A 57,671-nucleotide genomic window follows, 5' to 3' on the forward strand; every position below is an offset into this window, starting at 1 on the left:
CTCATAATCCGTTGGTCCTAGGTTCAAGTCCTAGTGGGCCCACCAATTAAAACCTTTAAAATCAATAACCTACGTTGATTACCTGTTTCAATCCAAAAGTCCTTGCGTGACTTTTGCGTGACCTAGGTCACGTAATTACAAACTTACTTGGCTTTCCCTTAGAGTATTTTGACTGGCAGGTCTACTCTTAGGGTTTCGCAATAAAGTTAATATCACACCGCTTTTTCGATTCTCACAAACATTATTAGCAGCTTGATATAAACTTTGTAGCTCAGCTGTAGAATAGTGAGTTGTAATCCTTCCTGAACGATGCCCAAGTAAGTCTTGCCTATCTTCAAAACTTACCCCTGCAGCTCTTAGTCTTCTGCCAAAGGTATGTTTTAAATCGTGCACTCTAACTTCAGATAATCCCGCCTTGACTCTAGCATTTTGCCAACCCGTCGATAACATGCGACTTAATGGTCTACCTTTAAAGCTAAAGACGTGAGTCGGGTGTTTACCTCTTTGCCCTTCTATCACAGATCGGACTGTTTCATTACAAACAATCAGTCGTTCCTCACCATTTTTAACCAATTCGCCGGGTATAATAAAAACGACAATATGCGATAATTCTGGAATTTTTATTTCCCAATCCCAGCGCAGCTCACATATTTCCCGATCTCTACATCCGGTGTTTACAGCAAACAAGGCCATGCTTTTCAGATGTTCAGGTAATTGCTGAAACAGCTTGTTTTGTTCATCCCAAGTTAATGGATAAGGTTTTCTTAAATCTGGCTCAGGTAAAAGTTTTATCTTTGGCGCTGAGTTTAACCATGTTAAACCAAACTCATCCATCCATTCACTAGCCGCTAAATTTAGTATGCGCCTAATAATCTTCAATCCATGATTAATAGTTCTCATACTTACTTCATCCTTTTTTCGACCTTCAATAAAGGATTGCAAGCTACCAATATGAATTGCTTCAATAGGCATGTCCCCAATGTACTTAACCACTTCTCGCAAACGCCCAGCATCATCACTGATACTGCGTTTGTGTTGATTTTCCATCAGAAATTTAGTAGCGGCTTCTGTGAATGTTCTTTTAGGGCGAACACCATAGACTGTTGCCAGCCTTATTTCTTCGAGACGCCTTGCGAGATACTTTTCCGCCTCTTCGAGGTTGTCAGTACCAGTGCTTTCGCAAAGTCGTCGTCCGAAGACCTTTTTGTCAATACACCAGACGCTGCCACGCTTTTGCAGCCCTGGCGTTCTTTTTCGTCCCATAGTTCCAAACTCCTGCTTTTTACTGCCGCGGGACGACCACTACACTGTATATAATCGTCTACCCAGGCGTCTAAATCAAGTCGGTCGAATGCAATGCCCTGAGTTCCCATTGGTATTTCAACCAATTTCGGCCTGACATCGTTATTAAATCGATGACGATCCATACCTACGTAGGTCGGTGCGTCTCTTAAGCGAATTAATCGGGGGATTAGATGAATATTGCTCATTATTTCTCAACTCCTGTAACTCACAAAACATAAATGCTCGTTTCGAGCATTTATTAGAGCATAACGAGCACTTTACTGCAAATATTTTTTTAGGCTATACCTATAATAATTTTATTTGTACAATGGCTATCAAAGTAATATTAAGGTGACATCAAATGAGTTTAATGGACAAACTTGAACATGCTGTAGGAAATGAGTATTTGATCAGCCACAAAAATTTATTGTTAGACACAAATCAAAACAAACAGAGGCAGGCTAATTCTAATAAAATAGTTTCAATACAAAGACTGAACCAGCCTGATAGCAATAAGATAGTGAATATAAAACAACTTAATGCATAAACTTATAGTAGTAGGATCGGGAATAAAATCCATTTCTCATCTGACTGAAGAAACTAAACGGGTTATTCAAAGTGCTGATAAGGTACTCTACCTTATCAATGAAGATAACCTAAAGCAGTGGATTCAACGGGAAGCCAAAAATTCTGAATCGTTGGATCCTATCTACTTTAGCAGTGAAAAACGTATTGAAGCTTACCAGTCAATAACAAACCATATCATTAAAGAATATAAGAAAGTTTCAATTTTATGTGTTGTTTTTTACGGCCATCCTACCGTTTTTGCTGACTCAGCACTTAACGCTGTAAGACAAATTAAAAAGGATGGTGGCGAAGCCATTGTTTTACCGGCAATATCAGCCCAAGACTGCTTGTTTAGTGATCTTGAAATTGATCCAGGTGATCAGGGGTGTTTTTCAATTGAAGCAACGGAGCTGGTATTATTTGAACGTTGCATCGATGTTCATGCCCATTTAATACTTTGGCAGGTAGCAAACTTTGGTAGAACTGATGGGAAAAAAGCTAGCAACCTATCAATTCTAAAAGATTATCTAAGTAATTATTACCCAGCAGATTATTCCATCTGTCTTTATGAGGCACCCTCCCTGCCCACTTGCTCCCCGAGAATAGAGTGGATTCAGCTCTGTCATATTGAGCAATCAGTTATTTCTTCAATAACAACAGTATATATTCCACCAATTGAAAAAAAGGCTATTAGCAACAAATACTTGAGACTGCTCAATCTAACTATTGATGATTTAATACTGAAGTGATAAATACTCTGATCGTTTTAATCTATACAATACATGCCCAATAAGCGGGCTACCAGACGGCACTTTGGGATTGTCAAAGTCATCTTCTGAATTAGTATGTAACCCAATCTTTTGCATCACTCGAATAGACGGTTTGTTTAATGCTGATGTGAACGAGACTACTTCATCCAAATTTAATGTCTTAAAAGCATAATTAAGTACTACTTTAGCAGCCTCAGTTGCATAGCCTTGGTTCCAGTGTTTTGACGATAAACGCCACCCAATTTCAATCGCTGGAGTAAAATGAGCTTCAAATGTGGCTGTAAACAAACCTACAAAACCTATCATCTCACCAGTATTTTTAATTTCAGCAGCATATAGAGAGAAATTTTTTTCTTCCTGATGAGAAATAATTTTATCTATGAACGCAATGGTTTCTTCTCGTGTGGGGACGGCTGGGAAAAACTGCATCACTTTTTGATCCTGATTAATGGCAATTAATGATTCAACATCCTCTTCTTGAAAAGTGCGCAGAAATAATCGTTCTGTTTCTAATATTCTCATATACATACCTTATTGTTTTCTTAATCTAACGCAACCTCTAAATAACTTCGCATCGCTGGCAAATTGCGTTTTGTCACTGCAATAAGAAAAAGCAAATCTGTTATCTGTACCTTCTAATTCCCCAGAACTATTAATGCTCTTATTACTAGAGGATTTATAGTGGTAAAAAGAAAATTCCGTTTGTTTGCTTACATGGTAAAGTAGACTTCCAAAAGCGGAACTATTATCTGCAGTAAACTCCGACTGATAAGCCAACAGCACATTTTTAAGCATTTCCAGTTCACTATAAGCGCTGTTGCTCTGATTGGTTTTAAATGTATTAATCTTGGCAAAGGGGCACTGTAAGGGATAGTAAACACTTTCAGACTGACCATTCAAAGCTGAAGGCACCATTACTGTCGCTGTATATTCTAAGTCATAACATTCATTATAAATTTTCTGAATCGTTTTAACTGGAAAGTATTGCTCATCAATTGCCGGCTTCACACCAATACCTGAGCCCATGCAAATATTAAAAATGTATTTTGCTGTATCCATAATGAATGGCGTAGGTCTGAAACGATTAATACTCTTGGCACTGAGGAATAAATCGTTACAGGAGGCATCGTAAGTATTTTGCGTCAACTTTTTCCTTAACGACTCCGAGAAATAAAGTTTCAGCTTAAGCCATTTATCATTATGTTTAACTTCATTGATAAACTGCTCGGAAAAATAAAGAATCTGGCTATACCAGTTATCGATGGTATTTTTATCCTTCAATATCTCTTTGAATACCAGGTAATGTTCATATGGAGACTTGGGAGCCGGAACAGCAACATTAAAATATTTCTGAATTCGGGCATGTTTTCTTTTACAACCGATATTCGGCAATAAAAATGATGAAAGTGCACCAGAAGAGACAGATAGTACGTTGTTATCTACAGTCTGATCCTCATCAAAAATAACTTGCATATTAAAAATTGCGCCAGGTCCCTGAACACAGTCTGGAAAGATACGCTCATCTTCCCCAAAATAATGCCACTCACAAAATTTATCCAGTATTAAGCCCAAGGGTAGACTATTTTTGCCATAGCCAAGATGATTAAATAACTCATTATCGGTGTGCCTACTGTCAATCTTTTCCATTTGGCCACTACTGGTTGGCAGATAAGCATGATTTTTAATGCCGAAATGTTCACCGAATTTATAACGAGTTACAAAAAAAGGGATGTTCTTATCAGGTTTAATTTCTTCAATAACACTATATATCGACTCATTGACTTGCTTTACTTGATGCTTGACTTCATCCCATGAAACTCTAGTAATTTGGTTCATTCCTAAACACCTATACAGCAATTAAATATCAATTATCATCCCTTGAAAATCAGGATAATTGCAGGAAGGGATTAAGTTTATCCATTTTTAATGGTAGAGTCACCTTTCAAAATAGTTTTAGGGAAAAAATATGTTGTTATCAGAAAAAATGCCAAAAGGAATCATGCCCCTGTATTTAATACAAGCTTTTTCAACCTTTTCCTATGCGGTTCTATATTCCTCATTATCTCTGTTTCTCACTAAACAATTAGGATTATCCAATACCCTTTCAAACAGCATTGTCGGATTATTTCTAGCATTTAATTATGTTCTGCATTTACTTGGCGGAGTGGTTGGAGGACGATTTCTAAGTAACCGAGCATTGTTTTTAATTACCACGGCCGTACAAACGATTGGTATTTTACTTTTGGCACTTTCAGTTAAGTCGCTGCTTTACTTTGGACTGAGTTTGTTTCTCGTTGGATGTGGCTTAAATACTACCGCATACAATAGTATACTGACGCAACGCTTTGCACCGGATGATAACCGCAGAGATAAAGCCTTTTTCTTTAGCTATTCCGCCATGAACGTAGGCTTTTGCGCTGGCTACATCATCAGTGGTTTTTTTGATTACTCCAACCAATATCAAACTCTGCTCTATGCCAGCATAATTCCCAACGTAATCACGCTTCTCCTTATGTGGGGTTACTGGTCAAACCTGAATGATCGTGATACCCCCTTACTCAAAGTTAAAAGCAAAGCTTCACTGAATTACAAAAAAACTATTGGATGGGGAATTATATTATTACTTATCCCATTCGCCTTGCTTTGTTTTCATAAAGCTCAGTTCAGTAATGGGGTTGTAGTAGGCCTCAGTCTTATTATGTTTTTTGTCATTTTATACCTTGGCTACCAACAAAAATCGACTTTGGATAAGCAAAAGATTATCACTTTTCTAATCCTGACAGTAACATCAATCCTATTCTGGATGATTTACTTCACAGGCCCAATGGGTGTAACACTATTCATTAAAAACAATGTTGATAGACACCTGTTCCAATATGAAATGGCAACCCAATGGATTTTGAATATCAATGCCATCGTGATCATTATCGGTGCCCCGTTATTATCAATTGTGCTAACACGACTGCAGGCAAAAGGATACAATGTATCAGTAACCAAACAATTTATCTGGGCCTTTCTGATACTGGCAGGCTCCTTCTTCTTGTTATCCAGTGGTATCTTCGCTGCCAATGAGCATGGATATATTAGTGTTTACTGGGTGATGCTTCATTTTACTACTCAAGCAATTGCGGAGTTACTCATAGGGCCAGTAGGCTATGCCATGATCGGCAGAATTTCCCCACCGCAATTACAAGGCGTGCTTATGGGCACTTGGATGATGGTATCCGGCGTATCAGCATCGTTATCACATTATTTTTCCAATGCCATGACCAAAGGTGAGTCTACAAATCCATTGCTATCTAATGGCGATTACCAGCATGTGTTTAACCAGCTGGGTATGTGGGCACTATTGGGTGCAGTTTTCCTTTACTTGATCGCCAAAAGAATTAAACCTGTTATTGAGCAGAAAACAGATTCAGGCTTATCGGAAGCTATAACAGTCGCATAAAAGAGGGCATGAAACGATAACAATTGATATAAAATAGATCAAAATTGCATTTTACTTCTGATCTTTTCCATGTAAAAAAACTAATTTTATCGATCTCACGGCTGTGGTTTACTGTTTTTGGTTTGGATTATGCCGTAGTAATATGAAAGTGAGGTTGTTTACATGGAATGTTTTATCGAGGTTTCAGAACCTATTATTGATGTTAAGTTTCAATTAAAAAAAGATACTCAAAAGTATTTGATTGATTATATTCTCTCCTACAGCAAATTGGACTGTAAAGAACTAGCCCAAATACTTGAAGCCAGCCCACTGATGCTCAGTCAGGTATTGGCTGGAAAAGAGTTCTTAGGAGCTGCGAAGGCACATAACCTATTTCATTATTTCACCATGCTGATTGGGCATTAAAGCTTTTAATTTCTGTCACACCAGATCTGTTCTATAGTTTTGATATCTTAAAGAACAGATCCACCCATCAAATGAATCAAGATTAATACACTTTGCCTATAGTCATGCTTGTAAATTGATTAATCAAGATAAATTGGTTAGCATAAACCGGTTTTAAACCTTTTTAGCCTAATGTGATCTAGTTTTCATTGGCTATACTTGTTTTTATATTGCAAAAATAATCATAAGAGAAGAGCAATGAATGATAGGTGGTTATCGGTTGATGAAATTGGCGAGTACCTCGGGGTTAAAAGAGATACTGTTTATAAATGGATTAATGATAAAGGAATGCCAGCCCATAAAATTGGACGACTTTGGAAGTTTAAAATTTCACAAGTAGATGGCTGGGTTGAAACCGGAAGTGCTCAAGAAACTGAAAAGAATAATGATCAAGAGGGTTTAATATGAATTACAGTATGCATAACACAATAATCAATTTCATCTGGGGAATTGCTGATGATGTATTAAGAGATGTGTATGTTCGTGGTAAATATCGGGACGTAATTTTACCCATGACTGTAATTCGTCGCCTTGATGCCTTGCTTGAGCCCACCAAAGAAGCTGTTCTCACCATGAAAAAACAACTAGATGGAGCAGGCATTGCCAATCAGGATGCTGCCCTATGCCAAGCCTCAGGCGAAGCCTTTTATAATTGCTCCCCATTTACCCTTAGAGACTTAAAGAATCGTTCCAAAATGCAGCAACTTAAAGCTGATTTCGAGTCCTACTTGGATGGTTTTTCTCCTAACGTACAAGAAATATTAGATAAATTTAAATTCCGAAACCAAATTGACACCATAGTTGAAGCGGATATTCTGGGAGCATTGATTGAGAGATTTTTAAATCCTAATATTAACCTAAGCCCCAAATCAGTATGCGACACTGAAGGCAGCGAACGACTGCAAGGTCTAGACAACCATGGAATGGGAACGATTTTTGAAGAGTTAATTCGCCGATTTAACGAAGAAAATAATGAAGAAGCTGGTGAACACTTTACCCCACGGGACATTGTTAAACTGATGGCCGATGTGATTTTTCTACCAATCGCGAACGAAATTGAATCAGGTACTTATCTTGTATATGACGGAGCTTGTGGCACCGGTGGTATGCTAACCGTTGCAGAGGAAAGACTGCAAGAATTAGCTCAAAAAGCAGGTAAAGAAGTCTCTATTCATCTATATGGACAAGAAATACAACCTGAAACCTATGCTATTGCCAAAGCAGACCTATTACTGAAGGGAGAAGGTGTAGAAGCGGAAAACATCAGATACGGTTCTACACTCTCAGCCGATGCTTTTGTCTCTAATCAGTTTGATTTTATGCTTTCCAATCCACCTTATGGCAAAAGTTGGAAAACAGATTTAGAGCGCATGGGAGGAAAGAAAGATCTCAAGGACTCTCGCTTTATCATGGACTATGCCGATGATCCAGAATATAAAATGATAACACGTTCCAGTGACGGTCAGCTGATGTTCCTAGTTAATAAGCTTATGAAAATGAAGGAATCCAGCAAACTTGGCAGCCGTATAGCCCATGTTCACAATGGCTCTTCATTATTTACAGGTGATTCGGGGCAAGGTGAAAGCAATATCCGTCGTTGGATCATTGAAAATGATTGGCTCGAAACAATAATCGCCTTGCCTGAAAATATATTTTATAACACAGAGATTGCTACTTACATCTGGGTTTTAACTAATCGAAAATCTGAAAAACGAAAAGGTAAAGTCCAGCTAATTAATGCGAAAGATTGGTATAAATCATTAAGGAGAAGCCTTGGAAAAAGAAATTGCGAATTAACTGATGAACATATCAATGAAATATGTTCTCAAATTATTAATTTTAAGGAAACAGAGAATTGTAAGATACTTTCAAATCAAGCATTCGGTTATAAAGATATAACTATAGAACGACCCCTTCGCTTGTCTGTTCACTTAACAAAAGAAAATCTTTTACATTTCAAAAATAAGTGCTTAGAGGCTAATGAAACATATCTATATGATGTGTTAAAAGCAGTTTCAAAAAAATTAGGTGAGGAGCCTTGTCTTAATTATAATTATTTTATTAATGAAGTAGAGTTGGAAGCATCGAAAAGTTCATTAAAGCTGACAAGTATTAGAAAGAAATTAATAACTCATAATTTAGCAACCCCTAATGAGAGAGCCGAAGCAGTTATTAAAAAGACTTATAAAAGAGGTTCTATTGAGGCTAATCCTCTTTATGGTTTATTCGAAATAAAACAAAAAGATAAAAAGTTTATTGTTGAATATGAACCGAACCCAGATTTGCAGGATTTTGAGCAAGTTCCTCTACTTGAAGAAGGAGGAATAAACTCATTTATTAATCGAGAAGTAATTCCATTTACTCCGGATATATGGGTAGACCCCTCAAGTACTAAAGTTGGTTACGAAATATCATTTGCCAAGTATTTTTATAAACCTGAACCGGTGAGAACGCTAGAAGAAATAAAAGCAGATATATATTCTTGTGAACAAGAGAGTGAAGGCTTATTAGAAGAAATTATCGGAGAAAATGATTAATGGAATCTTATTCTCAATCTCAAACTGCTAAAGTCGCTTGGTTAGGGAAAATACCAAAACATTGGAAAGAAAAGCGCGCAAAATATTTTTTTAAAGAATTAGATGTCCGCTCTGAATCAGGTACTGAAGAAATGCTTTCAGTTTCCCACATAACTGGTGTCACCCCACGAAGTGAAAAAAAAGTCACAATGTTTTTATCTGAAACCAATATTGGGCAAAAAAAATGTCAACCAGGAGATCTTGTTATTAATACAATGTGGGCCTGGATGGCTGCGCTTGGTATTGCAAAACATGATGGTATTGTTAGCCCATCATATGGGGTGTATAGACCAATAAATAAACACGAATTTAATCCAGTTTATCTTGATCTTTTATTACGAATAGAGGGATATCGTACCGAATTTTATTGCAACTCTACTGGAATACGCTCTTCTAGATTAAGGCTTTATCCTGATAAATTTTTAAGCATTCCAATAATTTGTCCCCCGCTCGAAGAGCAAAACAAAATTGTTAATTATCTTAACTGGAAACTTTCTAAAATCAATAACTTTATTAAGGCTAAGAGAGAGCTTACATCACTTATAGAAGAGAGGAGAAACATACTTACGAATAAAGCAATATTTGACTCAAGTACAAAAGAAATGAGACTGCAGTTTATTGTCGAGCAAATTAAGAGACCTGTAAACCGAATGAATTCGAAAATATATACCCCCATTGGCTTATATAATCGAGGACGAGGAATATTTGTTAAACCGAAAACTCAAGGAAAGGAGTTAGGGGACTCTTCCTTCTTTTGGATTGAAGAAGGTGATTTAGTCTTGAGTGGACAATTTGCCTGGGAAGGTGCGGTATCCATTGCAACAGAAAATGAGCATGGTTGTATTGCTTCTCATCGATACCCAATATTACGAGGGCATAATAAGTTAGTTAAAACCTCATTTCTATGGGCCTTTTTTCAAACAAAATTGGGTTATTTGTTACTTAATACTCATTCAAAAGGAGCTGCTGGCCGTAATAGGCCTCTCAACATTAGAACTCTTCTAAAAGAAAAAATACCTGTGCCATCTATAAAACTACAAAATGAAATTGTAGAAATCACAAAACAAGAAAAATTATTAAAATCTGAAGTAAAGCAACTTGAAAATTTATTAATAGAGTATAAAGCACGTCTTATTTCGGATCTTGTAACAGGAAAAATCGATGTTCGAACAATACAACTTCCTGATTTCAATCATAATGACGCTTATATGGATATTACTACAGAAGAAAGCATAGCAGAAGAACAGTTCATAGAGGTAAGTGAAGAATGAAATTCACCAACACCAGTGAAGCAGGCCTTGAAGCGACGATTATTGACTCATTAATCAATGAATCGGGATATGAAGCAGGTAACTCTCAAGATTATGATCGATCGTATGCTATAGATTTAACCAAGCTCTCTGCTTTTTTGCAGCTAACCCAACTAAAGATTGCCGATAACCTGAGCCTTTCTAGTGACACTCCAAAAAGAACAAAATTCTTACATCGTTTACAAGGTGAAATTGCCAAACATGGCATTATTAATGTCTTGCGTAAAGGTATAAAACATGGGCCCGATACCATTACCTTTTTTTATGGCAGCGCGACGGAAAATAATGTCAGAGCAAAAGAGCTTTTCGAACAGAATATATTCAGCATTACCCGCCAACTCCGCTATAGTAATAATGGTACACAATTGGCATTGGACATGGCAATATTCATCAATGGTTTGCCAATAGCCACCTTTGAGCTAAAAAACAAACTTACAAAACAAACTGTTGAAGATGCCGTACAGCAATATAAAAATGATCGGGACACCAAAGAATTATTATTTCAGTTTGGGCGTTGTGTAGTGCATTTTGCTCTGGACGATCATGAAGTACGAATGTGCACGCACTTAAAAGGTAAAGCCTCATGGTTCCTGCCCTTTAACAAAGGTTACAATGATGGCGCAGGAAATCCACCCAATCCTGATGGCATCGCCACGGATTATCTATGGAAAGAAGTTTTAAACCGCTACCGACTGACCGATATTCTTGAAAACTATGCTCAAATTGTCGAAGAAAAAGATGAGAAAACAGGCAAAAAAAAAGCCAAGCAAATTTTTCCGCGGTACCATCAATTAACCGTTGTTCGAAAATTGCTTAGCCACACTAAAGAAAATGGTGCTGGAAAACGCTATTTGATTCAGCACTCCGCTGGCAGCGGAAAATCCAACTCTATTGCTTGGCTGGCACATCAATTGGTCGGTCTGGAACGAGATAAAAAAGCCGTTTTTGATTCGATTATAGTGGTTACAGATCGACGAATTCTGGATAAACAAATTCGCGATACAATTAAATCATTCGCTCAAGTGGGTAGTATTGTAGGTCATGCCGAGCGTTCTGGTGATTTACGTCGCTTTATCAGCGAAGGCAAACAAATTATCATTACCACTGTACAGAAATTCCCATTTATCCTAGCAGAAATTGGCGATGAGCATCGACAAAATAAGTTCGCCATCATAATTGATGAAGCACACTCAAGCCAAGGTGGCCGAACGGCTTCAAAGATGAACATGGCCTTATCTGCAATTGTATCTGAATCAGTTGAAGAAGAAAGTATCGAAGATAAAATCAACGAGCTAATGGAAAGTCGCAAAATGCTTACCAATTCGAGTTATTTTGCGTTCACAGCCACGCCGAAGAATAAAACATTGGAAATTTTTGGAGAACCAGATCCTCAGTCTGATGGCACTGTCAAACACCTTCCTTTTCACAACTACACCATGAAACAAGCCATTCAAGAGGGTTTTATATTAGATGTGCTAAAGAATTATACACCGGTAGCCAGTTTTTATCGTCTAATCAAAGCAGTTGAAGACGAACCATTATTTGATAGCAAAAAAGCTCAGAAAAAATTGCGCAAATATGTAGAGTCTAACACCCATGCAATCCGTGAAAAGACAGAGATCATGGTTGACCATTTCCACGCACAAGTAATGGGACATCGTAAAATAGGTGGGGCAGCTCGCGCAATGGTAATCACCAGCGGTATTGAAAGAGCCATCGAGTATTTTCACGCAATTAACCATTATCTTAAGTACATGAATTTTCCCTATAAGGCCCTTGTAGCATTTTCCGGTGAGCATGAATACGGCGGTCAAAAGGTTACCGAAGCTTCGCTAAATGGCTTCCCCAGTAATTTAATCGCCGATAAAATTGCAGAAGACCCTTATCGCTTGTTAGTTGTTGCTGATAAATTCCAAACCGGATACGATGAACCTTTAATGCATACCATGTATGTTGACAAACCTTTGGCTGGAATCAAGGCTGTTCAAACGCTGTCTCGACTTAATCGAGCGCACCCTAAAAAATATGATACTTTTGTCCTCGATTTTTACAATGATGTCGATGTCATTGAACAAGCATTTTCAAAATATTACCGGACAACTATTTTAAGTGAAGAAACTGATCCAAATAAATTGCATGATCTTCAATCCGATCTTGATGGCTATCAGATATATTCATCAGAACAGATCGATCATCTTGCTGAGCTTTACCTTAGTGGTGCTGATAGGGAAAGATTAGATCCTATTTTGGATCATTGCGTGGCTGTTTACTCCAATGATCTCGATGAAGATGGACAGGTTGATTTCAAAGGGAAGGCAAAAGCATTCATAAGAACTTATGGTTTTTTATCCTCTATACTTCCCTATAATAATGCTGAATGGGAAAAGCTATCCCTCTTTTTAAATTTCCTTACACCGAAATTACCTACCCCTAAAGAAGATGATCATGCATTAGGGATACTAGAAACAATTGACATGGACAGCTATCGGGCGGAAGTACAAGCAAGTATCAGTATCAGATTGGCGGATGAAGATGCTGAACTCGATGCAGTACCTACCTCTGCCGGCGGAAGAAAATCGGAACCGGAGATGGATCAGCTCAGCAACATCATCAGAACCTTTAATGACATGTTTGGCAATGTTGAATGGAAAGACAAAGATAAAATCCGCAAAATGATTTCCGAAGAAATCCCAGGGAAAGTTGCTGCTGATACTGCCTATCAAAACGCCATGAAAAACTCAGACAAGCATAATGCCCGCGTCGAACATGATCGCGCACTTGGACGGGTTATGGTTGAGCTGATTGCTGATCATACCGAGCTTTTCAAACAGTTCAGTGATAATCCATCATTTAAGAAGTGGCTTGGGGATACTATTTTTGGGGCGACTTATCAATCTGATAACCAAAATCGGTCAGAATAAAAAAGCGTAATTGAACAAATAGAGATTTGGGATAACTTCTTGATCTAAAAGTAGTCGTTGTTGGAAAAATAATTCAAATCGGAAGTGCCGTATATGAAAAACCTAAAAGTTGAATTAAAAAATTGCTATGGTATTAAATTATTAGAGAAGAATTTTGATTTCAGCCACAATAAAAAGCAAAATAAAAATAGAGCATATGCCATTTATGCCCCCAATGGATTAATGAAGTCATCTTTTGCGAAAACATTTGATGTAATCTCCAATGGTGATTCTCCCAAAGAGGAACGTTACAATAGACTCTCAAGTTACACAATCGAAGCAGATGGACAGAAGATTAAAAAGGAAGAGATTTACGTCTTGAAATCAGAACTCGATATTAATTCTGATAGCCCTGCGATAACTGATATACTTGTTAACCCAAAAAGTAAAGCACAATATGACGAATTGCTCCTTGATGTAGATAATCAAAAAAATAAACTGATTAATTCACTTCAAGGCGTATCCAAAGTTAAAAATGCCGAAATTGAAAAAACCATTTTGAATGATTGGAGAGAGACCGATTTTTTAAAATGCATCAGAAAAATCATGGAATCCGCATCAGTTGATGATTTAAGTCTTTTCAAATACTCAATAATATTTGATCCAAAAGTTTTAGACGTTTTAAAGAGTACTGTTTTTCTAGCCAAGGCTAAAGATTTCCATGATCGATATCAAGAGCTGTTTATTAGCCCTGGAACGATTTATGAAAAAGGAGTTTTTAATCCAACGAGTGCAGATAAGTCCTTTTCAACACTGGATGAGCAGGGTTTTTTCAAAGGAGGTCATCGCGTTCATTTAAAAGGAGATGACACATCTATTGATAAAGATGGGCTTAACAAAAAATTAGAAGAAATAAATGCGCGCATTAATGGCGATAGTGAACTTAAAAAAATACAGGCCATTCTTGCTAAAAACGCCCAGACTCAAGCATTTACGCAATTAATAGAAAATCTTCCAACTACCCAAGTAGAATTTCTTTTAGATAAATTGAAACCAGAAAATCAAAGTCAATTCCGTCGAGATTTATGGGCGCATTATGTACATAATTCTCCACAAACACAAAGCTACCGTGATTTAGCTGAAAGTTGTGATGCAGAAATTATCTCTATTGAAAAATCTGCAGCAGAGACAGTTCCTCAATGGGAAAAAGCGATTAATCTTTTTAACGAACGGTTTATCGAGATGCCATTTACTCTTTCCGTGCCAAACCACGCTCAAGCGGTACTAGGCAAAGAAAAAGCAAGATTGAGCTTTATATTTAAAGACGGTGACGATGAAGTAGAATGGTCTAGATCTGAAATTAAAACACTTAGTCAAGGTGAGAAACGAGCGCTCTACCTTCTCAATTTTATATTTGAGGTAGAAGCTCGTAAATTAGCAAAACAGAAGACTATTTTTATTCTTGATGACATCGCGGACTCCTTTGATTATAAAAACAAGCATGCGATTCTTCAATACCTAGAAGATTTATGTGAAATAGATCATTTTTACCAGATAATCCTTACACACAACTTTGATTTTTATCGTTCATTAGCTATTAACTTTGTCTCATACGACAGGTGCTTAATGGCAAATCGTAATCAGAGTTCTATAGAGCTATCTAATGCGGACGGAATAAAGAACTATTTCGTTAATAAATGGAAACATAGAATTTCAGAAGATGACTGCATACTGTGTGCAACGATTCCTTTTGTTAGAAATCTTATTGAGTATATTAAGGGAGATGAGGATTCTGACTATCAGACATTAACTAGCCTGCTTCACTGGAAAAAAGAGACAGGATCAATAACCGTTGGTAACTATCTTAGAGTATGCAATGATCTATTTGGAACAAGTCACAATATAAGTAATAGTGCTTTAGTAAAAGATTTGCTTTTTTCCTTGGCTGTTAAAATTTGCAACAAAGAAAGCCATGATGGCTTAAATCTAGAGGATAAGGTTCTACTCTCCATTGCCATTCGTCTCCAAGCTGAAAGATACATTACAGTAAAACTACGTAAAATAAAAAGTGATGAGCTTTATTGGTGTAAGTCTAAAAATCAATTTGGAGCTCTCATTAAAGAATATTTAAGCTATGAAGAAAATGATCCGGCCATTCGAATTTTAGAAAAAGTGAGTATCACTGTAAGTTCAAATATCCATCTTAACTCATTCATGTATGAGCCTATTTTGGATTTAACAATTGAACATTTAATTAAGCTATATAAAGAAGTTTCGGCGCTACAATAGTAGGAGTTTGGGTTTATGAAATTTATTCACACTGCCGACTGGCAAATCGGGAAACAATTCGCCAACATCAAGGGTGATATTGCCGCTTTCCTTCGCGAGGCAAGATTCGATGTCATCAAGACTATTGCCACCCTTGCAAATCAGCATAAAGCAGACGCAATTTTGGTTGCCGGTGATGTGTTTGATGCAAATGAAGTCAGTGATACAACCATCAGAAAAACACTTAATGCTATGCAAGAATACAAAGGTCCATGGGTATTATTGCCAGGTAACCATGATCCAGCATTGGCACAAAGTGTTTGGACTCGAATGAAAAACTTACCTGAAAAGACAGATAATATTATTTTGGCTTTAGATCCTGAACCAATATCACTTGCTAATGATGAACTTCTAATATTGCCTGCACCATTAAAATTACGTCATGAATATAAAGATTTAACAGAATGGTATGATACATTCCAAGCCCCTTCATCAGCTTTTAAAGTGGGACTAGCGCATGGTTCGATAGAGGGGTTTCTGCCTGAATCAGCTGAAATTCATAATATGATTTCTTATCAACGAACTGAAAAAGCAGAATTAGATTATCTCGCTTTAGGTGACTGGCATGGTCAATTGAAGGTATCAACTAAAGCATGGTATGCCGGAACTCCTGAACAAGATCGATTTCATGATAATGAGCCAGGTAAAGCTTTATTAGTGACATTAAATAAAAATGACGAAAGACTAAAGGTTGAATCCTTAGATACCGGTAAATACCAATGGCATAAAATTCAATTTAATATATTTACGACAAATGATATTGAAGCACTAAATAATGATTTTTCAAAGTTTCAATCTGCTAAAAACCAGGTAATCTCACTGAGCTTGGATGGTAATTTATCTTTGGAGAATCGCCAGAAACTAGAACAGTTGCTGGACTGCTGGAAAGCGAAGTTCGCAATGCTGGAAATAGACGATACAAATCTAAAGCTAAGTCCTTCTGAACAGGATTTACAAGATTTTCAATCCGCAGGATTCTTAAGTAATACCTTGGAGAAACTTTTAGCGATCAAAGAGAATGAATCAAATGAACAACATCCCTTTGCTGATAGAGCCATCCAAATGCTTTGGCAAGAGCTGCAATCAAATAAAGGGGTTGGTTAAATTATGTTGCTAAAATCGATTGCAATTGAAAATTTTCAACAGTATGAAAAGCCTTTTGAACTAACAGGACTTTCTTCCGGTATAAATGTTATTTATGGCGATAATGAGGCTGGAAAATCCACCCTTTTACGTGCATTGAGAGCCATATTATTCGATAGATTTAACGGCATGGGTGCCGATGACTTTGCCGGTTACAAAGGGGGTAGCCCTGAAGTTAAGATTGAGTTTGAACTAGTTGGTAACAGTTATACTCTTGAAAAGATATTTTCTAAGAAAAAAGATGGACGAGCCTTATTGACCAATGAAAAAGGTGTTCAATGGTCTGGATCTGAGGCTGAAATACACCTCGCTGAATTATTGAAATTCGAAAGCGTAGAACGAGGGCTTGCCAAGTCAGAGCAACAAGGGATTTATGGGGTATTATGGGTTGAGCAAGGTAGCGCCTGGCACCAAGTCTGCATATCAAATAACACCAAGGCCAGTCAAACCATACAAAATGTACTCAGTCATGAATTAACTGATATGTTGAGTCAGGGGAAAGGTGAAAGCCTCTTAAATAAATTCTGTGACGAACTCAATGAATTTCAAACAGAAAAAGGTGGAAAACCCAGAGGCCAATATAAAGAAAAACTAGAAGCCCAAGCCGATGCTGAACAGAGACTGAAAAACCTGATAAGTGAATTAAATAACTACCAGCAAAAAGTTGATCAACTATCAGATTATCAACAAGAACTGACTTCTTTAATTGAAAATAGGACCGAGGAAAATGACACGGAACAACTTGAAAAAGCGCGAAAACAATTAAAATATGTGCAAGAGGTTAATCAACAATATGAACAATGCAAGCAAGATCTAAAACTCGCTGAACTTAAGCATCAAAACGCTGAAACGGCCTGGGTTGAACGAAATAAACTAATTGATAATCTTCATAAAGATACTGAAAATCATGAAACCCTACTTTCACAAATCGAAGACTTAGAAACAGAAACTAGTCAACTCAAAGAGAACTTAGAAACTGCCAAAATAGCTTTAACTATAGCTAGAAAAAATCATGAGCAAAGTCATATAGCCATAAAAAAAGCAATGGATTATCAAAAATTAGTGGGAGTTCAAAGCCACATAAAACGAATTTATGAACAGCTTCAAAAAGTGGAATTGCTCAATACTGACATCACAAAGAAACAGAAACTCTTATCACAGATAGTACTTGATGCTACCGCCTTAAAAAATCTCAAAATGATATGCGAACAAGTTAATTCCTTACAAATGCAATTTTCAACCACAGCAACTAGAATTGAATATTCAATTCATGAGGACGCTGTAAAAATAAACAATGAGCCTATTGCAGGTACTGGCGAATTATTTATTACTGACAAATCAACATTAAATTTTGGTAACAGTCAAATTAGCATTATACCTGGTGGCGAAGAACTAACTACCCTACAGACAAAATTAGAAGTAGCTAAAGAACAACTTACTGCAGCATTCGAACAATATAATATTACTTCAGTATCTGAAGCAGAGAAACTCGTAGATAATAAAAGCTCTCTTTCGAATGAAATCATGTCATTAAAAAAGCAAGTAGAAATAATTGCCCCAGACAGCATTGAATCGTTGAGGCAAGAACTAACTGAGAACCAAATAGAGGAAACCAGGTTAAGAAACCTACTGGGCGAAACAGAGACAGTTTCAATGGAAAAAGCAGAAGATCAAGAAAGATTATCTTCAAACGAACTAACTAAGTGCAGTGATAATGAACGTCATGCACATGACCAGTTTGTCAAAAAAGAAGCTAGTCTTAAACACGCAAAATCTTCCATATCATCAATAAAAGAAAGTTTAACAGCAATGAATAATCAGCTGGATACAGCTCGAAAAGACCATACAGATGAAGAACTAAAAAACAGAGAACAGGCTATCGCTGAAGAAAAGCAACAACTAAAGAACAAACTGGAATCTTTTGAAAATACCTTAAAGGACCTCGATCATGAAGGTGCTGTCTCTGACGTCGAGCGACGCCAGGGCGTTTTAGATTCTACTAAAAGCAGAATTGCTGAATTAAAGCAGCAAGTTAGAGATTTATCTATTGAGCTTCAAACCAGTGGGCATCGTGGGCTTGCTGAAGAAAAAGAACAAGCCGAACAGGAGTTAAAGGATATTGGCAAAGACGTCGAGCGACTATATATGCACGTTGGTTCCTTGAATTTGTTGTGCCAACTGATAAAAGAGAACATTCAATCCGCCAAAGAAATGCTGGTTAAACCTTTAACAGAGGCAATGACACCCTATTTAAAAATTTTATTCCCTAATTCAGAGCCAGTGATCGATGAAGAGTTTTCACTTCAACATATATTGCGGGATGGTGTTAGAGAACCATTTGAAAACTTAAGTATAGGTACTCGCGAGCAGCTTGCCATTTTGCTACGCTTAGCCTATGCAGACTTACTGGCCGAAAAAGGGGCATCTGTTCCAGTAATTCTCGATGACGCATTAGTTAATTCTGATGATCTCAGACGCGAGAAAATGAAACAAATTCTGCACCGTGCATCTAAAAAACATCAAATTATACTCTTAACATGTCATGGCAATGACTATCGGGATTGCGGTGGAACATTACTAAGTATTTAGCTTTTTAATCCTCTAACCAGACTAAAACCGCATCCAATAATCTGGGCTTGCATCTCACTGGAACCAACACGAATGTCAGCCCAATCCTCATTAAGTGCGATTAACTCAAACTGCTGAGTCTCTTTAGAGGCCGATAATTGCTTATACTTGCGAACAATGACTTCCTGATCTCCCTCAATCAAAGCTACTACAAAATCGCTAGGTTTGGGGCTTGTATCAGGATCTACGATGATGACATCATTAATCCGAAACTCGGGCATCATGCTTTCATCTTTAATCTGCAGTGCAAAAGCATTTTTTCCAATGCTATCACTGACAGCTGTACTAACAGGAATAAACTCAACTTTGGTATCAACATCCTCTTTAATTTTCTGGATGAAAGCAGCTGGATCAATTGCTTGTTTGTAATCCAAGACAGGAATCAATGCCCCCATACCAAGGGATTTTGTCATCTTTCCTTCACGGTTATCGGTTAAGCACATCAAATAAGAGGCTGAAACTTCTAGCGCATCAGCCAGCAATTTAATTTCTGTTGGACCAGGGGTACGGTCACCTCTTTCATAATTATTAATACGTGAAATTTTCAAGTCACTGGTCAACTCCGCCAATGCTTTTCTCGTCAATCCTTTCGCCTTTCGTTCACTCATGATTCTTTGGCCGATTTTCTCTTTGATGTTCATGCCCATTCCACGGTATTTGGTTAATAAATTAATTCATTTACCCATTGACTATTGCTCGTAATGTGTTATTTTGAGATTTAATAACTGCTCGTTTTGAGCAGTTAAGCTCATTAAGAGCTAATGCAACGTCTTAAGTTCTCAAAATGGTATCACAAGTTTCATTGGACGCTAAGACTTTTAGTTAAGGAATAACGGATTATTTATGTATTTTACAGTGAATGACAATGAATTGGATGCACTCTGTGGGCTTTCATATATTCAGCAAATTACCTACTTAAGAGGGATTCGACCTTACATGGATCGCAATACATTCATAGTAGGGATTAAGCGACGAATTAGTTACCAATCACTGACTGAAGTGCTTTATATTGAACCCCATCAAGGCATTACAGAATCAGGGAGTCCTAGCCGTCAGCAAATTCGCCGAGCCATTAAAGGGCTTGAACGATCAGGACTTATTGCCATTCAGTCTTTCGATAAACATCTTATTTTAAAATGTCTTTTAGCGGATATCAGTTATTCCGTCCAAAATAAACCCGACACAAACCCGACACAGCAAACCGACACAAAGCCGCACGTAAAACTCCTTGTAAATACAGGGTTTTCTGAGGGAGCAGAGGTAAAAGCCAACACAGATGAAATCCTAAAAGCCGACACACCTCTAATAAAAGAAAATAATTATATTTATTTATTACAACGCTTCGAGCATTTCTGGCGTATGTACCCCGAGAAAAAGTCACGTGAACGTGCCTATGAAATTTTCGAACAAATCAATCCAGATGAGCCTCTGCTGCAAACTATGTTGCAAGCTCTTGCTCAACAAATAAAAGCCCGTACAGAAAAAGAAGCGCATGGGGAATGGGTTCCAGCATGGAAATTTCCAGCCAACTGGTTGTCTCAAAAATGCTGGGAAGATGAAGTCAAAATTGAATTAACGCAGGAGAAAAGGAATGAGAAGTACGGCCCAAATACTAAGAACAGAGCCATTGATCCATTCTGGAATCCAGAAACAGGAAACACAGCAAGCACCGGTGAAGATGAATGCAAGCCAAGCAACGTCATCAACTTGCAATGCTACAGACAGCAGTAAAAAGCGTATTGAAAACCTGTTTACTCGCTTTGCTGTCTTTTACGGGCATTTGTGGCGCAGCCAGTTTAAGAGCGATGGTTTTTTGGATTTTGCCAAGAAGGAGTGGCTGGAGGGCTTAAGTCGATTCAGTGATGAGATTTTGAATCAGGTCATTATGGATTGTCGCGATCATTGCGAAATGCCTCCTACCCTGCCGCAAATGATTAGTTTTTGTCGTGATATGAAAAAGCGAAATGCTTTTGATGTCGCACCCGAAAAATATCAACCAGCCAGTAAAGAAGTGGTTGAAGAGAATATCAGGCAGTGCAAAGCCTATTTATTTAAATAACAGAAGGAGAAGCGATATGTTGGTTTTAACAAGAAAAGTTGGGGAATCTGTCGTTATCAGTGAGGACGTTTACTGCACTGTAGTGGGTTATCGTGATGGTGAAGTTCGTCTTGCTTTTGATGCCCCTCAATCAATTCCAGTTCACCGTGATGAAATTCAAAGACGCATTTATCGGGAACGCCAAAAAGATCAATGGTTCAATGACTCTCCTCCCAATAAGGAAAGCATCGTTGACCGTTTAATTAGCAAATTCAAGCACGGGTTAAAGTCTGCTTAGAATCATCAGTAATTGAGGATTATATCGTATGAAGGCACAAGAAGAACAAGGGATAACGGTTAAAGACCGTGCCCGTGAAAAGCTAAGACGTGACTTGGGCGGCATGATTGAACAAGCGCTAAGTGATCCTAAAACCGTTGAAATAATGCTCAACGCTGATGGCAGACTTTGGCAAGAACGCTTAGGTGAAACCATGCGTTGTATTGGTACTATTACCGAAGCTAGAGCGGAGTCCATTATCAAAACAATTGCTGGATTTCATGGCAAAGAAATAACGCGTTTTAATCCGATATTAGAAGGTGAGCTACCACTAGACGGTTCTCGTTTTGCAGGACAGCTACCACCCGTGGTAACAAAGCCAACCTTTGCTATTCGTAAAAAAGCCATATCGGTTTTTACCCTTGATGACTATGTGCAATCCGAGATCATGACAGAAGCACAATGTGAGGTGATTAAAAATGCCGTGGTTGCACATAAAAATATTCTGGTCATTGGGGGAACGGGTTCCGGTAAAACCACTTTAGTAAACGCAATTATTAATGAAATGGTTAGGCATTCACCTGCGGAGCGCGTTTTTATTATTGAAGACACGGGGGAAATTCAATGTTCTGCTGAAAACTGTGTTCAATACCACACCACACTTGATGTCAACACGACTCAACTTCTCAAAACCACACTTAGGATGCGTCCTGACAGAATCTTGGTTGGTGAGGTAAGAGGCAGTGAGGCACTTGATTTACTCGATGCCTGGAATACAGGCCATGAGGGAGGAGCTGCCACATTACATGCAAATAACTGCCTTGCAGGACTTCATCGATTGAAATCACTAATTAGTCGAAATCCAGCAGCACCAGCCGAAATTGAACCGTTAATTGGTGATGCGGTTCATTGTCTAGTGCATATCGCAAGAACCCCCTCGGGGCGTCGTGTCGAAGAAATTTTATCAATTAAAGGTTATGAAAACGGTCATTACACCATCGAAAAACTCATTTAAGGAGAATACCAATGAAGCAAGCAGCCAATATTAATTATAGGAATATTTGGATAATGGGAGCGATGGTTTTATTGCTCTTGTTAATGACGCACTCAGCCTCAGCCGCCAATGCAGGTGGAGGACTGCCATTCGACTCATGGCTAACAAAAATACAAAAATCCATTACCGGCCCATTCGCCTTTTCTGCAGCAATCATTGGATTGGTTGCAGCTGGCGCTACATTGATTTTTGGTGGTGACATGAACGGTTTTATGCGAACCCTGGTCTTTTTCGTGTTGGTACTGTCCTTTTTAGTTGCAGCACAAAATACCATGACAGCAATTACAGGCAAAGGAGCTGAAATTGCTAAACCTTCAGTCGCAATGACGGTTACGGAGTTGCAGCCATGAGTCTTCGTACCATTCCTATACGTAAATGCGGCAACCGCCCAAGCCTTTTTATGGGCGGCGACCGCGAATTGGTTATGTTTTCAGGATTGTTATCAGCCATTTTAGTATTCGCAGCTCAAGATTGGCTTGCTGCCATTTTTGGCTTTGCCCTTTGGTTTGTATCTTTAAAAGGGCTTAGGCTTATGGCTAAAGCCGACCCTTGTATGAGAGCAGTTTATTTAAGACAAAGAGGCTATCAAGCCTATTATCCTGCACGCTCAACACCCTTTCGTAATAACAAAGGGAGGTATTTATGATTGAATTCATTACCTTTTTAATCAGTATCACCGGGCTTTTGCTGTTAGCTATGCTGTTTGGTGCCATTCGAATGAAGAGCCGAGAATACCATGTCAAAAAGCATCGAAACCATACCGCAGGACTGGTTGATTTACTAAACTATGCTGCAGTGATCGATGATGGCGTAGTGATCGGTAAAAATGGTTCTTTTATGGCAGCCTGGCTTTATCAAGGTGAAGACATCGCCAACACTACGGATGAAGCTCGTGAAATGATGGCCTTTCGTATCAATCAGGCTATGTCCTCCATGGGCAATGGCTGGATGATTCATGTCGATGCCATAAGAAGAGCTGCTCCTAGTTACAGTGAGCGCAGTGACTCATACTTTCTCGATCCCGTCTCAATAGCTGTTGATGAAGAAAGGCGACAGCTATTTGAACAAACAGGAACTTTATATGAAGGTTACTTTGTTATCACGCTAACCTGGTATCCACCTGTATTGGCGCAAAAGCGTTTTGTTGAATTGATGTTTGATGATTCAGGGGAAAAATTAAGCCAAAAAGCCAAAACTCATCAATTGATTGAAACTTTCAAGCAATCGTGTAGAAACTTTGAGTCACGCATGAGTTCAGCTCTCCATCTCGAAAGATTAGGTTCAGAAGTACTCATCAATGAAGACCATAAAATTACTCAGGACAACTTTTTAAGACACATTCAATATTGTGTTACAGGGCTTAATCATCCGGTGAATCTACCCAAAAATCCAATTTATCTGGATGCACTGATTGGAGGTCAGGAGTTAACGCCAGGCATTACACCAAAAATTGGCCGAAAGTTCATTCAATGTGTCGCCATTGAAGGATTTCCCATGGAATCTTATTCCGGTATTTTAACGTTGTTAACACAATTACCCGTTGAATATCGCTGGAACTCTCGCTTTATATTTATGGATATGCATGAGGCTGTAGCCCATTTCACTAAATTCCGTAAAAAATGGAAACAAAAGGTTAGAGGTTTTTTTGACCAAATATTTAATACTAGCTCAGGTATTATCGATGAAGATGCACTTAGCATGGTTAATGACGCGCAAGCTGCAATTGCTGAAACCAATTCAGGGATGGTCGGTCAAGGCTATTATACATCGGTAGTTATATTAATGGATGAGGATAGAAGCAAGGTCGAAAAAGCCGCTTTATTTATTGAAAAAAATATCAATGCCTTAGGCTTTAGCGCACGAACAGAAACCATTAATACCATGGATGCATTTATGGGTAGCCTACCTGGTCATGGTGTTGAAAACATCAGAAGACCTCTGATTAATACTATGAATTTGGCTGACTTGTTGCCAACATCCAGCATTTGGACTGGTGAAAATAAAGCACCTTCCCCATTGTTTCCACCGCAATCACCGCCTTTAATGCATTGCGTCACCAGCGGTAATGCACCATTTCGTTTGAACCTTCATGTCAGAGACTTAGGTCATGGCATTATGTTTGGACCCACACGTTCCGGTAAATCAACCCATCTTGGTTTACTGGCATTGTCCTGGCGTCGTTATAAAGATGCCCGTATTTATTCTTTTGATAAAGGCATGTCCATGTATCCGACCTGCAAGGCAACAGGTGGGGAGCATTTCACGATTGCTGATAAAGATTGCCACCTTGCTTTTGCTCCTTTGCAGTTTTTAGAGACTAAAGCAGATAGAGCTTGGGCTATGGAGTGGATTGATACGATTCTGGCATTAAATGGTTTGAATACCACACCAGCTCAGCGCAATGAAATCGGTCATGCCATTATAAGCATGCATCAAAGTGGCTCTAAAACCTTATCTGAATTTGTCATGACTATTCAGGATGAGCCCATAAGAGAAACATTAAAGCAGTACACCATTGATGGTTTGATGGGGCATTTATTGGATGCGGAAAGTGATGGTTTAGGTTTGTCTTCTTTCATGACCTTTGAAATCGAGCATTTAATGGGCTTGGGTGAAAAATTTGCACTCCCTGTATTGCTTTATCTCTTCAGACGTATTGAAACCTCATTAGATGGCCGCCCCACCTTAATTTTGCTTGATGAAGCATGGTTGATGCTGGCGCATCCTGTATTTAAAAACAAGATTGCTGAATGGCTTGATTCCATGGCTAAGAAAAACTGCGTGGTGTTTATGGCAACTCAACATTTATCCCATGCAGCCAACTCTGGCATTTTAGACATTATTGTTGAATCAACCGCCACCAAAATCTTTTTACCAAATCTGTATGCAAGAGATCCTGAAACCCGAACCATTTACGAACGGATGGGTTTAAATCCGCGGCAGATTGACATCATTGCATCTGCTCAACCCAAACGTGATTACTACTACGTTAGTGAAAAAGGCCAACGCCTTTATCAATTGGCGTTAGGCCCTTATGCCTTGGCGTTTGTAGGTGCAACAGATCCCGATTCTATCGCACGTATGAAGCAATTGGAGTTGAAGTATGAAGATGCCTGGGTCTCTCAATGGCTTTCAGAAAAAGGTATTCCCATGGAACAGTACGGAGAAGCAGCATGAAAAAAAGTATAACAAATAATCCCTATCTTAATGCCAGACGCGCTTGGAATGTTCATACCGCAGGGCTTATGAAATCACTACAGATTTGGCAATTGGTGGGTTTAGGCAGTCTCTTAATTGCTTTGGCTGCTGTAGGCGGATTAATCGCTATAGGCAGTGAGTCCAAGTTTATACCTTTGGTGTTTCAACAAGATGCCAATGGTAATACGTTATCGGTTACTCGTGCTGATAGGGTTGGTGAGGCAACTATCGATGATTATCGCGCTGCAGCTGCCCATTTTATTGAAAACATTCGTATGGTAAGCCTTGATGTGGAACTGCAAAAGAAAGCAGTTTTTCAAGTGTACTCCTATTTAAATGCCAATGATGCTGCTCTAAACAAGGTTCAAGAATTCTACAACGACAAACAGCAATCCAATCCCTTTGAAAGAGCTGCTCATGAAATTGTGAGCATTGATATTCGTTCAGTGCTTCAAGAGTCGGATGAGACCTGGCAAGTCGACTGGATTGAAACAGTGAGAAATCGTGATGGCTCGCTAAAAGAAAAGCCTCGCATGATGAAAGCGATGATTACGATGTATCAGGAGAATGAAGTCAATGATGTCACCAGTGAGTCCATTTTAAAAAATCCCCATCTGATTTATGTGCGTGATTTTAACTGGTCTTATGAATTAAAGCATGGAGAACAGCAATGAAAAGAATAATACAGCTATTTTGTTTATTGACACCTCTCACAGGGTTTGCATTGGATAATAATGAATTGGCCGAACGCTATTTTTCAGATACTTCACCCAAGCTATCGAGTCAGGAAAAACAAGCTTTAGATATTGCAGAGCGTACACAAAAAGGAGAAAAAACAAGTAAGCCCTTTGCTTCGGCAGATGGTTCGGTCAGTTTTATTTATGGATCAGGGCAAACCAGGGTAGTTTGTGCGCCATTACAGGTTTGTGATATTGCCCTGCAGCCAGGTGAGCAGTTTAACGACATGAATGTTGGTGATCCTCGCTTTGTTGTTGAGCCGTCCATCACAGGAGCCGGGACTTTGCAACAAATCCATCTTCTCATAAAACCCAAAGATGTAGGGCTTGATTCTTCCTTGGTTGTGACCACTGACAGAAGGACGTATCACTTTAGATTAAAGTCTGACAGAACCGAATTTATGCCCTACGTTTCTTTTATTTATCCCGATGAAGCAAAAGCCAAATGGCAGTTACTTCAACACATTCAAGCTGAAAGACGAAAAGTAGACACCTTGCCAGAAACTAATGAATATCTGGGCGATCTTAACTTTAATTATCAAATTCAAGGTAATGCCCGATTTAAGCCCATTAGAGTTTATAACAATGGCATCAAAACAATTATTGAGATGCCAAGAACCATGGCTCAAAGTGAAGCGCCTGCGCTGTTGGTTTTAAGAAGTCGAGGGCTGTTTCGAAAATCAGAATCCGTCATGGTCAATTATCGTCTTCAGGGTTGTCGTTACATCGTTGACGGTGTTTTTGATAAAGCCATATTAGTTATCGGCAGCGGTTCATCTCAAGAAAAAATTACGATTAAAAGGTGCTGAAAATGAAAGAATTAAGTGTTTTATTGCTCGCAGTCTTGTTATCAAGCTGTGCGAGCATGCGTTATGGCAATTTTACTCAACTGTCACAGGGCAGAGATGCTTATTTGGCAGCAGATGCAGCTACTCAATTAACCCGAGTCTATCCACCTGCTCAAAATACATTTTGTATTGGGCAAAGGGTAACAGATGGCTTTGGCAATACTCTGGTTCAAGGCTTGAGAAAAAAAGGTTATGGCGTAAATGAAAATCAATGCCCCAAACAAAAGGCCAATTTTTTCTATGTGCTTGATGAGCTTGAACCTCAAAACCTATATCGAGTTAGCCTTTATGTAGGAATACAAACATTGAGCCGCCTGTATGCAAAAAACCATGAAAAAATCCTCCCTGTCAGCGCATGGACTCATAAGGAGTAAGAACTATGAATCAAAATAATGATTATTTGTCACCAGACAATTCACCGCAAAAACTTCAAACCACAGGTGTAAAACGGGTAAATAATGTGCCACTCATGATTGCAATTGGTATTTTAACTCTTTTTGTGGTGCTCATCGCATTAGTTGCCAATAAACGAGCTAATGCGCAAAACCAGCCGCCAGAAATAGCAAATGTTAAAAACCCTAAGAAAAATACTATGAGCCTTGCCAATGACGTGGTAGGAAGCCATAAAACAGCGGTAATCACACCACAAAATGATACGATAGCAAGCAATGAAACAGCTCCTTTGTCCATTCCAGAGCAATTACCTCGTCTAGAAGATACTCTGACACATGAGGTATCCGAGGGCGAAATCGAACGTATTCGTCAGGAAAAAACTCAAGAATTTGAAGAGGCTGTCAAAGCCAAAACCTCGGTGATGGTCGATAACCCAAGATTGAATAACCGAGATAGTGTTAAAACTTACATGAATAGTAATGAGGTGACAACGAACTTCGATTCTTCGTCAACCTTCAAAGAGCAGCTCGCATTGTTACAGGGAAGACAAGCCAAACCCATGCCGCAAACTTTAGGTGGCGAAGAAAATGAAATGCGCTGGCATTTAAATTCAACGTTGCAAAACCCAAACAGTCGATACGAGCTAAGAGCTGGAAGCGTAATTCCAGGGGTAATGATTAGTGGTATTTCCTCTGAATTGCCAGGTCAAATCATCGCTCAAGTATCACAAAACGTTTATGACACTGCAACGGGTAAATATATCTTAATACCACAAGGCACCAAGATATTGGGGCTTTATTCCAGTGATGTCAGTTTTGGCCAAAACTCTGTATTAGTGGCTTGGCAGCGACTGTTGTTTCCAGATGGCAAAGCCCTGGATATCGGCTCTATGCCCGGCGCTGATAGTGCTGGATATGCAGGATTTCGCGATCAGGTAGATCATCATTATGCGCAAATTTATGGTTCAGCACTTTTAATGTCAGGCATTATTGCTGGCATTACTTATAGCCAAAATACCAATCAATCTAACCAATTCGGTTACGCCCAGCCCACAGCTGGCAGTGTCATGAGTCAGGCTTTAGGGCAACAGTTGGGCGAGGTTACTTCGCAACTGGTTTCAAAAAACCTAAATGTGTCTCCCACCATCAATGTCCGCCCAGGTTATCGTTTCAATATCATCGTAGTGAAAGATTTAACGTTTAAACAGCCTTATAGGCAATTTGCATATAAATGAAGGAGAACATAATGAAATTTAAATCCATGATTATTTATTTCTCTTTTTTGCCAGTATTCGCAAGTGGCGCACCTGTCTTTGACGTTGCGAACTGGATTCAAAATGGAAAAATGATTGCAACTCAGCTTAGCGAGTATAAGACGCAAGTCGATCAATACAAAAATCAGATGAATCAATACCAAAACATGTTGGAAAACACCAAATCACTCACTTCCTTTGAATGGGATAATGCCAACTCGGTTATTAATAATTTGCTTGAATCGACTGATACCATTGATTATTACAAGCAGGAAGCTGGCAGCCTCCAAGGGTATCTTGACCGATTCCAAAGTCAGGAATACTACCAAAAGACCCCTTGTTTTAATGGCAATGGCCAATGTTCTACTGAAGAACTTAGAAAAATCAAACAAAGCAGATTAGCAGCTTCTGTTGCTGAAAAACGTTCCAATGATGCCATGCTTAAAGGGATTGATAAGCAACAACAGAGTTTAAAAAATGATTCTGCAAAGCTACGTACTTTGCAATCTCAAGCGCAAAGTGCTACAGGCCAAAAACAGGCTCTTCAAGCCGCTTCTCAATTAGCTAGTAATCAATCTCATCAATTGCTTCAAATCAGAGGCGTGTTATTAGCGCAACAGAATGCTCAGGCAGTCAAAGATGCAGCGAATGCCAACAAAGAAGCGATACAGACTGCAGGGGATGAGCAGTTTAGATCAGGGGCATACCATAAAAGCTCAGGAAAAAAATGGTAATCCATCACAAAAAGGAGAGGAAATGAAAATTTTAAGTTTATCTATGATGCTATTTGTGTGTGCACTGTCCGGCTGTGAAAATGCAGAAACAAAAAAAGCCCACCACCTTGCATCTTTAACTTGCGACAGCTCAAGAGAAGGTCGAACAAAAGAGGAGCTGCAGGCAATCGGTGATACGTGTTTTCGAGGGGGTAGTTACTCCAAAAGCTCTGGTAAGAAGTGGTAATGCTATGAATAAAAAAATAACTCCCTATTTTATTATCCTCTGTTTACTTGGGTTTTCTGCCTGCTGCCATGCTCAGGGGCATGGCATGGATAGCCGTGATTTGCTCGACAATATTTTACAGAGATTTGCCAGCACATCCGCGCTATGGAGCCAAACCATGTTGAGTTATGCCAGATATCTTTTCTGGTCTTTGGCCTTAATCAGTATGGTGTGGACTTACGGTTTGATGGCATTGCGTAAAGCAGACATTCAAGAGTTCTTAGCTGAAACGGTACGGTTTTTTGTGGTTGTCGGTTTTTTCTATTGGATTTTGGACAATGGTCCTGCAATTGCAAAGGCAATCATAGACTCCATGCGGCAACTTGCAGCAAAGGCTTCTGGGATTAATGAGCATGTCTCTCCTTCTGATATTGTGGATGTTGGGTTTGATATTGTCTCAAAAGCCATCGACAGCTCGTCTATCTGGTCTCCTGCTGCAACTACAGTAGGATTGCTCGTGGCAGGGGTTATTCTGATTATATTGGCTTTAGTCAGTATCAACATGCTCATTATCTTAATCACCGCATGGATTTTAACTTATGGTGGCATTGTTTTATTAGGGTTTGGCGGTGGCCGTTGGACACAGGATATTGCTATTAACTACTACAAAACCGTGTTGGGTATCGCATTGCAAGCTTTTGCCATGATTTTAATTATTGGTATCGGTAAATCTTTTGTAGATCAGTATTATGCCGCGATGTCTGAAAACATCATGTTAAAAGAAATGTTTGTCATGCTGGTAGTTGCAGTACTGTTATTGGTTCTTATTGATAAAATTCCGCCTGCTTTAGCAGGCATTGTGTCAGGAGGTGGTTCTGGTGGTGGCGGTGGGCTCGGTCTTGGTGGAGCTATGGGAGCGGCAGGAATTGCAGGAGCTGCCATGGCAGGTGCAGCAGGTACCGCATTTGCTCAAAGCGGTGGTGGCTTATCCGCACTTAATGCTGCATTTAAAGCAGCCAGTCAATCCACTAACTCTGGCGATACAAGCGCACTGTCTGGAATGGATAAAGGCTCAAAAACCAGTGGTTTAGCTGAGGCGATGGGAACTGCTGCCAAATTTGCAGGCTCTTTTGGATCACATTTGGCCTCAGGCACTATGGATGTTGCTCGTGAGAAAGCGAATTCGGTTAAAGAATCAATTGCTGAGAAAATCGCGGACACAACAGGTGGAAAAATTGCCGAAGCAATCCAAAGCAAAGCGAATTCATCCACTTCTGAATCACAAGAATCCAACGCGCAAAATATTTTATCCATGGGCGCCCCGGCAGGTAGTTTTAGTTCAGGATTTGAAGAATCAGATGAGGTTAGTCAATTTGTGAACCAAAAGGCATCTGGAGAGAGTCAATGAGCCAAAACAAACCTAATAAAGCCATAGGTCCCCAAGTAAGAGAAAAAAATCACGGCAAGATAAATAAAACGTTAGTCTTGTTAGTCAGTTGTTCTTTCTTAATCAGCATGCAAATTGGAACTCAGTTTTTCGCGCATCAATTTCACTATGCTGATGTCTTGGGAGGTTCATTCGCCCATATTTATATGCCGTGGCAGATTTTTCTGTGGGCTATTAAATACCAACCCTATTATCCAGATTCTTTTAATGCAGCCTTTGGTCTCATCGTCATGATGGGTTCTCTCTTTTTAATGATGATCGTGTTGGCTTCCAAGTATTTTAAAAAGAGCAATGTGAGTGATTATCTCCATGGTTCAGCCAGATGGGCTAATTGGGAGGACTTAGGCAATGCAAGCCTAATTGGACATGATGAAGGAGTTTATGTTGGGGCGTTCGAGGATGACAAAGGAGAAATTCATTATTTGCGCCATAATGGGCCTGAGCATGTTTTAACTTATGCGCCAACCCGCTCTGGAAAAGGAGTTGGCCTTGTGATTCCAACCCTTTTATCGTGGAAACATTCCTGCGTGATTACCGATTTAAAAGGCGAACTTTGGGCAATGACCTCTGGATGGAGGCAGAGACATGCCGCCAACAAAGTCATTCGATTTGAACCTGCAACTTTAAAAGGAAGCGCACGCTGGAACCCTCTGGATGAAATCAGAGTAGGTACTGAATCAGAGGTAGGTGACGTACAAAATTTGGCAACACTTGTAGTTGATCCCGATGGTAAAGGATTGGAAACGCACTGGCAGAAAACCTCTCAAGCCCTTTTGGTTGGTTTTATTCTGCATGCGATTTATAAACTGAAAAACAAGGGAGAACCCGCCACATTTCCCAACATTGACCGTATGCTGGTTGATCCCAATATTAATATTGCCGACCTGCTCATTGAAATGACCCAATACCCACATATTGAGGACAAAACCCATCCTGTTATTTCAGCCTCTGCACGTGACATGATAGATCGACCCGAAGAAGAAGCAGGTTCTGTATTATCTACTTTAAAATCTTATTTGGCGTTATACCGAGATCCAGTGGTAGCACATAACGTCTCTGACTCTGATTTTTGTATTCGAGATTTGATGAACCATGAAAATCCGGTGAGTCTCTATATTGTTACTCAACCTAATGACAAGGCGAGGCTTCAACCTCTGGTTAGAGTCATGATTAATATGATAGTGAGACTATTGGCTGACAAAATGGAATTTGAGCGTGTATCCGATGACAAAGGATTATCTTATGTGAGTGCTAAAAAAACTTATAAACATCGACTGCTTTGCATGATTGATGAATTCCCAAGCCTTGGAAAACTCGATATTCTACAAGAGTCATTAGCCTTTGTTGCAGGTTATGGTTTAAAATTTTACTTAATTTGTCAGGACATTAATCAGCTTAAAAGCCGTGAACGTGGTTATGGTCCTGATGAAACCATTACTTCTAATTGCCATATCCAAAATGCTTATCCACCCAACCGAGTTGAAACGGCAGAACATCTTTCCAAGCTAACAGGTCAAACAACTATTGTTAAAGAACACATCACCACCAGCGGTAAACGCTTTTCTACGTTCTTAAATCAAATATCAAAAACCATTCAGGAAATATCGAGACCTCTTTTAACCGTTGATGAGTGTCTTCGTATGCCAGGACCTAAAAAAGATTCTAATGGCTTGATTATTGAAGCTGGGGATATGGTTGTTTATGCAGCGGGCTTCCCTGCTATCTATGGTAAACAACCGCTTTATTTTAAAGATCCAGTCTTCATGGCTAGAGCATCTGTAGAGGCTCCTACTCACTCAGATATTTTACGTATTCGTTTAAGTGAGGATGAGGTGATCAGGTTATGAAAAAATTGTCCATAATAATCGCTATTTTTCTGATAAGTACTATTGCTGCAGGCATATTGTTCAATTCTATGGGCTTTAGGATAAACCTTACTGAATCCATTCCTGTAGGATTATATCGTATCACCGGCACAGAGCCGCTAAAAAATGCTTATGTGATTTTTTGCCCCGATGATAGGCAGTCTTTCAAATTAGCCAAGAACAGAGGCTATATAGACCATGGTCTTTACTGTAATGGATATGGTTATTTAATGAAAAAAGTGGTGGCTGTATCTGGCGATATCCTCTCTGTGACAAATGAAGGGGTTTTTGTGAATCAAATGCTAATTCCCTATTCAAAACCAAAATTACAGGATGGTATGAACCGCGCTTTACCTCAATGGCAGGTGATGAATTATCAACTTCAAGAAGATGAAATCATGACGATGACCAGTCAAAGCGAATGGTCATTCGATGGTCGATATTATGGTCTTGTTCACACAAGACAAATCAAGGGAATGATCACACCCATATGGGTAATTATTAAACGGGAGAAAACCACATGAGTCATGAAACCGAGTTAATGGATGTGATTTCAGAAAAATTCGAGGATTTAGTAATCCCGGGCTTTCTTGTCGAAGTCAGTCCGATAGAAGCTGACATCATGGGAGCATTTTTTGAAGATGCACTCAATGAAGAAGACGCCATGGAGGCCATTTATGACTAAAATGCCTTACCATCAAGTCGTTGCCAATCAAATTATTGAAAGCCTGAAAGCAGGAACCGCGCCCTGGCTAAAACCATGGGAACCAGGCACAGGTAATGGTCAAGTTCCTTATAATCCAGTCACAGGTAAGCGTTATCGAGGGATCAATGCATTGTATTTGATGCTGAATCAAAGTGATGACAACCGTTGGTTAACTTATAAACAAGCGCTAAGTATGGATGCGCAGGTTCGCAAGGGAGAAAAAGGCACCACGATTCAATATTGGAAATTTCATGAAGAACAAATCAAACAAGATAATACTGGTAAACCTGTACTTGATGAGCATGGTAATCCACTAAAAGTGCACGTGAATCTTGAACGACCCAAGGTGTTTTATGCAACGGTATTTCATGCCTCGCAAATTGATAATATGCCAGAACTCATTGCAAAAGAGCCAGACTGGTCCTTAATTGAAAGAGCAGAAAAAATGCTACATAACTCTGGTGCTGCCATTATTCATTCTGAAGCGGACAGAGCATTTTACAAGTTATCAACTGACAGTATCCATCTTCCACCAAAAGAGCAATTTAAATCCGCGGCAAACTATTATGCTACCGCCCTGCATGAGCTAGGGCATTGGAGCGGTCATCCTTCAAGACTGGATAGAGATTTAGGCCATCCCTTTGGTTCAGATGCCTATGCCAAAGAAGAGCTTAGAGCTGAAATTGCAAGCATGCTTTTAGGTGCTGAGCTTGATATAGGGCATGACTCTTCTCAACACACTGCATATATCAAATCATGGATTCGTGTTTTGGAAGATGAACCATTAGAAATATTCAGAGCATCCGCAGATGCAGAGAAAATAGTTAATCACCTCTGTGCTTTAGAGCAAACCCAAGACATTCAACTGACAGAACTTATTGAAATCAAGGATGATAAACTAAAAGAGGAAGTCTTTATGGCGTCTGAAAACACCACTTCTGAAAGGGTCTGGTTAAGCATCCCCTTCAAACAAAAAGAGATTGCAAAATCCACAATAGGAAAACTCTCTGATGGAACACCAGGTATTGCCTGGGATAAAGTTCAAAAATGTTGGTATGCAAACCCTGGTGTTCCTGTTGAGAAAATCAAGGCCTGGCTTCCTGAAAATCAAATACTGACTCAGGATAAAGCGCTTATACCTGCGGATGAATTTAAAGCGGCATTGATAAGCATTGATGCTATTGTTTCAGGCGAGCATCCGATTATGGATGGCAAACCTCATCGCATCCCCACCGAGGGTGATAAAAATAGTGAAAAAGCAGGATTTTATGTAGCCCATTTAGATGGTGTTCCAGCAGGATATATTAAAAACAATCGAACTGGAGCAGAGCTTAACTGGAAATGTAAGGGCTACATTCTAACTGATGAACAGAAGGCAACGCTCAAGGCAGAGGCGCTTGAGCATCAACAAACTCGTCAACGTGAGCTTGAAGCCAAACAAAAAAGTACTGCATTAAGACTCAAGCAAAAATTATCCATGATGACAGAGGTTGTGGAACCCACGCCTTATATGCAATCGAAAGGTATTCAAGTTCATTCGGGTGTGTATACTGATGAAGAAAAAAAACTAACCTGCATACCGGCAACCGATAGTAACGGCACCATCTGGACCGTTCAATACATTGACAAAGATGGCGCTAAGCGGTTTGCAAAGGATTCCAGGAAAGAAGGCTGCTTTCATGTATTAGGAGGTATTGAGAAGCTTGCAGATGTACCCGTTATTTTGATAACGGAGGGTTATGCCACCGCTGCAACGATAAAAGAAGCAACCGAGCTACCGGCTGTGGTTTCAGCTTTTGATGCAGGCAATCTCAAATCCGTTGCCAAAGCTCTGCATGAACAATATCCTCATACCCCAATCATTGTAGCCGCTGACGATGACAAACATCTTGAGTTAACTCAAGGTATTAATCCCGGAAAAGAAAAAGGAGGCGAAGCAGCAGATGTCGTCAAAGGCTTTGTCATTCTTCCAACTTTTGCACCAGGCGAACAGTCATCAAACCCCAGGCAATTCAGTGATTTTAATGACTTGTCAAACCGCAGCGCTTTGGGAATTGAAGGTGTAAAACGACAGATTAAACCTAATATTGATAGAGTTGCTAAGAGAAATAATCCTCTGCTTCAATCGCGAAGGAATAATGTCGTTTTTATTTCCTAGTCTGAACCAGATGAGGCCGTGGTATGAATTTTTCGAGCCACCGCTAATATTAACTATACGGTCTTATTTTAATTGATATAAACCTTAATCATCGAAATACTTTGATTCATCAAATTAAGAAAAATTGGCATATTGGCAAAGAAGCACCTATTATGGGTTTATCTTCATACGAAGATTATGCATTATCAGAAGAGAACAAGGAGCGAGTCTTTCATAAGCCCTTCACTAAAAAAGACGTAATAAAAATTATTGAGTTCCTTAATAGTTCGAAAAGGAACCATTAAATCATTTCTTAAAACTGGACAAGGAGAAGCCTAGTGTTTAAAAAATTGTTAATTATCGGCAGTCTTGCGCTTACCATTACAATCCCTAATACACTTTGGGCAAAAGAAAATTGTGCTTGTATGATGGGCTCAATGACCAAATGCCAAAGTGCCATGGATCAAATGATGATGGACAAGTTAGGAAAAAAAGACAACCAATACGATAAACGCTTCATTGATATGATGATACCTCATCACCAGGCTGCCATTATGATGGCAGAAGATGCTTTAAAAAATGCAACACATCCTGAAATCAAAGAAATGGCTCAGAAAATCATTGACGCCCAACAAAAAGAAATTGAGCAATTAAAAACATGGCGTAATCAATGGTATGGAAGTGAACAATCCAAAGGAGAATAACATGTCCCACCAACAGTATGAGGCCTGTATTAAAGCCTGCCAAACATGTGTGGCTGAATGTGAGCATTGCGCAACGGCTTGCAGCGAAGAAGACAACCGTAAAGACTTAGCTTGTTGTATTACATTGGATCGTGATTGTGCAGCAATCTGCGCCCTTGCGGCAGAGATGATGGCCAGGGGCTCATCCTTTATTAAAGAAATTTGTGGATTATGTGCTAAAATTTGCCGGGCTTGTGGCGATGAATGCGGTAAGCATCAGCACATGGAACACTGCAAGCGATGTGCCGATGCATGTTATCAATGTGCTGAAGAATGCGAAAAAATGGCTTAATGTTCAAGCTCCTTGCAGATACTGCAATGGAGCTTACAACGAATGGTGCATCATTAATTTTGGCAATTTAATATCTTGATAATTCACTAGGGTCATCATGCCCGTTTCTTGATGATACAGCATATGGCAATGCATCATCCAATTACCAGGATTATCAGTATCGAATTGAATGTTCACTGTTGATTTCGGCAACACAATAACCGTATCGTGCAACAAACCATTCTTTATTTTTTTACCATCAATCTCAGTTACTTCAAATACATGACCATGCAAATGCATAGGATGAGCCATGGTGGTTTTATTGTTAAAGACCATTTCGACGCGTTTATTTTCATCAACTATTAAAGGTTTGATGTCTGGCCACTTTTGGTTATTAATAGTCCATACATAGCGCATCATATCGCCTTCTAGATTAACGGTTAAGATTTGGCCAGGTGTTTTATCAGGCAGTGGATTTAATGCTTTAAATTGAAACTCCTGATCATAATTTAAAGCCCCTGCTTTACTTGAACTTATTTCATTAAGTTTAGGAATAATCGCTTTAGGCGTTGCGAGTATTAAACCCGTTTGCATCTGCGTCCCCTCGCCTTGAGCAAGAATAGGATATGCTGCTTCACCCTGGGGAATAGTCACCAGGACATCAAGTCGTTGCCCCACAGCCAGTTGAAATTGCTCAGATTGTACAGGTTGAATCGATTGGCCATCGAGTGCGATTGCCTCTCCTTTCAAAATACCTGTATTAATAAAAAAATTGGACATTGCAGAACCCGCAATGAAACGTAATCGAACAGTATCTCCTGGATGAACGGGAACGATTTGAGGATTTTTTAAAGTTTTATAATTGGTGAGAAAAGCATCATAATTGACATCATTTAAATCAGGTGCCGCATTATCCATAGGCATAGAAGACATCCCACTGCCATGATGCATGTGGGTCATTTGCCCTTTTTTTAACTCACTTAGAATCACTTCTGGTTTTTTAAAACTAAAATCTCCGATAAAGAAAGTAACCTCTTTATCACTCACCTTATCGTTTGGATCAGCGATAATCAAAGGCGCTGATAAAAATTGCTGTACTTGTAAATCATGATGCGAATGCATCCAATAAGTCCCAGACTGTTTAAGTATGAAATGATAATGATACTCGCCACCTGGGGGAATAGGTGCTTGCGTCACATAAGGTACCCCATCTTGATCATTAGGAACAATAAGACCATGCCAATGTAAGACGGTCGGCTTATCCGTTTGATTTTTTACAATCGCATCAAATACTTGACCTTTGACCCCTTTATATCCCCATGTGCCATCGGGCTGTTCAATGCGAAACAACTCGGCTGGTTTCCCATCGACTTCGGTTTGGAATTTTTTAATCAACAATACTGTAGGGTCACTCGCTTTAGGAGGTACAGGCTCTTGACTTGCAAGAGCCTGTCCTAAAACCAACGTACTTAATAGTACTCCTTGAACACAATAAAACAATTTCATCTAATGTAATCCTTAATTAGACTGTGGGGTTTGATAAAGCTCGCGTAATTGAGTTAATATCTTTTCCAATTTATCCCAATTCGCTTGTGTCCCCTCTTTATCGTTTGCATCACCTGTTTTATCAAGACGTGTAGCCAATTGCGCAACAAAGCTTAAGTTATTCTGCAAAGTCTTTTTCTGTTCATCCGATAAATCCAGACTTTTAGCAGGAAGTGCATTGACTAAATCGCGAATAGCAAACGCATGCTCATGAATGGAAGCTAATTGGTTTTCTTTTAATGCCTGATTTATCGATGCACTATGTTCCTCTATAGCCTTCCAAATGGCAGGAACAGTGGAAGGGATAGTTATTTTGGGAGGTTCATTTGTATTGGCAAAAAGTTCTAATGGTATTGTCCAAATAAAAAGGCTCATGATTAAACTAAGCCATACCGATTTACTGTTACGCTGTATTTGCTTCATAGTGTTTCTCCTGGTTGTTTATCCTTTAAAGCACTTCGTTTTTCGCGCCATTGTTCGATGGCATTATAGACTGTCGGTACCACAAACATATTAAGCACCGTTGACGTCAATAACCCGCCTAATAGTACTTGGGCTAAAGGCCGTTCTAATTCTTTTCCGGCAGGTGATCCCAAAAGGAGTGGAAAAAGGCCAAGCGCTGCGGTAGCTGCCGTCATTAACACAGGCACTAATCTATCGAGCGTACCATCAATAACCACTTGCTCACGAGTTTTTCCTTGCAAACGCAATTGATTATAGTGACTAACTAAAATAATCCCATTTCGTGCGGCAATCCCAAACAAGGTAATAAAACCAATCATTGCCGCCACACTCATCTCACCACTGGCGATATAGAGCGAAATGACCCCACCAATTAACGCTAAAGGTAAATTAAACATGACCAACAGAGCTTCTCTAAAGGTACCAAAGGCTTTGTGCAGCAAAATAAGCATAATAAAAATAACCAAACCACCAAAGGTCAGAATCACTTTGGAAGCCTGTTGCTGGCTTTCAAATTGGCCACCGTATTGAATAAAGTACCCCGCTGGAAGTTTAATTTTTTCTTGCACTTCTTGCTCTACTTCTGCTATTACGCTGCCTAAATCACGTCCCTGGACGTTAAAGCCAATCACCAATAACCGCTGGACATTTTCCCGATTAATGGCAAAAGGTTGTGGTTCGACCTTAATTTCAGCCACCGCACGCAAAGGAATTTGGCCTAAATTTCCCTCTGCCTGACCATGTGCATCAATGAGCATGTTTTCAATAGCTTTAATGCTGTCACGACCGGTCTTATCCATACGAAGGTATAAATCAAACGTACGCTGGCCTTCTAGAACACTCGATACACTCACCCCGTTTAAAAGCACCTGGACGTCTTCAGAAATCTGCCCCACATTCACGCCATAACGTGTTGCTTTTTCACGGTCAATTTTTATAATGACTTGCGGCACATTAATTTGCTGCTCTTTGTTGACATCGACCACACCTGGAACAGATTTTAAGACTGCTTCTAAAGAGCGTCCCAACTCATTTAACGTGGATAAATTATCACCAAATAGCTTCACTGCCACCTGCGCACGAACCCCGGATAGTACCTCATCCATGCGATGAGCAATAAATTGCCCGACATTAAACACAGTCCCTGGAATATTGGCTAAATCAGCGCGAATACGTCGTAATAATTCATCTGGAGGCATGGATTTATCTTTATCAAAATCAAGACGCACATCAAATTCACTGACATTGGGGGGCAATGCATCTTCATCAAGCTCGCTTCGTCCAGCACGTTGGGAAATAGAGATAACTTGGGGGTAGCGCAGTAAGGTTTTTTGCACCTGTTGTCCTAATCGCATTGATTCTTCTAACGACGTGCCAGGCAAGGTACTCATGGCCACTATGAAATTTCCCTCATGAAACTCCGGTAAAAAAGAAGTACCAAAAAAAGGAAGTAAGGCTAAGGCAAACAAAAAAGCGGCCAGTGCGATGGCAATTACCGTTTTAAGGTGTGCTAAAGACCAGTGTAATGCAATTAAAAAATAACGCTTAAGCCCCACTACAAAACGTGTTTCAGACTCAGTCTCCTGCCCATCCTTTTGCTCTAATCCGTAGTGACGCTCGCGCTGAGACAATGCATGCAAACTCACATCAGTATCGCGTGTTTTTTCCTGACCTCGAACCAATAAGAGATAACAAAGCGCAGGTACCATGGTAATAGACACCACTAGTGAGCCCAAGACAGAAGCAATATATGCAATGGCTAAAGGACTAAAAATGCGTTCAGCAATTCCTGACAGAAAGAAAATGGGCAGAAAGACGAGACTAATAATAATGGTGGCATATACGACTGAGCTTCGTATCTCAAGAACGGCGTCAAAGACGACTTCGATGGCGGGTAGAGGATGGATTTCTTGGCGGTTTACTCTTAATCGGTGCACCACATTTTCTACGGTGATGATGCCATCATCCACCACCTCCCCAATTGCAATGGCCATCCCACCTAGCGTCATCGAGTTAATACCAATGCCAAAATAGTGCAATACTAATAAACCAATGACAAAGGATACAGGCATGGAAAGAAACGTAATGAATGAAGCCCTCCAATTCATTAAAAACACAAATAATATGGCAATAACAATAATAGCGCCCTCTAAAAGTGCACGGGTTAAATTATGAATTGCAGATTCAATAAAATTGGCTTGACGAAAGACCTCGGTATTTAACTCAACCCCTGCGGGAAGTGTTTTTTTAATGTGTTCTAATGCTTCCTCCACTTTGGCGGTCGTTGTCACCGTATCGGCACCAAATGCTTTAGAAATAGTGCCAATCACCGCAGGCTTCCCATTATACGCACCATCTCCGCGCTTAATTTCCCCACCAAAGGCGACTATTGCCACGTTATTGATAGTGATTGGAACCCCTTTTCGTACGGTAATGGCGGTTTTTTTAATATCCTCCAAGGATTGGATTCGTCCCATCGTCCCTACAACAAGCTCGCTACCTGCTTGGTGAACAAAGGCACCAGGCACATTTTGGTTGGCTGTTGTTAACGCTTGCCGTACCTCTTCAATGGTAATAGCATACGCAAGCATCCGTTCAGGAATTAAACGCACCTGGTATTGTTTCACCTCTCCGCCAATGGACACCACAGAAGCGACCCCGCCTAACGCCAAAATCCTGGGTCTAATTGTCCAATCCGCAATCGTACGTAATGTTTCAGGACTTTGTGTATCACTGATTAAGGCATATTTTACAAGCCAGCCAACAGCTGAGGTAACGGGGAGCATCACCGGTGGATTTACGCCTGGGGGAAGTCTGTTGCTCACTTGTTGAATACGCTCATTAACGAGTTGCCGATTTCGATAAATATCAGTTTTATCATCAAAAACCACCGTAATTGTTGATAAACCAACGGAGGTTTTAGAACGTACACTAGCAACCCCTGGCGTGCCATTAATGGCACTTTCCAATGGATAGGTAATCAGCGTTTCAATATCTTGGGTTGCCATACCAGGCGCTTCGGTTTGTACAACAACTTGCGGTGGAGCAAACTCCGGAAATACATCCACCGGCATTTGTTTTAAGGTGTAACCACCTAAAAGACAAAGAACAAGCGTTAAGGCTAAAATCAAAAGACGATTATGGATTGACCAAGCAATTAATCGAGTAAACATTAGTGGGACTCCTTCTCACCCTTTTTTTGGGTGCCGCCACCGCTTAAGGATAAAGTATACAATTGGCGATTTCCTTGAGTCACAACCTCATCACCCGGTACCAAACCCTCTTTAATTTCGGTGTACTTCTCATCACGAGCGCCAATACTGATTATCGTTCGGTCATAAGTTTTGCCATTCTTTACAAAAACAAAAGTAGCGTTATCAATTTCAAGTACGGCGTTATTAGGTATTGTGAGTGCCGCTTGGGTAAAGCGCAGTACCACATTAGCACGCACAAACATACCAGGCTTTAGTAGTCCTTCTTTATTATCAAGACCGATTTGTACGTTAACACTGCGCGTTAAGGGATCTAAATTGGGCTCAATAAGTGTTATTTTTCCTGGAAAAATACGTTTTGGATAGCTTAAAACATGTACATTGACGTCTTGGCTTACTTTAATTTTGCCTAAATCTTCTTCATACACTTGGGCAATGGCCAACAATTGCGCGCGGTTACTGATGTGAAACAAAACGGTATTAGGTTCTACTGCTTGTCCTAAATTGACATTGCGTGCATCAATAACACCTGATATGGGCGCTTTTACCGCCACACTGGGTGGAGGATCGCCAATTAAACGAGATTGCACGGTAGCCAAGACCTGTCCTTTGGTCACTGTATCGCCTAGGTTGGCAACCAGTTCAGTCACGGCACCACTAATGCGTACACTGACATCGGCTTGTGCGTTGGGTAACAATTGGATTTGACCATTTAATATCAAATACTCACCCATAGGACGAGAAGTTGCTTCAGATACCTCAATGTCCAACATCTTTGTTTGTTCGGGCGTCAGTGTAACAGTTTGTGCAGGACCCGATTCATTTACTTCAATTTCCTCTCCATGCGCCATCAGGCATGAGGGATGAATGAGAACACCCAGTAAAAAAAGAAACCCTACCCTTTGACAGATACGATGAGGTGCATGAATCATTTGGTCACTTCCTTGGTTGGGGATAAATAAGAACAGAATCCACTTGAATGCGGTGCTCCAATAGCGGTACATAAGGCGACATAGGATTGAAAATACTGCCCCACGGTCGTTAAGTAGGCCATCTGTACCTCGTTTTGTTGCCGTTGGACTTGCAAGACGTTAAGAAAAGAGACTTGCCCATTTTGATAGGCTTCACGGGCAAGTGTCACATTCTCAAGTCCTAAACGAAGAGAGGTTCCTTGCGTTTGTACCACACTTGTTTTAAGTGCATTAAGTTGACCGTAATTGCTGGCGACTTCTGTTTCAATAGTAAGATTTAAGGCATCAATGGACATCATTGCCTGGGTGCCTGTTGCACTTGTTTCTAAAATTCTTCCCTGGTTACGATTCAATAACGGCAGTGGAATCGATAACGAAATACCTAAGGTGCGGTCTGCTTGTTGGGGAGGCGCTCCTTCCACCACAATTTTATCTTGCTGTACCCCAACACCTACATTCCAATCGGCAAAGCGTTCAGCTTGTGCCAGGCGTCTATCAGCCCCTGCACGCTGGCCTGCTAACAATAGCCCTCGTCTGTCAGGACGATGATTCAAGGCGTGCTGGGTAAGTACTCCTAAAGGAGGAAGATTTTTTGCTATCTTAATGGATTTTTGAACTGGCAACGGTGTATTAGGAGCTTGTCCTATAAGTTGATTTAAGAGTGCGTATTGGCTTATCAACTGAGTTTTTACCAGTTGTTTTTCTTGTTTAATGCGTGCGTATTCGATGCGGGCAGAGTTATCATCCAATTTAGAAATTTCGGCAGCATGATAACGGTTATGAATGACACGCACTAATTCCTGGTTAATATTTTGTAGATAATTAAGTTGTTGCATGCGATTTTCGGCAACTACCACTGCATAATAGGCATTCGCGACTTTTGCACTGAGTAGGCGTGTTGCCTCAAAAACCTCAGCTTGTGCGCGAACAATATCGATACGCGCGATGATTTTTTGCTTAGCTATACGGCCGGAGATGGGAAAAGCTTGATTAAAATTGATACTGCGAGAATATTCGCCCTCGTTATTAAATACCCTATCATCATTATTATTTAAATTTAAAGTCGGATTAGACCATAACCCTGCTTGAATCAGACGAGCCTCCGCAATTGCAATGGCGAAACGCGCTGCTTTTAAATCTTTGTTGTGTTGAATAGCCAACTGGGTGAGCTCTTTAAGACCTAAAGGAGGCTTGGCATATACGAGGACTGGCATTAGCACCATAATGCTCACCACCAAATACTTTAAGCCCCAGCTTTGTTTCATCATGATGTATACTCTGTCCCTAAAATACATTGGTTTTTTTATATAGTTATTCTTGTTCTATCATGCCAGTTTATGGCGCAAACGCAACGCATTGACAATCACTGACACTGAACTTAGCGCCATAGCAGCGCCAGCTATCATCGGGTTAAGCAATAACCCTGTTAGTGGATAAAGAACACCTGCCGCGACAGGCACACCCAGTGCATTATAAATAAAGGCAAAAAAGAGATTTTGATGGATGTTTTTTACCGTATGCACGGAGAGCTCATAGGCTTCCAAAAGCTTATTTAAATCGCCCGATAATAACGTCATACCAGCACTTTCAATCGCTACATCACTACCCGTTCCCATCGCAATACCAATATCTGCTGTTGCCAAAGCAATCGCATCATTAACGCCATCACCAACCATTGCGACCACATGTCCTTTTCGTTGTAGTTCGCGAATCACATTGCTTTTTTCATCCGGCAATACTTCAGCAATGACGTTCTGAACGCCTACGTGTTGCGCTACCGCTTTAGCTGTCATGGCATTATCACCGGTGAGCATGATAACTTGAATGCCCTTTTTTATTAAGGAGGCGACCGCATGTTGGCTCGACTCTTTAATAGGGTCGGCTACTGTAAAGACACCGGCTAATTGTTTATTGACCGTCAGATAAATCACAGTAGCTCCCTCTTTTTGTGCTGTTAATGCCGCATCAGGAATCTCATCATCAGGAACAGACAACCAATGGGCATTGCCAATGGCAATAATCGCATCATTGATTTTGGCTTGAGCGCCTTTACCTCTGACTGCAATAAAATCTGTAGCCTCTTCCAGAGTAATTTGGCGTTTTAGCGCTTCATCACGTAAGGCTTTAGCCAGTGGATGTTCGCTATGACGCTCAAGGGATGCCGCAAGACGCAGCAGTTCATTTTCTTGCCAATGCTTACTTGGGATAATTTGGGTTAACGCCGGATGGCCTTGAGTCAATGTTCCTGTTTTATCCACAACAAGTGTGTCGACTTTTCGTAATAGCTCTAAAGAAGCTGCGTTTTTAATTAAGATACCACGTCGTGCGCCTTCACCAATCCCCACCATGATTGACATAGGCGTTGCAAGCCCCAAAGCACAAGGGCAGGCAATAATCAGTACGGAAATAGCAGCAATTAGTCCATAACTTAAAGAAGGCTCAGGCCCTATTAAAAACCAGACGAGAAACGAAAGCCCTGCAATCCCTAAAACCAATGGCACAAACCAGGCTGACACAGCATCGGCTAACCGTTGAATAGGAGCTTGAGTGCGTTGCGCTTCGCTGACTTGGGTAATAATACGAGCAAGTAACGTATCTTTGCCCACCTGGGCGGCTTTTATAATGAAGCTTCCTTGTTGATTGAGGGTCCCACCAATGACGTGATTGCCTATTTCTTTTGCAACAGGCATAGGTTCACCGGTTAGCATGGACTCATCGACATCGCTTTGACCCTGAATCAACTCCCCATCAACCGGGATTTTTTCACCCGGACGCACTAGTAATCTGTCCCCTACGCGCACCTCATCAAGTGTAATATCCTCATCTTTGTCATGATCATTTAATCGGTGAGCGACTGTAGGATTTAAATGAAGCAACGCGCGAATAGCATCTCCTGTGCGCTCTCGCGCCTTCAACTCCAATACTTGACCTAAAAGCACCAAAGTCGTAATGACTGCTGCCGCTTCAAAATATACCGGAATCATCCCATTTTCTTGCAAATGAAGGGGAAACCATTGGGGGAAAATAACTACTACTAAACTATACCCCCAGGCAACTCCCGTACCTAAGGCAATTAGAGTAAACATATTCAGTCGTTGTGCTCGAAGCGATTGCCAACCTCGAACGAAGAATGGCCAGCCACAACCCCAAACCACTACTGTGGCCAGCATTGCTTGAAGCCATAAGGATAAGGACACTGGAATCGATGCGCTCAACCAGCGTTCACCCATCGCTAAGATAACAATGGGAATACTGGCGATAAAAGCCACAATGAAGCGCCAAAACATGTCCTGATATTCAGGATTTTTTTGCTCTGTTAAACTCACTTGTTCAGGTTCAAGCGCCATGCCGCAAATGGGACAAGTTCCGGGTTTGTCTTGACGAATTTGCGGATGCATTGGGCAGGTATACATTGTATTTTCTGTCGTTTTATCAACACGAGACACAGGAGGGTTTTTATGTTGATGAACACAACAACTGTGCTCCTCTTTGGTGTGCTGGGTTTTGTGATTATGTGGACTCATCATTCACCTCAATCGTATTTTTTAAGCAAGCCCATTATCTCATCCATTTTTTCCTGACGCGATTCCTGACTGCCATGGCAAGCAACCTCATTAAGACAATTTAAAACATGGCGCTCAAGCACGCCGAGCTCAATAGTTTTTACCGCATTACGAACAGCACGCAATTGCGACAAAATATCCACACAATAACGCTGCTCTTCAATCATCCGCTTAATACCTTCAAGTTGGCCTGTCACTCGATTTAGTCGGGACAACTCCTGATGATGCTCTGGATGTTTGGGCATAATTTTTCTCCTATATACCCCTATAGGTATATACCTGGATGGGGTATATGTCAAGTATACACAATGCTACTAAGGCTATTGAAAATAGAAGTTGTGTCAATCGACTCATGAATACCTTTTTATCCAATAATTTTGATTTGATTTCACTATCAATATGAAACTGAGCTTTAATTAATCTATTGTTTGTGATTTTTTCGTTTCCACTTTAATCTAGGAACTTTCCGTCGCACATTGTTATCAGGTTGGAATCCTTGCCGCTCCAGCTGATCATGTGCATCACCCTGCAATAGCACTTGACCTCCTCCGGTGAACTGAACCACATCGCATTTGGACAGGTTTCGCAGGCTGTTGTGATCTTGGGCTGGCGAGCCTTTTCTAAAGCAGAAAGAGTTGGGCTTTGTACTAGCTCTTCTATATCCATTGGTTGTTCCAGAAGCTTCATAGCCTCCTGGAGTTCTTCCTCGATGGTTTTGTCCGTTTGATCTTGATTGTTCATGAGATTTCTCCTGTTCAGAATTTAGTTTTTGACGTTGGTTTTCCAAATCCAAATCAGCAAACGTGATTGGCATTTGATATTGAATAACAATTTGCAAAATAATCTTTTTAAATAGTGGCGACCCGTTCACACAAATACAGTCACCATAGCGCTGCCTTGCCATTTCCAATGCTCTTTTAAGCGCAGGAATAGACCCGCCTTTAGAAATGATAATTTCTTTTCCATTGTCTCTAATAACACTGTTATCTTTTTTATAAATCTCAGTTCCTTCTTTAGTAACAGAGTCGATTTGTCCAAAATTTAAAGAAGGAAAAACTGAGTCTGTACCCGATATGGTGTAATCATGGTTATTTTTACGATTACGATAACGCATTGCCACTAAAGCATCCTGGTCGCCACCTTGCGCTTTCTGTTTCAGCCAATCAGCCCAGGTTTTGTTTTGGCGAGAGTCTATTAGACGGCTACGTTCCTTTTCGTAATTTTTCCTTATGTTATTAATATCATTAAGCAGCGTTTTGTTTATGTGCTGATATAAGTACTTTTTCTGTACTTTAGAAAGGTTCATTAATTTTAAAGCCGCTCGTTTAATTCGCCCTCGCTTTTTCGCCTTTTCAATAAGTTTGACTTTAGCCTCGCGTAACTGCTTGAGCTTTTCTGTAATAAAGGGTTTATTGTGTGATTTTTCATGCTGATATTCAGCATATAGATTGGAACCAAGTACTTTTTTATTTAATGGTTCATAACGATAAACATTAGGCGAGAGAACATTATCTTCAGAAAGAGATGATATAAATGAACCTAGCCTGGATTCGAGATTTTTTTTAGAAAATGCTCTGGAAATTGAACTTGCTTTTACGGTAAGTCCTTGGGCATTGCAAAATACAAAACCATTAGCTTTAACACGCATCATTAATCCATGTTCTGCCAAAACACTATGAATCTCCATCCAGCTATTAGCTGCTTCAATTTTTTCTTTACAGTGGAGTTTCATCCAATTAATCAGGCTCTCAATACCTGAATGGTGTTCCATATCGTCAGCAAGGTTTTCTGAACGGTTTTTACGAGTTTGATGATTAGTTATTTTAAGATCTAATTCAATTTCGAGCTTGAATGCAATCTCGGCAAAAGTCTTATATGCCCTGTAAGGTTCAATCATATTAAAGGTTTTGGGATGAATTTTATTAATCGCAATATGAATATGAAGATTGTCTGTGTCATGATGAACGACTGAGATTCTTTGGTGTTCTTTAAAGCCTATGGAAGACGTCACCCTTTCTTCTATTTTCCGTAAAGCTTGATCTGAGGGGTTTTCACCTGACGCGAAAGATATGAGCATATGGTAGGTTTTATCGCCCGTCGCTCTCTGGTTTTTAGCCTGTGTAGCCAATACCTCCTGAACAGCCCAAATGGGATCGATACTATTACAATTTGATAGTCTGACTTTGCCGACACGCTCCTGTTTGTTTTGTTCATTACAAAGGTACTTAACAAGACCTGAAAAACTACTAAGTCTTGTTTTTTTCATAGGAATATGGCGAATAATCATAATTTTTTCACCACTTCAAACATCGTATCCTGGGTGGTTTGAATACGATTTAACAATGTTCTTATTGTTTGGAGATCAAAGTGCGCAACACGTTTATCCTGAGTCAGCCATAGTTTTAACAATCCCCCAAGCCGCCCTAAGTCTCCATTAATTTTGGCTAGCTGCAGTACATAATCCTTATCAACACTACTTTGAATTTGATAACCGAGACTGATCCGTCTTAAGTACTCGGCAATTGAAAGGCCAGCAGTAGCTGCATTCGATTTAATTTGAATTTCTTCATCAGGAAGAACAGGAACACGAAGATGACGGCCATTTTTTCTGGTGGGTGTTTTGAGCTTATCGTCCATAAGGATGCTGACCTCTTAATTAAGTGGTTTGCAATCCTTTGGGTATTGATTTGACCTCAAAAAATAGGGTTTTCGTTGAGCACCGAAGGTGCGAATAAGGCTTGTGGAGTTTGGTAGCCAGCTTGCTGGTTAGCTAACTTCACCTATCTTGCCCTGCGTTTTAAGTTCATCTAATAGCATACTATCAGGTAATTTTATGTAATTTCAAGGCTCTTTGCTTTAAAACCAAATTAATTTCTAATAATTACTAATTATTACGATAAATTACATATTTGTACGCTTTTGATGATGTTTAATTACGCCAAAAGGAAAGAAAATAACTTAACTCATTGCACAGCAATAAAATAGTTTGTACTATCAGAAAGAGAACAATAATAAGTTGATGGTATGACATGGGAAACTCCCTCAGCGAACGAATCGCAGCAAAGCAAATGGTAAGAAAAGCCTCTGCTAAATCTGTAAATAAAGCCGCATTTCTTGCTTTAAAAAATGATATCGCTTCAGCGCTAGCTGACGGCTGGTCTATAAAGCTTGTCTGGGAAACCTTAGTTGAGGAAGGTAAAATCTCATTTTCATATAAAACTTTTTGTGGCTATGTAGCACGTTTGATTGCTGCAGAAAAAAAGCCATCTATTCAGGAGAACACCAAGGAAGATGAAAAGGCTAAAAGTAAGACAAAAACTGAAATTCGCGGTTTTACTTTTAATCCAAAACCTAACTTGGAGGAACTCTTGTAATGGCAAAAATACATATCACACTGCAGGGAAAAGGCGGTGTCGGCAAATCATTTATTTCAGCAACAACTGCACAATACAAACAACACAAAGGCCATACCCCGCTGTGTATTGACACCGACCCCATCAATTCAACCTTTCATGGCTTTAAAGCCCTCAACGTCGATCATATTCAAGTCATGAGCGGTGATGAAATCAACCCCCGTCTTTTTGATGCCCTCATCGAAAAAATTGCCTCAACAACTACTGATGTAGTCATCGACAACGGAGCCAGTTCGTTTGTGCCACTATCTCATTACCTCATTAGTAACCAAATTCCCGCATTGTTAAAGGAATTAGGTCATGAAATGGTGATTCATACTGTCATCACCGGTGGCCAAGCCTTATTCGATACTATTAATGGCTTCGCACAACTGATTGACCAGTTTGCAAATGAAGCACAATTTGTTGTCTGGCTTAATCCCTATTGGGGAGCCATAGAGCATGAAGGAAAAGCATTTGAACAGTTGAAAGCCTACCGAGATAATAAAGACAGAATATCAGCCTTAATTCAAATCCCCGATCTGAAAAAAGAAACCTACGGCAGAGATTTAACCGAAATGCTTCAACAAAAACTGACCTTCGATGAAGTACTGGGTACACAAGAGAAAAGCATTATGACTCGTCAACGCTTAAAAATCGTTCGCGATCAACTGTTTAATCAATTAGACAATGCTAAGGTGATCTAATGACTGATAAATGGGATGCAACTATTCAAGAGATCGCTTTTAGGCATGGGGTGGTTTTAAGCAAGGATGATCCAATTCTCATCCTGCAGACCATGAACCAAAGACTGATTGAGGAATCACGACAAGCACAAACGGTCATGTTGGCGCAGTTCAGAGAGGAAATGGAGTACATTTCCTCTCAATGGAGGGATGATGCTAAAGACAAAGCTGAGAAAATACTTAATGCTGCATTGTCTAGCAGTAAAGAGGCTATGGACAAAATACTGAAACAGGCCACCAGTGAATTTACTCACGTCATTAAAAATCTGATCTCTGATTCACTGACAGAAGCGCGGGGTTTGACTCAACAGACACGAAAATATAATCAATTTTGCTTGGCTAGTTCGATTATTGTTTGCTTATTATTTTTATTGTTTTTACTCAAATAGTGGTACATAAAATGAATGAACCGAATACCTCTAAACTTGCTGTTCTGATTGATGCAGATAATGCATCAGCATCTAATATTGAATACCTAATTAATGAAATTTCTCGATATGGTGAGATTATTGTAAATAGAATTTATGGTGATTTTACTCTCCCAAATAATTCTCAATGGAGAAAAGTTTTACAAAAATATTCCATCAAGCCTATTCAACAATTCAGAAACACGGTAGGGAAAAACGCCAGTGACAGCGCATTAATTATTGATGCGATGGATTTACTCTATACACAAAAATTAAATGGGTTTTGTATTGTTTCCAGCGACAGTGACTTTACAGGGCTTGCAACCCGTATTCGTGAGGAAGGGTTAAAAGTTTATGGCTTTGGTGAAGAAAAAACACCGGAGTCTTTTCGAAATTCTTGTAATAAATTTATATCCATTGAGCTGTTACAACCTAAAAAGATAAAAACAGTGAAAACTAAAAAGAATGCCGGAAACTCTGACACCACCAAAAAATCAGATGCATCAACTTTCCCAAAAGAATTTATCATAGAAGCGCTGGATAATTCATATGATGATTCAGGTTGGGCTTATATTTCTGTTTTTGGAAGCTATCTAGCGAAATTAAAACCAGATTTTGATTCAAGAAGATATGGTTATAAAAAATTAAGCGATTTAGTCAAGGGAAAAACAGATATATTTGATATTGATGAGCGAGTTAATCCTGCATCCAATACCAAAGAACTGTTTATAAGAGCAAAGGAGTAACATAATCAAGGCCTACGAGATTACAAATTTCAGGTTTGATGAGTTATTATACGAGGAATTATCAATATGGCACTTAATTTAAGAAAAAAAACGATAGACTTTCTCAAGTCAAACCAAGGACAAAAATTTACAGCTAAAGAAATTGCTGAGTGGATTTTTGCTAATTTTCCTGATGAGTGCAAGAAAAAACAACAATCCTCAAAAGCTACTGTAATTCCTTTAGATACAGATGAGGCCTTAATAAATCAACTCGTTAGAGAAATTACAGCAAAAAACACCGACTTTGAACTGGATAATATTAAGACTACAGCCGACCGTCCCAGGGAGTATTACTATACCGAATTATCTGATAGTGATGAAATAAGATTATCTGAAGAGAATGTTTACAATGCACCAGGCCAAATTAATCAAAGATTAAGAGAACATGGCTTGTATCCGATACTTTCAGACTTTTTATGGACTGAGTTAAAAATTTATAGCAAAAGAATAGATGAGAAAAAATCAAGTAATCGATATGGAAGAGGCGGAAACAAATGGCTGCACCCTGACATTGTTGGTCTTGAAGACTTGAGTCGGCATTGGAAACATGAGGTTAAAGAGTGCGTTCAACATTATTATGACAAAAAAACTAAGCTTTGGTCTTTTGAGGTGAAAGTTAATATTAATCTCTCAAATCTGAGAGAAGTATTTTTTCAAACAATAAGCAACTCCTCCTGGGCAAATTTTGCTTATTTAGTTGCAAATGTGCTAGATGATAAGGCAGCACATGAGCTAAGAATTTTATCTAGCCTACATGGTATAGGATTTATTAAACTCAATACCGAGAATCCAGCAGAGAGTCAAATCCAAATACCAGCAAGAGAAAAACCACAAGTTGATTGGGATAATGTGAATAGAATCCTAGAAGAAAACTCCGATTTTGAAGAATATATCAAATTTGTTCGACAATTTTATCAAACTGGTGAGATAAGAAAAAATGATTGGGATCAATGTAGATAGTGCTATGAAAAAAACATATAAGAGCTGGCTATTTCAGGCAAACCCACAACGTTTTGATATAAATCAATATCTGATTAACTGTTCCAAACACAATGATTATATTTATTTTCAAATTAACCAGCATAAACAAGATATAAAAATGGGTGACACCGCATTTATCTGGCGAACAAAGTCTGATTCAAAAAATCCACGAGGTATTATTGCATGTGGGCTAATAGAAGAAATAAATCCTAGAAATAAAATCACCTATCCAAAAGCACTAGAAGAGAATCTATGGAGTGATAAAAAAGATATCAATGAATCTGGTTTAGTTGCTGGGATCAAAATAGTACAAATATATTTAAATGCTGGCATGATTACTGACGAAATACTAAAAGATGAGCTATTTAATGGCTTTTCAAAAAATTGGCAACAAACAAATTTAAGTCTAAGTGTCGAACAAGCTAATTTAGTAATTAATCTTTTGAATTTCAACATTAATAATGATAATCAAAGTAACGAAATTGATATGGTATTTACTCGACCAGAGGGCCGTTTAATACAATCTATTCATCTTAGAAGAGAAAGAAATCCTCAATTAATAAATGAAGCAAAAAAACTATTTAAGAAAACCAATGGAGGGAAACTATTTTGTGAAATATGCAGATTTTCCTTCGAAGAGGTATATGGCTCGATTGGTGAAAACTTTATAGAGGCTCATCATATAATCCCCGTTTCCCAAATGAAAATAGATCACAAGACAAGTATATCAGAGCTTATGATGTTATGTTCTAACTGCCATAGAATGGCTCATCGTGAAAACGGCATGGAAACTTTACAAAACATCAAAAAATCCCTCGGTCATGAGAAAAATCAATAAAATAGTCTTGCATAAATTGTTTATTAAACCGCATTAAGTCTTCATTTCTATCACCAATTTGTTCTCTGCCTCTTGTGTCTTGCTATTTTGTAAATAGGTTTCATCGCAAAAGAATTCATAAATCTATCTATTGCCCCAGATTCTTCTTATTTTTATCAACTAAACTTAATAACAAGAATATTTAAACCAATACTGGTAGAGATAGGGATGGCAAAGCTACTCACTAAATCAAAGTTCAAAATGGCTTTAGAATGCCCAACTAAGCTCTGGTATTATGATCGACCTGATGAATATACAAATATACTGGATGAAGACTCTTTTCTAAAAGCATTGGCTGAAGGCGGCGCTCAAGTAGAAGCATTGGCAAGATGTTATTTTCCAGATGGCATATCAATTGAGAGCTCAAGTACAACGGAGGCACTAAACAAAACTCAAGAGTTAATTCAAAGGGATTCAATAACTGTATTTGAGGCCTCCTTTCAATATCAAAACTATTTTCTGCGTGCTGATATCCTGCAAAAAAGACCAGGGCATATCAAAATAATTGAAGTTAAAGCAAAATCAATTAGTAAAAAAGATGAATCTAAGATGGCAACTAAAAAATGGCAGCCATATATTGCTGATATCGCTTTTCAAAAATGGGTTCTGGAGCAACTCTACCCATCCTTCACCATAAGTAGTTATTTAATGCTTGTCGATAAAGATGCTATCTGTCCAACTGATGGTTTAAATCAAAAGTTCCTGGTTCAAAAAGATAACAATGGTAAAGCTATTGTCACATTAACTTCACCAATAACGGAAGAAGATTTATCGATAAAAATCCTAAAAGAAGTAAATGTTGACCATCATATCGAATTATTTTGGCAAGAAAAAAATTACGAAGAACAAACGGTAAAAGACCAGTTTCACAATTTCAGCAAAATATATTTTAGTGGACAGAAGTTCCCCCCTAAAGCAAAAAGCGAATGTGGTGATTGCCAGTTTAATACAAATGAATCAGACAAATTCCTATCTGGTTTTAAAGAATGTTGGCGTGAATCATTAGGGTACAAAGAAACAGATTTTAATGCCCCTACAATTCTCGATTTATGGGATTGCCGAGATAAACCGAAATACTTTCAACAAGGGCTAATCAAGCTAAAAGATATTAACGAAACAGAATTCAAAATAAACGAATCGGATAAGTCAGGTATTTCCAGAACAGAAAGGCAATGGCTGCAGATAGAAAAAATTAAAACTCAAGACAATAGTGTCTGGATTGATCAAGAAAACCTAAAGACTGAAATTGATTCATGGCGATATCCCCTTCACTTTATAGACTTTGAAACAGCTATGCTGCCAATTCCTTTTAATAAGGGTTCTCGTCCTTATCAAGGTATCGCCTTTCAATTCTCACATCATACACTCAATGAAAACGGTCAAGTTGCCCATGTTGGCCAGTATCTTAATTCTGAGCCTGGAGTTGATCCAAGCATAGACTTTGTGCGTTATCTAAAAATGGAATTAGAAAATGATGATGGAACAATATTTAGATATAGTAACCATGAAAACACCTATCTCAACTCTATTCTTGAACAACTAGAACAAATGATTGAACCTCCTAATGATAAAGATGATTTATGCTCCTTTATACGCTCCATCACAAAGTCACCATCTGATAGCAAGGTAAAATGGGAAGGACCGCGTTGCATGGTTGATATTTTGGAATTAGTTAAACGTTTTTATTATGATCCTCTAACCAATGGTTCTAATTCAATTAAACAAGTATTTCCTGCAATTTTAAATCGATCAGATTTTCTTCAAGAAAAATATAATCAACCAATTTATGGTGCCATAAATGGAATGCAAAGCCATAACTTTATAAACCAATGCTGGATAGTTAAAGAGAATAACCAAATAAAAGATCCTTACCATTTGTTACCGCCAATCAATAAAGATATTTCTGATGAAGATGCCTCCTTTCTATTTGATAATAAAGACTTAAAAGAAGGTGGTGCAGCAACTATAGCTTATGCAAAATTACAGTTTACCAATATGAGTGATTTTGAAAGAGAAGAACTTAGAAACGCTTTATTGAGATACTGCGAATTAGATACATTAGCCATGGTTATGATCATTGAGGCATGGCAACATATGCTTCAAACTTAAATACTTATTATTAAGCCTCATATTTGGGATTCGTATTTTTTATCAACAGTTTAATTCTACAGCCCATGTATCCTTTAAGTTGATTGGAGGACAGATGTTGTTTTTTTCATAAATAATTTCTCCAGTTTCGGGAAAAAAGGCCGCACTTTGCTGATGAAATCATAAGCCATGAAGAGTGCACCCAAAGCAAAAACCACATCGCCTGGCAACCGTAACCATTGCCATAACAAAGTAGTATTATAAAACTCAAGACTTCTGGCATGAGCAAAACCATTCTCATAAACGTCCATTAATTGAGACCATCCAATAGGGAAAAAATTAAGTACAATCCATAACAAAAGACCAAGGTTATAAAGCCAAAATGCCCAGGCGCCTAAACGATCGCTCCACGGTAGGCGCTCTCCTGCGGCATAACGCAAACAAAAATAAATAAGCCCAAGACCAAGTAAACCAAACGCGCCAAATAAAGCAGTATGGGCATGATTGAGCGTTAAAAAAGTACCGTGTTCATAATAGTTCACTAATGGTGCATTAAGCGTTCCTCCGCCAAATACTCCTGCACCAACAAAGTTCCAAAATGATGCGCCTAAAACATAGAGATAAGCCAAATTATAAGTGAAATCACCTTGACGTTTAATTAACTGTCGATGTTCAATCGCATCAATAATAAGAAGTACTAAAGGCAAAACCTCAAGAAAAGAAAACATCGAACCAAGCGGCACCCAGATATCAGGCGTACCTGTCCAGTACCAATGATGTCCTGTGCCAATCACCCCGCCTAAAAAAATAAGAATGGTTTCAAAAAACATGGTTCGCTCTGCAAGAACACGAGACACTAATCCGGTTCCCATTAAAAGATAAGCGGTTGAGCACGCTGCAAAAAACTCAAACGATTGCTCGACCCAAAGATGAACGACCCACCAACGCCAAAAATCAGTAATAGTAAATGATTTTTCAATACCGGTTAACGGTATCATGCCAAAGCAATACAATACTGCCACATTCGCGGTACTTGCCCAAAAAAGATGTTCCAATTGAATTCGACCAGTCCAAAACTGTATCGTTGCCTCTTTAACAGTTTTCCACTCAGGCCACATGCCTCGAAAAACAATAAAACTCCAGAGAAACAGTCCAAGACAAAACCCAATTTGCCATAAGCGACCAAGTTGCAAATAAGAAAGCCCTTGATTACCAATCCAAAACCAATATTGGTTGACATACCCCATAATCCCCAAATAATCACCAATTAGGGCGCCGCCAACAACAAACAGAGTGACCCAAAATAAAACACTAACTAAAAAGCCTTGGCCTTTCGCCT

Annotated in this window: 51 protein-coding genes and 1 pseudogene (1 of these 52 running past the window's edge); 38 read left to right on the forward strand and 14 right to left on the reverse strand. The window is 39.3% G+C overall.

The window, feature by feature from the left end; translation table 11 throughout:
- Positions 1–135: 135 nt before the first annotated feature.
- On the reverse strand, positions 136–1,263 hold the full coding sequence (locus E1O89_RS13720; protein ID WP_410054774.1) for a tyrosine-type recombinase/integrase: 1,128 nt from the start codon (positions 1,261–1,263) through the stop codon (positions 136–138).
- Between the two features lie 382 nt (positions 1,264–1,645).
- Here E1O89_RS13720 and E1O89_RS13730 point away from each other — a divergent pair, with 382 nt between their 5' ends.
- Both E1O89_RS13730 and E1O89_RS13735 read left to right on the forward strand, forming a co-directional pair.
- Positions 1,646–1,831 carry a hypothetical protein gene (locus E1O89_RS13730; protein WP_133140645.1) on the forward strand — a complete coding sequence of 62 codons (186 nt, stop codon included), beginning with the start codon at positions 1,646–1,648 and terminating at the stop codon, positions 1,829–1,831.
- Positions 1,824–2,600, forward strand: coding sequence for an SAM-dependent methyltransferase (locus E1O89_RS13735; protein WP_133140646.1), 777 nt, complete (start codon positions 1,824–1,826; stop codon positions 2,598–2,600). Before E1O89_RS13730 ends, E1O89_RS13735 begins: the two co-directional genes overlap by 8 nt.
- Here the strand turns inward: E1O89_RS13735 and E1O89_RS13740 are convergent.
- Positions 2,586–3,143: a GNAT family N-acetyltransferase gene (locus E1O89_RS13740; RefSeq protein WP_133140647.1), complete on the reverse strand. Its 558-nt coding sequence runs from the start codon at positions 3,141–3,143 to the stop codon at positions 2,586–2,588. The two genes, E1O89_RS13735 and E1O89_RS13740, sit on opposite strands and share 15 nt — an antisense overlap.
- Before the next feature lie 9 nt (positions 3,144–3,152).
- Positions 3,153–4,457, reverse strand: a complete 1,305-nt coding sequence (locus tag E1O89_RS13745; protein ID WP_133140648.1) for a hypothetical protein — start codon at positions 4,455–4,457, stop codon at positions 3,153–3,155.
- Positions 4,458–4,587: 130 nt separating this feature from the next.
- On the opposite strand from E1O89_RS13745, the gene E1O89_RS13750 reads away from it, so the two are divergent.
- The 9 genes from E1O89_RS13750 (at position 4,588) to E1O89_RS13790 (ending at position 19,359) form a co-directional block, all read left to right on the forward strand.
- Positions 4,588–6,069: a peptide MFS transporter gene (locus tag E1O89_RS13750; protein ID WP_133140649.1), complete on the forward strand. Its 1,482-nt coding sequence runs from the start codon at positions 4,588–4,590 to the stop codon at positions 6,067–6,069.
- A 162-nt stretch (positions 6,070–6,231) separates the two neighbouring features.
- Positions 6,232–6,474: a hypothetical protein gene (locus E1O89_RS13755; RefSeq protein WP_133140650.1), complete on the forward strand. Its 243-nt coding sequence runs from the start codon at positions 6,232–6,234 to the stop codon at positions 6,472–6,474.
- Between the two features lie 237 nt (positions 6,475–6,711).
- Complete coding sequence (locus E1O89_RS13760) at positions 6,712–6,921, forward strand: helix-turn-helix domain-containing protein (RefSeq protein WP_133140651.1); 210 nt, start codon at positions 6,712–6,714, stop codon at positions 6,919–6,921.
- The gene (locus E1O89_RS13765) at positions 6,918–9,050 is read left to right on the forward strand and encodes a class I SAM-dependent DNA methyltransferase (RefSeq protein WP_133140652.1); all 2,133 of its coding nucleotides are present in this window, start codon (positions 6,918–6,920) and stop codon (positions 9,048–9,050) included. Before E1O89_RS13760 ends, E1O89_RS13765 begins: the two co-directional genes overlap by 4 nt.
- Entirely contained in the window at positions 9,050–10,360 is a 1,311-nt protein-coding gene (locus E1O89_RS13770) for a restriction endonuclease subunit S (protein WP_133140653.1), read from the forward strand. The genes E1O89_RS13765 and E1O89_RS13770 overlap by 1 nt, the downstream gene beginning before the upstream one ends.
- On the forward strand, positions 10,357–13,320 hold the full coding sequence (locus tag E1O89_RS13775; RefSeq protein ID WP_133140654.1) for a type I restriction endonuclease subunit R: 2,964 nt from the start codon (positions 10,357–10,359) through the stop codon (positions 13,318–13,320). The genes E1O89_RS13770 and E1O89_RS13775 overlap by 4 nt, the downstream gene beginning before the upstream one ends.
- 93 nt (positions 13,321–13,413) lie before the next feature.
- Positions 13,414–15,588: a hypothetical protein gene (locus tag E1O89_RS13780; protein WP_133140655.1), complete on the forward strand. Its 2,175-nt coding sequence runs from the start codon at positions 13,414–13,416 to the stop codon at positions 15,586–15,588.
- A gap of 15 nt (positions 15,589–15,603) precedes the next feature.
- Complete coding sequence (locus E1O89_RS13785) at positions 15,604–16,731, forward strand: exonuclease SbcCD subunit D (RefSeq protein WP_133140656.1); 1,128 nt, start codon at positions 15,604–15,606, stop codon at positions 16,729–16,731.
- Positions 16,732–16,734: 3 nt separating this feature from the next.
- Positions 16,735–19,359 (forward strand): AAA family ATPase, encoded by a 2,625-nt coding sequence (locus E1O89_RS13790; RefSeq protein WP_133140657.1) that lies wholly within the window; start codon positions 16,735–16,737, stop codon positions 19,357–19,359.
- Here the strand turns inward: E1O89_RS13790 and E1O89_RS13795 are convergent.
- Positions 19,356–20,039 (reverse strand): helix-turn-helix domain-containing protein, encoded by a 684-nt coding sequence (locus E1O89_RS13795; protein ID WP_133140658.1) that lies wholly within the window; start codon positions 20,037–20,039, stop codon positions 19,356–19,358. The genes E1O89_RS13790 and E1O89_RS13795 overlap by 4 nt on opposite strands.
- 202 nt (positions 20,040–20,241) lie before the next feature.
- On the opposite strand from E1O89_RS13795, the gene E1O89_RS13800 reads away from it, so the two are divergent.
- The 20 genes from E1O89_RS13800 to E1O89_RS13890 all read left to right on the forward strand — a co-directional run bounded on the left by E1O89_RS13800 (position 20,242) and on the right by E1O89_RS13890 (position 37,324).
- A complete protein-coding gene (locus E1O89_RS13800; RefSeq protein WP_133140659.1) occupies positions 20,242–21,129 on the forward strand; it encodes a hypothetical protein in 888 nt (295 codons plus the stop codon).
- 16 nt (positions 21,130–21,145) lie between these two features.
- A complete protein-coding gene (locus E1O89_RS13805; protein WP_133140699.1) occupies positions 21,146–21,457 on the forward strand; it encodes a Vir protein in 312 nt (103 codons plus the stop codon).
- Positions 21,458–21,473: 16 nt separating this feature from the next.
- The gene (csrA, locus tag E1O89_RS13810; protein ID WP_133140660.1) at positions 21,474–21,734 is read left to right on the forward strand and encodes a carbon storage regulator CsrA; all 261 of its coding nucleotides are present in this window, start codon (positions 21,474–21,476) and stop codon (positions 21,732–21,734) included.
- Between the two features lie 28 nt (positions 21,735–21,762).
- On the forward strand, positions 21,763–22,728 hold the full coding sequence (gene trbB / locus E1O89_RS13815; protein WP_133140661.1) for a P-type conjugative transfer ATPase TrbB: 966 nt from the start codon (positions 21,763–21,765) through the stop codon (positions 22,726–22,728).
- Positions 22,729–22,739: 11 nt separating this feature from the next.
- Positions 22,740–23,117 carry a TrbC/VirB2 family protein gene (locus tag E1O89_RS13820; protein ID WP_133140662.1) on the forward strand — a complete coding sequence of 126 codons (378 nt, stop codon included), beginning with the start codon at positions 22,740–22,742 and terminating at the stop codon, positions 23,115–23,117.
- Positions 23,114–23,413: a conjugal transfer protein TrbD gene (locus tag E1O89_RS13825; RefSeq protein ID WP_133140663.1), complete on the forward strand. Its 300-nt coding sequence runs from the start codon at positions 23,114–23,116 to the stop codon at positions 23,411–23,413. The genes E1O89_RS13820 and E1O89_RS13825 overlap by 4 nt, the downstream gene beginning before the upstream one ends.
- Positions 23,410–25,944 carry a conjugal transfer protein TrbE gene (locus E1O89_RS13830; protein WP_133140664.1) on the forward strand — a complete coding sequence of 845 codons (2,535 nt, stop codon included), beginning with the start codon at positions 23,410–23,412 and terminating at the stop codon, positions 25,942–25,944. The genes E1O89_RS13825 and E1O89_RS13830 overlap by 4 nt, the downstream gene beginning before the upstream one ends.
- Positions 25,941–26,639 carry a conjugal transfer protein TrbF gene (locus tag E1O89_RS13835; protein WP_262337529.1) on the forward strand — a complete coding sequence of 233 codons (699 nt, stop codon included), beginning with the start codon at positions 25,941–25,943 and terminating at the stop codon, positions 26,637–26,639. The genes E1O89_RS13830 and E1O89_RS13835 overlap by 4 nt, the downstream gene beginning before the upstream one ends.
- Positions 26,636–27,511 carry a P-type conjugative transfer protein TrbG gene (gene trbG, locus E1O89_RS13840; protein ID WP_133140666.1) on the forward strand — a complete coding sequence of 292 codons (876 nt, stop codon included), beginning with the start codon at positions 26,636–26,638 and terminating at the stop codon, positions 27,509–27,511. Before E1O89_RS13835 ends, trbG begins: the two co-directional genes overlap by 4 nt.
- A 2-nt stretch (positions 27,512–27,513) precedes the next feature.
- Positions 27,514–27,924, forward strand: a complete 411-nt coding sequence (locus E1O89_RS13845) for a conjugal transfer protein TrbH (protein WP_133140667.1) — start codon at positions 27,514–27,516, stop codon at positions 27,922–27,924.
- A 5-nt stretch (positions 27,925–27,929) separates the two neighbouring features.
- A complete protein-coding gene (locus E1O89_RS13850) occupies positions 27,930–29,177 on the forward strand; it encodes a TrbI/VirB10 family protein (protein WP_133140668.1) in 1,248 nt (415 codons plus the stop codon).
- Between the two features lie 11 nt (positions 29,178–29,188).
- Positions 29,189–29,929, forward strand: coding sequence for a P-type conjugative transfer protein TrbJ (gene trbJ / locus E1O89_RS13855; RefSeq protein ID WP_133140669.1), 741 nt, complete (start codon positions 29,189–29,191; stop codon positions 29,927–29,929).
- A gap of 22 nt (positions 29,930–29,951) precedes the next feature.
- The gene (locus tag E1O89_RS13860) at positions 29,952–30,155 is read left to right on the forward strand and encodes a hypothetical protein (protein WP_133140670.1); all 204 of its coding nucleotides are present in this window, start codon (positions 29,952–29,954) and stop codon (positions 30,153–30,155) included.
- Between the two features lie 4 nt (positions 30,156–30,159).
- Positions 30,160–31,542 (forward strand): P-type conjugative transfer protein TrbL, encoded by a 1,383-nt coding sequence (gene trbL, locus E1O89_RS13865; RefSeq protein ID WP_133140671.1) that lies wholly within the window; start codon positions 30,160–30,162, stop codon positions 31,540–31,542.
- Complete coding sequence (locus E1O89_RS13870; protein WP_133140672.1) at positions 31,539–33,428, forward strand: type IV secretory system conjugative DNA transfer family protein; 1,890 nt, start codon at positions 31,539–31,541, stop codon at positions 33,426–33,428. Before trbL ends, E1O89_RS13870 begins: the two co-directional genes overlap by 4 nt.
- Positions 33,425–33,970: a conjugative transfer signal peptidase TraF gene (gene traF / locus E1O89_RS13875; protein WP_133140673.1), complete on the forward strand. Its 546-nt coding sequence runs from the start codon at positions 33,425–33,427 to the stop codon at positions 33,968–33,970. The genes E1O89_RS13870 and traF overlap by 4 nt, the downstream gene beginning before the upstream one ends.
- The gene (locus tag E1O89_RS15500) at positions 33,967–34,131 is read left to right on the forward strand and encodes a hypothetical protein (protein WP_019349995.1); all 165 of its coding nucleotides are present in this window, start codon (positions 33,967–33,969) and stop codon (positions 34,129–34,131) included. The genes traF and E1O89_RS15500 overlap by 4 nt, the downstream gene beginning before the upstream one ends.
- Positions 34,124–36,310 carry a zincin-like metallopeptidase domain-containing protein gene (locus tag E1O89_RS13880; protein WP_133140674.1) on the forward strand — a complete coding sequence of 729 codons (2,187 nt, stop codon included), beginning with the start codon at positions 34,124–34,126 and terminating at the stop codon, positions 36,308–36,310. The genes E1O89_RS15500 and E1O89_RS13880 overlap by 8 nt, the downstream gene beginning before the upstream one ends.
- A gap of 317 nt (positions 36,311–36,627) precedes the next feature.
- Positions 36,628–36,993 (forward strand): DUF305 domain-containing protein, encoded by a 366-nt coding sequence (locus E1O89_RS13885; RefSeq protein ID WP_262337530.1) that lies wholly within the window; start codon positions 36,628–36,630, stop codon positions 36,991–36,993.
- Between the two features lies 1 nt (position 36,994).
- On the forward strand, positions 36,995–37,324 hold the full coding sequence (locus tag E1O89_RS13890; protein ID WP_133140675.1) for a four-helix bundle copper-binding protein: 330 nt from the start codon (positions 36,995–36,997) through the stop codon (positions 37,322–37,324).
- Between the two features lie 33 nt (positions 37,325–37,357).
- On the opposite strand, the gene E1O89_RS13895 is transcribed toward E1O89_RS13890, so the two are convergent.
- From E1O89_RS13895 to traJ, 9 genes are all read right to left on the reverse strand, one after another.
- Positions 37,358–38,809, reverse strand: coding sequence for a multicopper oxidase family protein (locus E1O89_RS13895; RefSeq protein ID WP_133140676.1), 1,452 nt, complete (start codon positions 38,807–38,809; stop codon positions 37,358–37,360).
- A 12-nt stretch (positions 38,810–38,821) separates the two neighbouring features.
- Positions 38,822–39,271, reverse strand: coding sequence for a transporter (locus E1O89_RS13900; protein WP_133140677.1), 450 nt, complete (start codon positions 39,269–39,271; stop codon positions 38,822–38,824).
- Positions 39,268–42,483, reverse strand: coding sequence for an efflux RND transporter permease subunit (locus tag E1O89_RS13905; RefSeq protein WP_133140678.1), 3,216 nt, complete (start codon positions 42,481–42,483; stop codon positions 39,268–39,270). Before E1O89_RS13905 ends, E1O89_RS13900 begins: the two co-directional genes overlap by 4 nt.
- Positions 42,483–43,454, reverse strand: a complete 972-nt coding sequence (locus E1O89_RS13910; protein WP_133140679.1) for an efflux RND transporter periplasmic adaptor subunit — start codon at positions 43,452–43,454, stop codon at positions 42,483–42,485. The genes E1O89_RS13905 and E1O89_RS13910 overlap by 1 nt, the downstream gene beginning before the upstream one ends.
- Positions 43,451–44,761 carry a TolC family protein gene (locus E1O89_RS13915; protein ID WP_133140680.1) on the reverse strand — a complete coding sequence of 437 codons (1,311 nt, stop codon included), beginning with the start codon at positions 44,759–44,761 and terminating at the stop codon, positions 43,451–43,453. Before E1O89_RS13915 ends, E1O89_RS13910 begins: the two co-directional genes overlap by 4 nt.
- A gap of 57 nt (positions 44,762–44,818) precedes the next feature.
- The gene (locus tag E1O89_RS13920) at positions 44,819–47,017 is read right to left on the reverse strand and encodes a copper-transporting P-type ATPase (protein ID WP_133140701.1); all 2,199 of its coding nucleotides are present in this window, start codon (positions 47,015–47,017) and stop codon (positions 44,819–44,821) included.
- Between the two features lie 8 nt (positions 47,018–47,025).
- Positions 47,026–47,301, reverse strand: a complete 276-nt coding sequence (locus E1O89_RS13925) for a metal-sensitive transcriptional regulator (RefSeq protein WP_133140681.1) — start codon at positions 47,299–47,301, stop codon at positions 47,026–47,028.
- A 176-nt stretch (positions 47,302–47,477) separates the two neighbouring features.
- Positions 47,478–49,343: a TraI/MobA(P) family conjugative relaxase gene (gene traI, locus E1O89_RS13930; protein WP_133140682.1), complete on the reverse strand. Its 1,866-nt coding sequence runs from the start codon at positions 49,341–49,343 to the stop codon at positions 47,478–47,480.
- Positions 49,340–49,693, reverse strand: a complete 354-nt coding sequence (traJ, locus tag E1O89_RS13935) for a conjugal transfer transcriptional regulator TraJ (protein ID WP_133140683.1) — start codon at positions 49,691–49,693, stop codon at positions 49,340–49,342. Before traJ ends, traI begins: the two co-directional genes overlap by 4 nt.
- Positions 49,694–50,085: 392 nt before the next feature.
- Between traJ and E1O89_RS13940 the strand changes: the two genes are divergently transcribed.
- From E1O89_RS13940 to E1O89_RS13970, 7 genes are all read left to right on the forward strand, one after another.
- The gene (locus tag E1O89_RS13940; RefSeq protein ID WP_058517933.1) at positions 50,086–50,430 is read left to right on the forward strand and encodes a TraK family protein; all 345 of its coding nucleotides are present in this window, start codon (positions 50,086–50,088) and stop codon (positions 50,428–50,430) included.
- Entirely contained in the window at positions 50,430–51,155 is a 726-nt protein-coding gene (locus tag E1O89_RS13945; protein ID WP_133140684.1) for an ArsA-related P-loop ATPase, read from the forward strand. The genes E1O89_RS13940 and E1O89_RS13945 overlap by 1 nt, the downstream gene beginning before the upstream one ends.
- Positions 51,155–51,583: a conjugal transfer protein TraM gene (locus E1O89_RS13950; RefSeq protein ID WP_133140685.1), complete on the forward strand. Its 429-nt coding sequence runs from the start codon at positions 51,155–51,157 to the stop codon at positions 51,581–51,583. Before E1O89_RS13945 ends, E1O89_RS13950 begins: the two co-directional genes overlap by 1 nt.
- Before the next feature lie 11 nt (positions 51,584–51,594).
- Positions 51,595–52,347 carry an NYN domain-containing protein gene (locus tag E1O89_RS13955; RefSeq protein ID WP_133140686.1) on the forward strand — a complete coding sequence of 251 codons (753 nt, stop codon included), beginning with the start codon at positions 51,595–51,597 and terminating at the stop codon, positions 52,345–52,347.
- Between the two features lie 66 nt (positions 52,348–52,413).
- Positions 52,414–53,346, forward strand: coding sequence for a COG2958 family protein (locus E1O89_RS13960; RefSeq protein WP_133140687.1), 933 nt, complete (start codon positions 52,414–52,416; stop codon positions 53,344–53,346).
- A gap of 4 nt (positions 53,347–53,350) precedes the next feature.
- Positions 53,351–54,205, forward strand: coding sequence for an HNH endonuclease (locus tag E1O89_RS13965; protein ID WP_165483170.1), 855 nt, complete (start codon positions 53,351–53,353; stop codon positions 54,203–54,205).
- 207 nt (positions 54,206–54,412) lie between these two features.
- Positions 54,413–56,353 carry a DUF2779 domain-containing protein gene (locus E1O89_RS13970; RefSeq protein WP_133140689.1) on the forward strand — a complete coding sequence of 647 codons (1,941 nt, stop codon included), beginning with the start codon at positions 54,413–54,415 and terminating at the stop codon, positions 56,351–56,353.
- A gap of 74 nt (positions 56,354–56,427) precedes the next feature.
- Here the strand turns inward: E1O89_RS13970 and E1O89_RS13975 are convergent.
- Positions 56,428–57,671 (reverse strand): annotated as a pseudogene (locus tag E1O89_RS13975) (nitric-oxide reductase large subunit) (its annotated part continues 1,018 nt past the right edge of the window); the annotation flags it as partial.

The sequence above is a fragment of the Legionella genomosp. 1 genome, assembly GCF_900640215.1.
GTDB classification, from domain to species: Bacteria; Pseudomonadota; Gammaproteobacteria; order Legionellales; family Legionellaceae; genus Legionella_C; species Legionella_C quinlivanii_A.

Bases quoted from the DNA above. Each gene is read 5' to 3' on its own strand.
- E1O89_RS13720 (WP_410054774.1), bottom strand. From the start codon at position 1,263: ATGGGACGAAAAAGAACGCCAGGGCTGCAAAAGCGTGGCAGCGTCTGG.
- E1O89_RS13730 (WP_133140645.1), top strand. From the start codon at position 1,646: ATGAGTTTAATGGACAAACTTGAACATGCTGTAGGAAATGAGTATTTG.
- E1O89_RS13735 (WP_133140646.1), top strand. From the start codon at position 1,824: ATGCATAAACTTATAGTAGTAGGATCGGGAATAAAATCCATTTCTCAT.
- E1O89_RS13740 (WP_133140647.1), bottom strand. From the start codon at position 3,143: ATGAGAATATTAGAAACAGAACGATTATTTCTGCGCACTTTTCAAGAA.
- E1O89_RS13745 (WP_133140648.1), bottom strand. From the start codon at position 4,457: ATGAACCAAATTACTAGAGTTTCATGGGATGAAGTCAAGCATCAAGTA.
- E1O89_RS13750 (WP_133140649.1), top strand. From the start codon at position 4,588: ATGTTGTTATCAGAAAAAATGCCAAAAGGAATCATGCCCCTGTATTTA.
- E1O89_RS13755 (WP_133140650.1), top strand. From the start codon at position 6,232: ATGGAATGTTTTATCGAGGTTTCAGAACCTATTATTGATGTTAAGTTT.
- E1O89_RS13760 (WP_133140651.1), top strand. From the start codon at position 6,712: ATGAATGATAGGTGGTTATCGGTTGATGAAATTGGCGAGTACCTCGGG.
- E1O89_RS13765 (WP_133140652.1), top strand. From the start codon at position 6,918: ATGAATTACAGTATGCATAACACAATAATCAATTTCATCTGGGGAATT.
- E1O89_RS13770 (WP_133140653.1), top strand. From the start codon at position 9,050: ATGGAATCTTATTCTCAATCTCAAACTGCTAAAGTCGCTTGGTTAGGG.
- E1O89_RS13775 (WP_133140654.1), top strand. From the start codon at position 10,357: ATGAAATTCACCAACACCAGTGAAGCAGGCCTTGAAGCGACGATTATT.
- E1O89_RS13780 (WP_133140655.1), top strand. From the start codon at position 13,414: ATGAAAAACCTAAAAGTTGAATTAAAAAATTGCTATGGTATTAAATTA.
- E1O89_RS13785 (WP_133140656.1), top strand. From the start codon at position 15,604: ATGAAATTTATTCACACTGCCGACTGGCAAATCGGGAAACAATTCGCC.
- E1O89_RS13790 (WP_133140657.1), top strand. From the start codon at position 16,735: ATGTTGCTAAAATCGATTGCAATTGAAAATTTTCAACAGTATGAAAAG.
- E1O89_RS13795 (WP_133140658.1), bottom strand. From the start codon at position 20,039: ATGAACATCAAAGAGAAAATCGGCCAAAGAATCATGAGTGAACGAAAG.
- E1O89_RS13800 (WP_133140659.1), top strand. From the start codon at position 20,242: ATGTATTTTACAGTGAATGACAATGAATTGGATGCACTCTGTGGGCTT.
- csrA (WP_133140660.1), top strand. From the start codon at position 21,474: ATGTTGGTTTTAACAAGAAAAGTTGGGGAATCTGTCGTTATCAGTGAG.
- trbB (WP_133140661.1), top strand. From the start codon at position 21,763: ATGAAGGCACAAGAAGAACAAGGGATAACGGTTAAAGACCGTGCCCGT.
- E1O89_RS13820 (WP_133140662.1), top strand. From the start codon at position 22,740: ATGAAGCAAGCAGCCAATATTAATTATAGGAATATTTGGATAATGGGA.
- E1O89_RS13825 (WP_133140663.1), top strand. From the start codon at position 23,114: ATGAGTCTTCGTACCATTCCTATACGTAAATGCGGCAACCGCCCAAGC.
- E1O89_RS13830 (WP_133140664.1), top strand. From the start codon at position 23,410: ATGATTGAATTCATTACCTTTTTAATCAGTATCACCGGGCTTTTGCTG.
- E1O89_RS13835 (WP_262337529.1), top strand. From the start codon at position 25,941: ATGAAAAAAAGTATAACAAATAATCCCTATCTTAATGCCAGACGCGCT.
- trbG (WP_133140666.1), top strand. From the start codon at position 26,636: ATGAAAAGAATAATACAGCTATTTTGTTTATTGACACCTCTCACAGGG.
- E1O89_RS13845 (WP_133140667.1), top strand. From the start codon at position 27,514: ATGAAAGAATTAAGTGTTTTATTGCTCGCAGTCTTGTTATCAAGCTGT.
- E1O89_RS13850 (WP_133140668.1), top strand. From the start codon at position 27,930: ATGAATCAAAATAATGATTATTTGTCACCAGACAATTCACCGCAAAAA.
- trbJ (WP_133140669.1), top strand. From the start codon at position 29,189: ATGAAATTTAAATCCATGATTATTTATTTCTCTTTTTTGCCAGTATTC.
- E1O89_RS13860 (WP_133140670.1), top strand. From the start codon at position 29,952: ATGAAAATTTTAAGTTTATCTATGATGCTATTTGTGTGTGCACTGTCC.
- trbL (WP_133140671.1), top strand. From the start codon at position 30,160: ATGAATAAAAAAATAACTCCCTATTTTATTATCCTCTGTTTACTTGGG.
- E1O89_RS13870 (WP_133140672.1), top strand. From the start codon at position 31,539: ATGAGCCAAAACAAACCTAATAAAGCCATAGGTCCCCAAGTAAGAGAA.
- traF (WP_133140673.1), top strand. From the start codon at position 33,425: ATGAAAAAATTGTCCATAATAATCGCTATTTTTCTGATAAGTACTATT.
- E1O89_RS15500 (WP_019349995.1), top strand. From the start codon at position 33,967: ATGAGTCATGAAACCGAGTTAATGGATGTGATTTCAGAAAAATTCGAG.
- E1O89_RS13880 (WP_133140674.1), top strand. From the start codon at position 34,124: ATGACTAAAATGCCTTACCATCAAGTCGTTGCCAATCAAATTATTGAA.
- E1O89_RS13890 (WP_133140675.1), top strand. From the start codon at position 36,995: ATGTCCCACCAACAGTATGAGGCCTGTATTAAAGCCTGCCAAACATGT.
- E1O89_RS13895 (WP_133140676.1), bottom strand. From the start codon at position 38,809: ATGAAATTGTTTTATTGTGTTCAAGGAGTACTATTAAGTACGTTGGTT.
- E1O89_RS13900 (WP_133140677.1), bottom strand. From the start codon at position 39,271: ATGAAGCAAATACAGCGTAACAGTAAATCGGTATGGCTTAGTTTAATC.
- E1O89_RS13905 (WP_133140678.1), bottom strand. From the start codon at position 42,483: ATGTTTACTCGATTAATTGCTTGGTCAATCCATAATCGTCTTTTGATT.
- E1O89_RS13910 (WP_133140679.1), bottom strand. From the start codon at position 43,454: ATGATTCATGCACCTCATCGTATCTGTCAAAGGGTAGGGTTTCTTTTT.
- E1O89_RS13915 (WP_133140680.1), bottom strand. From the start codon at position 44,761: ATGATGAAACAAAGCTGGGGCTTAAAGTATTTGGTGGTGAGCATTATG.
- E1O89_RS13920 (WP_133140701.1), bottom strand. From the start codon at position 47,017: ATGAGTCCACATAATCACAAAACCCAGCACACCAAAGAGGAGCACAGT.
- E1O89_RS13925 (WP_133140681.1), bottom strand. From the start codon at position 47,301: ATGCCCAAACATCCAGAGCATCATCAGGAGTTGTCCCGACTAAATCGA.
- traI (WP_133140682.1), bottom strand. From the start codon at position 49,343: ATGATTATTCGCCATATTCCTATGAAAAAAACAAGACTTAGTAGTTTT.
- traJ (WP_133140683.1), bottom strand. From the start codon at position 49,693: ATGGACGATAAGCTCAAAACACCCACCAGAAAAAATGGCCGTCATCTT.
- E1O89_RS13940 (WP_058517933.1), top strand. From the start codon at position 50,086: ATGGGAAACTCCCTCAGCGAACGAATCGCAGCAAAGCAAATGGTAAGA.
- E1O89_RS13945 (WP_133140684.1), top strand. From the start codon at position 50,430: ATGGCAAAAATACATATCACACTGCAGGGAAAAGGCGGTGTCGGCAAA.
- E1O89_RS13950 (WP_133140685.1), top strand. From the start codon at position 51,155: ATGACTGATAAATGGGATGCAACTATTCAAGAGATCGCTTTTAGGCAT.
- E1O89_RS13955 (WP_133140686.1), top strand. From the start codon at position 51,595: ATGAATGAACCGAATACCTCTAAACTTGCTGTTCTGATTGATGCAGAT.
- E1O89_RS13960 (WP_133140687.1), top strand. From the start codon at position 52,414: ATGGCACTTAATTTAAGAAAAAAAACGATAGACTTTCTCAAGTCAAAC.
- E1O89_RS13965 (WP_165483170.1), top strand. From the start codon at position 53,351: ATGAAAAAAACATATAAGAGCTGGCTATTTCAGGCAAACCCACAACGT.
- E1O89_RS13970 (WP_133140689.1), top strand. From the start codon at position 54,413: ATGGCAAAGCTACTCACTAAATCAAAGTTCAAAATGGCTTTAGAATGC.